The 57,671-nt window shown below is 41.4% G+C and carries 56 protein-coding genes, 1 rRNA gene and 1 riboswitch (1 of these 58 running past the window's edge); of the genes, 20 read left to right on the top strand and 37 right to left on the bottom strand.

From position 1 onward, the window contains the following. Positions 1 to 79, top strand: the end of a protein-coding gene (locus EXT43_RS09970; protein ID WP_205990956.1) for an alpha-L-fucosidase. The gene continues 1,262 nt to the left of window position 1, outside the view; only the last 79 of its 1,341 coding nucleotides appear in the window; the start codon falls outside the window, past its left edge; the stop codon is at positions 77 to 79. 177 nt (positions 80 to 256) lie between these two features. Here EXT43_RS09970 and nqrM read toward each other — a convergent pair whose 3' ends face one another. The 11 genes from nqrM to EXT43_RS09915 form a co-directional block, all read right to left on the bottom strand. Then, positions 257 to 469 carry a (Na+)-NQR maturation NqrM gene (gene nqrM, locus EXT43_RS09965; protein WP_036966498.1) on the bottom strand — a complete coding sequence of 71 codons (213 nt, stop codon included), beginning with the start codon at positions 467 to 469 and terminating at the stop codon, positions 257 to 259. A gap of 78 nt (positions 470 to 547) precedes the next feature. Next, on the bottom strand, positions 548 to 1,579 hold the full coding sequence (locus tag EXT43_RS09960) for an FAD:protein FMN transferase (RefSeq protein ID WP_130166867.1): 1,032 nt from the start codon (positions 1,577 to 1,579) through the stop codon (positions 548 to 550). A gap of 112 nt (positions 1,580 to 1,691) precedes the next feature. Further along, on the bottom strand, positions 1,692 to 2,918 hold the full coding sequence (gene nqrF, locus EXT43_RS09955; RefSeq protein ID WP_054562303.1) for an NADH:ubiquinone reductase (Na(+)-transporting) subunit F: 1,227 nt from the start codon (positions 2,916 to 2,918) through the stop codon (positions 1,692 to 1,694). Positions 2,919 to 2,937: 19 nt separating this feature from the next. Continuing rightward, positions 2,938 to 3,546 carry an NADH:ubiquinone reductase (Na(+)-transporting) subunit E gene (gene nqrE, locus EXT43_RS09950; RefSeq protein WP_016708692.1) on the bottom strand — a complete coding sequence of 203 codons (609 nt, stop codon included), beginning with the start codon at positions 3,544 to 3,546 and terminating at the stop codon, positions 2,938 to 2,940. A gap of 10 nt (positions 3,547 to 3,556) precedes the next feature. Next, positions 3,557 to 4,189 carry an NADH:ubiquinone reductase (Na(+)-transporting) subunit D gene (locus EXT43_RS09945; protein WP_054554281.1) on the bottom strand — a complete coding sequence of 211 codons (633 nt, stop codon included), beginning with the start codon at positions 4,187 to 4,189 and terminating at the stop codon, positions 3,557 to 3,559. After that, the gene (locus tag EXT43_RS09940) at positions 4,189 to 4,941 is read right to left on the bottom strand and encodes a Na(+)-translocating NADH-quinone reductase subunit C (RefSeq protein WP_054562304.1); all 753 of its coding nucleotides are present in this window, start codon (positions 4,939 to 4,941) and stop codon (positions 4,189 to 4,191) included. Before EXT43_RS09940 ends, EXT43_RS09945 begins: the two co-directional genes overlap by 1 nt. Continuing rightward, entirely contained in the window at positions 4,934 to 6,136 is a 1,203-nt protein-coding gene (locus tag EXT43_RS09935; protein ID WP_054554279.1) for an NADH:ubiquinone reductase (Na(+)-transporting) subunit B, read from the bottom strand. The genes EXT43_RS09940 and EXT43_RS09935 overlap by 8 nt, the downstream gene beginning before the upstream one ends. Before the next feature lie 4 nt (positions 6,137 to 6,140). Then, complete coding sequence (locus EXT43_RS09930; RefSeq protein WP_054562348.1) at positions 6,141 to 7,484, bottom strand: Na(+)-translocating NADH-quinone reductase subunit A; 1,344 nt, start codon at positions 7,482 to 7,484, stop codon at positions 6,141 to 6,143. Between the two features lie 348 nt (positions 7,485 to 7,832). Next, the gene (gene fabV / locus EXT43_RS09925) at positions 7,833 to 9,026 is read right to left on the bottom strand and encodes an enoyl-ACP reductase FabV (RefSeq protein WP_058586502.1); all 1,194 of its coding nucleotides are present in this window, start codon (positions 9,024 to 9,026) and stop codon (positions 7,833 to 7,835) included. A 287-nt stretch (positions 9,027 to 9,313) separates the two neighbouring features. Next, on the bottom strand, positions 9,314 to 9,625 hold the full coding sequence (locus tag EXT43_RS09920; RefSeq protein ID WP_054554277.1) for a BolA/IbaG family iron-sulfur metabolism protein: 312 nt from the start codon (positions 9,623 to 9,625) through the stop codon (positions 9,314 to 9,316). 73 nt (positions 9,626 to 9,698) lie between these two features. Continuing rightward, the gene (locus tag EXT43_RS09915; RefSeq protein ID WP_062566710.1) at positions 9,699 to 10,286 is read right to left on the bottom strand and encodes an alpha-ketoglutarate-dependent dioxygenase AlkB; all 588 of its coding nucleotides are present in this window, start codon (positions 10,284 to 10,286) and stop codon (positions 9,699 to 9,701) included. 41 nt (positions 10,287 to 10,327) lie between these two features. On the opposite strand from EXT43_RS09915, the gene EXT43_RS09910 reads away from it, so the two are divergent. From EXT43_RS09910 to EXT43_RS09895, 4 genes are read left to right on the top strand one after another with little or no spacing between them, the layout of a single operon-like run. Continuing rightward, positions 10,328 to 11,461: a methyltransferase gene (locus tag EXT43_RS09910; protein WP_130166872.1), complete on the top strand. Its 1,134-nt coding sequence runs from the start codon at positions 10,328 to 10,330 to the stop codon at positions 11,459 to 11,461. Between the two features lie 13 nt (positions 11,462 to 11,474). Next, entirely contained in the window at positions 11,475 to 12,026 is a 552-nt protein-coding gene (locus EXT43_RS09905) for a YajG family lipoprotein (protein WP_054562307.1), read from the top strand. A 2-nt stretch (positions 12,027 to 12,028) separates the two neighbouring features. After that, on the top strand, positions 12,029 to 12,646 hold the full coding sequence (locus tag EXT43_RS09900) for a peptidylprolyl isomerase (protein WP_054562308.1): 618 nt from the start codon (positions 12,029 to 12,031) through the stop codon (positions 12,644 to 12,646). Between the two features lie 36 nt (positions 12,647 to 12,682). Next, entirely contained in the window at positions 12,683 to 14,062 is a 1,380-nt protein-coding gene (locus EXT43_RS09895; RefSeq protein ID WP_063528649.1) for an MFS transporter, read from the top strand. 118 nt (positions 14,063 to 14,180) lie between these two features. Here the strand turns inward: EXT43_RS09895 and EXT43_RS09890 are convergent, their stop codons facing one another. Continuing rightward, positions 14,181 to 14,420: a helix-turn-helix transcriptional regulator gene (locus EXT43_RS09890; RefSeq protein WP_054562310.1), complete on the bottom strand. Its 240-nt coding sequence runs from the start codon at positions 14,418 to 14,420 to the stop codon at positions 14,181 to 14,183. 311 nt (positions 14,421 to 14,731) lie between these two features. On the opposite strand from EXT43_RS09890, the gene EXT43_RS20675 reads away from it, so the two are divergent. Further along, positions 14,732 to 14,905 (top strand): hypothetical protein, encoded by a 174-nt coding sequence (locus EXT43_RS20675; protein WP_165385093.1) that lies wholly within the window; start codon positions 14,732 to 14,734, stop codon positions 14,903 to 14,905. A 39-nt stretch (positions 14,906 to 14,944) separates the two neighbouring features. Here the strand turns inward: EXT43_RS20675 and EXT43_RS09885 are convergent, their stop codons facing one another. The 3 genes from EXT43_RS09885 to erpA all read right to left on the bottom strand — a co-directional run bounded on the left by EXT43_RS09885 (position 14,945) and on the right by erpA (position 19,556). After that, positions 14,945 to 18,019: an efflux RND transporter permease subunit gene (locus tag EXT43_RS09885; RefSeq protein WP_063528971.1), complete on the bottom strand. Its 3,075-nt coding sequence runs from the start codon at positions 18,017 to 18,019 to the stop codon at positions 14,945 to 14,947. A 2-nt stretch (positions 18,020 to 18,021) separates the two neighbouring features. Continuing rightward, a complete protein-coding gene (locus EXT43_RS09880) occupies positions 18,022 to 19,113 on the bottom strand; it encodes an efflux RND transporter periplasmic adaptor subunit (protein WP_240701487.1) in 1,092 nt (363 codons plus the stop codon). 104 nt (positions 19,114 to 19,217) lie between these two features. After that, positions 19,218 to 19,556 carry an iron-sulfur cluster insertion protein ErpA gene (gene erpA / locus EXT43_RS09875; RefSeq protein WP_054562313.1) on the bottom strand — a complete coding sequence of 113 codons (339 nt, stop codon included), beginning with the start codon at positions 19,554 to 19,556 and terminating at the stop codon, positions 19,218 to 19,220. Positions 19,557 to 19,928: 372 nt separating this feature from the next. On the opposite strand from erpA, the gene EXT43_RS09870 reads away from it, so the two are divergent. From EXT43_RS09870 to EXT43_RS09840, 7 genes are all read left to right on the top strand, one after another. After that, positions 19,929 to 22,112 (top strand): diguanylate cyclase, encoded by a 2,184-nt coding sequence (locus EXT43_RS09870; RefSeq protein ID WP_240701486.1) that lies wholly within the window; start codon positions 19,929 to 19,931, stop codon positions 22,110 to 22,112. 71 nt (positions 22,113 to 22,183) lie between these two features. Further along, positions 22,184 to 23,515 (top strand): transporter substrate-binding domain-containing protein, encoded by a 1,332-nt coding sequence (locus tag EXT43_RS09865; RefSeq protein ID WP_063527349.1) that lies wholly within the window; start codon positions 22,184 to 22,186, stop codon positions 23,513 to 23,515. Between the two features lie 99 nt (positions 23,516 to 23,614). Further along, entirely contained in the window at positions 23,615 to 25,297 is a 1,683-nt protein-coding gene (locus tag EXT43_RS09860) for a chloride channel protein (protein WP_054562317.1), read from the top strand. A gap of 20 nt (positions 25,298 to 25,317) precedes the next feature. Continuing rightward, on the top strand, positions 25,318 to 25,752 hold the full coding sequence (locus EXT43_RS09855; RefSeq protein WP_063527350.1) for a CopD family protein: 435 nt from the start codon (positions 25,318 to 25,320) through the stop codon (positions 25,750 to 25,752). Positions 25,753 to 25,856: 104 nt separating this feature from the next. Further along, positions 25,857 to 26,873 carry an aspartate carbamoyltransferase gene (locus EXT43_RS09850; protein WP_054554265.1) on the top strand — a complete coding sequence of 339 codons (1,017 nt, stop codon included), beginning with the start codon at positions 25,857 to 25,859 and terminating at the stop codon, positions 26,871 to 26,873. A gap of 72 nt (positions 26,874 to 26,945) precedes the next feature. Further along, on the top strand, positions 26,946 to 28,226 hold the full coding sequence (gene hemL / locus EXT43_RS09845; protein WP_063527351.1) for a glutamate-1-semialdehyde 2,1-aminomutase: 1,281 nt from the start codon (positions 26,946 to 26,948) through the stop codon (positions 28,224 to 28,226). 490 nt (positions 28,227 to 28,716) lie between these two features. Then, the gene (locus tag EXT43_RS09840; RefSeq protein WP_062566704.1) at positions 28,717 to 31,644 is read left to right on the top strand and encodes a TonB-dependent receptor; all 2,928 of its coding nucleotides are present in this window, start codon (positions 28,717 to 28,719) and stop codon (positions 31,642 to 31,644) included. 404 nt (positions 31,645 to 32,048) lie between these two features. On the opposite strand, the gene mrcB is transcribed toward EXT43_RS09840, so the two are convergent. The 5 genes from mrcB to EXT43_RS09815 all read right to left on the bottom strand — a co-directional run bounded on the left by mrcB (position 32,049) and on the right by EXT43_RS09815 (position 37,776). Next, positions 32,049 to 34,373: a penicillin-binding protein 1B gene (mrcB, locus tag EXT43_RS09835; RefSeq protein ID WP_062566703.1), complete on the bottom strand. Its 2,325-nt coding sequence runs from the start codon at positions 34,371 to 34,373 to the stop codon at positions 32,049 to 32,051. Positions 34,374 to 34,464: 91 nt separating this feature from the next. Further along, on the bottom strand, positions 34,465 to 34,626 hold the full coding sequence (locus tag EXT43_RS09830) for a YqaE/Pmp3 family membrane protein (RefSeq protein ID WP_082401591.1): 162 nt from the start codon (positions 34,624 to 34,626) through the stop codon (positions 34,465 to 34,467). A gap of 161 nt (positions 34,627 to 34,787) precedes the next feature. Continuing rightward, positions 34,788 to 36,017, bottom strand: a complete 1,230-nt coding sequence (locus EXT43_RS09825) for an ammonium transporter (RefSeq protein ID WP_054562321.1) — start codon at positions 36,015 to 36,017, stop codon at positions 34,788 to 34,790. Between the two features lie 9 nt (positions 36,018 to 36,026). Further along, positions 36,027 to 36,365, bottom strand: coding sequence for a P-II family nitrogen regulator (locus EXT43_RS09820; protein ID WP_054554260.1), 339 nt, complete (start codon positions 36,363 to 36,365; stop codon positions 36,027 to 36,029). Positions 36,366 to 36,546: 181 nt separating this feature from the next. Continuing rightward, on the bottom strand, positions 36,547 to 37,776 hold the full coding sequence (locus tag EXT43_RS09815; protein WP_062566702.1) for a diguanylate cyclase: 1,230 nt from the start codon (positions 37,774 to 37,776) through the stop codon (positions 36,547 to 36,549). Between the two features lie 244 nt (positions 37,777 to 38,020). On the opposite strand from EXT43_RS09815, the gene EXT43_RS09810 reads away from it, so the two are divergent. From EXT43_RS09810 to serA, 5 genes are all read left to right on the top strand, one after another. Further along, positions 38,021 to 39,538, top strand: a complete 1,518-nt coding sequence (locus EXT43_RS09810; protein ID WP_054562323.1) for a carboxypeptidase — start codon at positions 38,021 to 38,023, stop codon at positions 39,536 to 39,538. A gap of 118 nt (positions 39,539 to 39,656) precedes the next feature. Then, complete coding sequence (locus EXT43_RS09805; RefSeq protein WP_130166865.1) at positions 39,657 to 40,223, top strand: hypothetical protein; 567 nt, start codon at positions 39,657 to 39,659, stop codon at positions 40,221 to 40,223. 13 nt (positions 40,224 to 40,236) lie between these two features. Continuing rightward, positions 40,237 to 40,833, top strand: coding sequence for a 5-formyltetrahydrofolate cyclo-ligase (locus EXT43_RS09800; RefSeq protein WP_054562325.1), 597 nt, complete (start codon positions 40,237 to 40,239; stop codon positions 40,831 to 40,833). Positions 40,834 to 40,887: 54 nt separating this feature from the next. Further along, positions 40,888 to 41,541: a ribose-5-phosphate isomerase RpiA gene (gene rpiA / locus EXT43_RS09795; RefSeq protein ID WP_054554255.1), complete on the top strand. Its 654-nt coding sequence runs from the start codon at positions 40,888 to 40,890 to the stop codon at positions 41,539 to 41,541. A 14-nt stretch (positions 41,542 to 41,555) separates the two neighbouring features. Next, positions 41,556 to 42,785 carry a phosphoglycerate dehydrogenase gene (serA, locus tag EXT43_RS09790; RefSeq protein ID WP_130166864.1) on the top strand — a complete coding sequence of 410 codons (1,230 nt, stop codon included), beginning with the start codon at positions 41,556 to 41,558 and terminating at the stop codon, positions 42,783 to 42,785. 240 nt (positions 42,786 to 43,025) lie between these two features. On the opposite strand, the gene EXT43_RS09785 is transcribed toward serA, so the two are convergent. The 5 genes from EXT43_RS09785 to yaaA all read right to left on the bottom strand — a co-directional run bounded on the left by EXT43_RS09785 (position 43,026) and on the right by yaaA (position 46,181). Then, a complete protein-coding gene (locus tag EXT43_RS09785) occupies positions 43,026 to 43,502 on the bottom strand; it encodes a hypothetical protein (RefSeq protein WP_062566700.1) in 477 nt (158 codons plus the stop codon). A 153-nt stretch (positions 43,503 to 43,655) separates the two neighbouring features. Further along, positions 43,656 to 43,943, bottom strand: a complete 288-nt coding sequence (locus tag EXT43_RS09780; RefSeq protein ID WP_130166863.1) for a type II toxin-antitoxin system RelE/ParE family toxin — start codon at positions 43,941 to 43,943, stop codon at positions 43,656 to 43,658. Continuing rightward, complete coding sequence (locus tag EXT43_RS09775; protein ID WP_062566698.1) at positions 43,930 to 44,187, bottom strand: type II toxin-antitoxin system ParD family antitoxin; 258 nt, start codon at positions 44,185 to 44,187, stop codon at positions 43,930 to 43,932. The genes EXT43_RS09780 and EXT43_RS09775 overlap by 14 nt, the downstream gene beginning before the upstream one ends. Before the next feature lie 161 nt (positions 44,188 to 44,348). Further along, positions 44,349 to 45,284 carry a mechanosensitive ion channel family protein gene (locus EXT43_RS09770; protein ID WP_130166862.1) on the bottom strand — a complete coding sequence of 312 codons (936 nt, stop codon included), beginning with the start codon at positions 45,282 to 45,284 and terminating at the stop codon, positions 44,349 to 44,351. Between the two features lie 117 nt (positions 45,285 to 45,401). Then, positions 45,402 to 46,181 carry a peroxide stress protein YaaA gene (yaaA, locus tag EXT43_RS09765; RefSeq protein WP_062566697.1) on the bottom strand — a complete coding sequence of 260 codons (780 nt, stop codon included), beginning with the start codon at positions 46,179 to 46,181 and terminating at the stop codon, positions 45,402 to 45,404. 222 nt (positions 46,182 to 46,403) lie between these two features. On the opposite strand from yaaA, the gene tal reads away from it, so the two are divergent. Both tal and EXT43_RS09755 read left to right on the top strand, forming a co-directional pair. Continuing rightward, the gene (tal, locus tag EXT43_RS09760; RefSeq protein ID WP_130166861.1) at positions 46,404 to 47,354 is read left to right on the top strand and encodes a transaldolase; all 951 of its coding nucleotides are present in this window, start codon (positions 46,404 to 46,406) and stop codon (positions 47,352 to 47,354) included. 186 nt (positions 47,355 to 47,540) lie between these two features. Continuing rightward, positions 47,541 to 47,729: a DUF3545 family protein gene (locus EXT43_RS09755; protein ID WP_054562330.1), complete on the top strand. Its 189-nt coding sequence runs from the start codon at positions 47,541 to 47,543 to the stop codon at positions 47,727 to 47,729. Between the two features lie 32 nt (positions 47,730 to 47,761). Here EXT43_RS09755 and ung read toward each other — a convergent pair whose 3' ends face one another. From ung to rrf, 12 genes are all read right to left on the bottom strand, one after another. Then, on the bottom strand, positions 47,762 to 48,436 hold the full coding sequence (gene ung, locus EXT43_RS09750; RefSeq protein ID WP_130166860.1) for a uracil-DNA glycosylase: 675 nt from the start codon (positions 48,434 to 48,436) through the stop codon (positions 47,762 to 47,764). After that, positions 48,433 to 49,290, bottom strand: coding sequence for a cobalamin-binding protein (locus EXT43_RS09745; protein ID WP_058586520.1), 858 nt, complete (start codon positions 49,288 to 49,290; stop codon positions 48,433 to 48,435). Before EXT43_RS09745 ends, ung begins: the two co-directional genes overlap by 4 nt. A gap of 1 nt (position 49,291) precedes the next feature. Continuing rightward, positions 49,292 to 49,891 carry a cob(I)yrinic acid a,c-diamide adenosyltransferase gene (gene cobO / locus EXT43_RS09740; protein ID WP_062566694.1) on the bottom strand — a complete coding sequence of 200 codons (600 nt, stop codon included), beginning with the start codon at positions 49,889 to 49,891 and terminating at the stop codon, positions 49,292 to 49,294. Between the two features lie 9 nt (positions 49,892 to 49,900). Further along, positions 49,901 to 51,385 carry a cobyric acid synthase gene (locus tag EXT43_RS09735; protein ID WP_130166870.1) on the bottom strand — a complete coding sequence of 495 codons (1,485 nt, stop codon included), beginning with the start codon at positions 51,383 to 51,385 and terminating at the stop codon, positions 49,901 to 49,903. Continuing rightward, a complete protein-coding gene (gene cobU / locus EXT43_RS09730) occupies positions 51,385 to 51,912 on the bottom strand; it encodes a bifunctional adenosylcobinamide kinase/adenosylcobinamide-phosphate guanylyltransferase (RefSeq protein WP_130166859.1) in 528 nt (175 codons plus the stop codon). Before cobU ends, EXT43_RS09735 begins: the two co-directional genes overlap by 1 nt. Then, positions 51,909 to 52,763 carry an adenosylcobinamide-GDP ribazoletransferase gene (locus tag EXT43_RS09725; RefSeq protein WP_240701485.1) on the bottom strand — a complete coding sequence of 285 codons (855 nt, stop codon included), beginning with the start codon at positions 52,761 to 52,763 and terminating at the stop codon, positions 51,909 to 51,911. Before EXT43_RS09725 ends, cobU begins: the two co-directional genes overlap by 4 nt. Next, positions 52,717 to 53,778, bottom strand: coding sequence for a nicotinate-nucleotide--dimethylbenzimidazole phosphoribosyltransferase (gene cobT, locus EXT43_RS09720; protein ID WP_130166858.1), 1,062 nt, complete (start codon positions 53,776 to 53,778; stop codon positions 52,717 to 52,719). The genes EXT43_RS09725 and cobT overlap by 47 nt, the downstream gene beginning before the upstream one ends. 3 nt (positions 53,779 to 53,781) lie before the next feature. Continuing rightward, entirely contained in the window at positions 53,782 to 54,771 is a 990-nt protein-coding gene (locus tag EXT43_RS09715) for an iron ABC transporter permease (protein WP_130166857.1), read from the bottom strand. Then, positions 54,764 to 55,594 (bottom strand): ABC transporter ATP-binding protein, encoded by an 831-nt coding sequence (locus EXT43_RS09710; protein ID WP_130166856.1) that lies wholly within the window; start codon positions 55,592 to 55,594, stop codon positions 54,764 to 54,766. The genes EXT43_RS09715 and EXT43_RS09710 overlap by 8 nt, the downstream gene beginning before the upstream one ends. A 103-nt stretch (positions 55,595 to 55,697) precedes the next feature. Next, positions 55,698 to 55,765: riboswitch (cobalamin riboswitch) on the bottom strand. 60 nt (positions 55,766 to 55,825) lie between these two features. Then, positions 55,826 to 56,443, bottom strand: coding sequence for a histidine phosphatase family protein (locus tag EXT43_RS09705; protein WP_130166855.1), 618 nt, complete (start codon positions 56,441 to 56,443; stop codon positions 55,826 to 55,828). An 84-nt stretch (positions 56,444 to 56,527) separates the two neighbouring features. After that, positions 56,528 to 56,956: an FKBP-type peptidyl-prolyl cis-trans isomerase gene (locus tag EXT43_RS09700; RefSeq protein ID WP_062566688.1), complete on the bottom strand. Its 429-nt coding sequence runs from the start codon at positions 56,954 to 56,956 to the stop codon at positions 56,528 to 56,530. Positions 56,957 to 57,564: 608 nt separating this feature from the next. After that, a 5S ribosomal RNA gene (gene rrf, locus EXT43_RS09695) occupies positions 57,565 to 57,671 on the bottom strand; the annotation flags it as partial.

Genomic DNA, 57,671 nt, shown 5'->3' with positions numbered 1-57,671 from the left:
TGAGAGCGCAATTACACTAGAAAGTTTGAAGTTTGATAATGAAGAGTACGTTCAAGTCATCGAGTTAAAGCTAAAATGATCAACGTCTAAAAGCAGTCAAAAAACTAAATTTAAAATCAAAGATGACTGTCCACATAAAATATATTTAACAATGACTGGGCTTATAAAAGAGAGTCGCTGTCTCAGAAAATTTAACAGTGACTGTCCTTGTAAAATTTAGGTATTAAAAAAGCGCCTTTTGGCGCTTTTTCTGTGGTTAAAGAATTTGATTCTCTTTCCAGGCTTGTTCTTTTGCCATGCGCTTTTTACGCTTGTCACATGGGTCGTCGCAGTCGCAGGCTTTGTCAATTCCAACAGCGCCTAGGCCACCACAACTACTGGCCATAGATTTCTTTTGCACAATCATGCCGACAGCCATCGCTGCCACAATTAAAATAAGTAGACCAAATGTAAGAAGAAAAAGTGACATTGCTTTGCCCCTATCGTCAGCAATTAAATCGAGCCCAACTAATTAGGCTGCATGTATTATAAACTGCTTCTTGCCCTGCTACAAATATGGTTTAAATGCAGGGCTTGAATAAGTTACTAAGCCATTGCCTGACTTACCAATTAAGTACACCGGCAAATCGTGCTCTTCGGCGTATTTCTGCGCCTTTTCCATGCCCATCACTGTGATTGCCGTCGCTAAGCCATCTGCAGTCATCGCTGATGGGTGTAAAACAGTAACTGATACCAAATCATGACGGCTCGGCATACCTGTTACAGGGTCAATTAAGTGGCTATAGGTAACACCATCCATTTCGTAAAAAATTCGGTAATCACCTGATGTCGCAATACCATTAGTGCCCGGCTCAATTACTTTATGCACTTTACGCACGCCAGGCTCAGCATCAGGCTGTTCAATTGCAATTTTCCAAGAGATGTTGTTTGGCTTAATACCCGACACACGAAGCTCACCACCTATCTCAACCATATAATTAGTGAAACCATGGCTTTCTATCACTTGTGCTACTTTATCAATACCATATCCTTTTGCTGTAGCAGAAAACGACAGCTCTAAGCCATCAATTGTTTTCATCAGACCAGCATCTGTAAGTTTAAGCTTATCAACACCAATTTTGGCAACCATTGCAGCCAAGGCTTCATCGCTTGGGCGTTTAGTCGGCTTTTTATCTGGACCAAAGCCCCACAAGTCAATAAGTGGCCCCATAGTCACATCTAACGTTTTTGTTGATTCGCCAAGGCGAATTGATTCAGCTACCACGTTTCTAAAATCAGCGCTTATTGGCATTACCTGCCCTGCTGGTAACTGGTTGAACTGGTTAATTTCTGAATCAGGAATGTAGGTCGACATAGATTGGTTTACATCTTTAAGTACTTGCTTAATTTCAGGATGTAAATCAACACCTGCAACCTTTGAAGACTCTGCAAACACCTTAATATGATAAGTGGTGCCCATTGTCTTACCTTCAAAATAAAGCTCTTCAGCCTTATCAGCTTGGCTGCAGCCAGCCATGAGTAAAGTCATAGTTAATAGAAAAAAGGCCATCAAGCCTTGGCGATAAAACACTCTATTCATAGCATTCACCTTTTAGATACCACAGGGTTCGGTATAGAAATAAAAAAGCCTCGTAACACTATGTGCTACGAGGCCTGTATTCTAACCAAAACTTATTGTTTTGTGTATGGTGTTAGCCACCGAAGTCATCTAATAAGATGTTTTCGTCTTCTACACCAAGATCTTTAAGCATGTTGATAACAGCCGCGTTCATCATTGGAGGACCACACATGTAGAACTCACAATCTTCTGGCGCTTCATGATCTTTCAAGTAGTTTTCATAAAGTACGTTATGGATGAAGCCTGTGTAACCTTCCCAGTTATCTTCTGGTTGTGGATCAGACAGTGCTGTGTGCCATACAAAGTTATCGTTTTCTGCTGCTAAGCCATCGAAATCTTCTACGTAGAACATTTCACGCTTAGAACGCGCACCATACCAGAAGCTCATCTTACGCTTAGATTTTAAACGCTTAAGTTGGTCAAAGATATGTGAACGCATTGGTGCCATACCTGCACCACCACCTACGAATACCATTTCTGCATCAGTGTCTTTCGCGAAGAACTCACCGAATGGGCCAGAAATAGTTACTTTATCACCTTCTTTTAATGACCAAATGTACGAAGACATTTTACCACATGGAAGGCTTAGGTCTCTTGGCGGCGGCGTAGCGATACGCACGTTAAGCATGATGATGCCTTCTTCTTCTGGGTAGTTAGCCATTGAGTATGCACGAATTGTTTCATCGTCTACTTTAGACTCCAGATCGAAGAAACCGAAGTGGTTCCAGTCGCCACGATACTCTTCTGGAATATCGAAATCAGCGTATTTAACGTGGTGAGCTGGTGCTTCAATTTGAATATAACCACCGGCACGGAAAGGTACTGACTCGCCATCAGGAATTTGTAACTTAAGTTCCTTGATGAACGTTGCCTTGTTATCGTTAGAGATAACAGTACAGTCCCACTTCTTAACACCGAAAATTGACTCTTCAAGTTCAATTTCCATGTCGTTCTTAACATTTACCTGACACGCTAAACGGCAGCCTTCACGAGCTTCACCTTTAGAGATGTGATCAAGTTCTGTTGGTAAGATATCGCCGCCACCTTCTTTGATGTGAACACGACACTGACCACAAGAGCCACCGCCACCACATGCAGATGAAACGAAGATACCTGAATCAGCTAGCGCGCCTAATAGCTTGCTACCTGCAGATGTTTTAATAGCTTTTTCTGGGTCGCCATTAATTCCGATGATGATATCGCCGCTTGCTACTAATTTAGATTTAGCACCAATGATAACTAAAACTAAAATAACAACGATAGCGATGAAAACACCAACGCCTAAGAAAATCTCATTCATGATTTATCCTCGCTACCTATTAAAGTGAAATACCAGAGAATGACATAAAGCCAAGACCCATAAGACCAACAGTGATGAAAGTAATACCTAAACCACGTAAGCCATCAGGAACGTCTGAGTACTTCATTTTTTCACGGATACCAGCAAGTAAAGTAATTGCTAGTGCCCAGCCCACACCTGAACCGATACCATAAACAACAGACTCGCCGAAGTTATAGTTACGCTCAACCATGAAAGATACAGCACCGAAGATCGCACAGTTAACTGTGATCAGTGGTAAGAAGATACCTAACGCGTTGTAAAGTGCAGGGAAGAACTTATCTAATGCCATTTCAAGAATTTGTACAAGTGCTGCAATAACACCGATGAAAGTCAAGAAACGTAAGAAGCTAAGGTCTGCTTCTGGGTAGCCAAGCCACTCTAATGCACCTGGTGCAAGAACAGCGTGATAAACCAAGTTATTTACAGGTACTGAGATACCTAGTACCACGATAACTGCCACACCTAGGCCAATTGACGTTGTTACTTTCTTTGATACAGCAAGGAAAGTACACATACCTAGGAAGAAGGCTAAAGCTAAGTTTTCAATGAAAACCGCTTTTACAAATAAACTAATATAATGTTCCACTGCTCGCCCCTTACGCTTTTGCTTCTACTTGGTCTTTCTTGAAGGTACGAAGTACCCAGATGAATAAACCAATAATGAAGAATGCACTCGGTGGTAAAATCAATAGACCCATTGGTTGATACCAGCCACCATTTTGTACTAATGGAATAATATCAACACCGAATAGTGAACCTTTACCGAATAACTCACGGATGAAACCAACAGTTAGTAGTACTACTGAGTAGCCTAAACCGTTACCGATACCATCTAAGAAAGACATTAACGGTGGTGACTTCATTGCGTATGCTTCAGCACGACCCATTACGATACAGTTTGTAATGATTAGACCAACGAATACTGAAAGCTCTTTAGCTGTTGCATAAGAGAATGCTTGCAGTACTTGGTCAACAACGATTACAAGTGATGCGATGATCGTCATTTGCACGATGATACGTACAGATGATGGGATGTGGTTACGAATTGACGAAATAAACAAGCTAGAAAACGCAGTTACTAGTGTCAATGCGATTGACATGATTAGTGCATTTTTTAAGCTTGATGTTACCGCTAGCGCAGAACAAATACCTAGTACTTGTAATGCGATCGGGTTATTTGCGAATACCGGGCCAAATAGGACCGACTTCATTTCTTTAGTATCAGCCATTATTTCAACGCTCCTTCACGTACTTTCGCAAGGAATGGACCAAAGCCATGCTCGCCAGTCCAGAAGTCAACTGTGTGATCAACACCGTTTGAAGTTAATGTTGCACCAGAAAGACCATCGATTTGATGTTCGTTCTTCGCACCGCTCTTCATGATATTGATTGGTAACTCTTTACCTTGCCATTTAGCAGTCCATTGTGGATTTTGAATTTCACCACCTAGACCTGGCGTTTCGTTGTGCTTGAAGAAGTTGATGTTTTTAACTGTTTCACCATCGCTTTCAAGCGCTAAGAAGCCGTACATTACACCCCAAAGGCCGTAACCTTGGATTGGTAGAATGATTGCGTCTGTAGAACCATCAGGTTTCTTCGAAATATATACAGGTGAATTTTTTGTCATACGCTGGATACCAGCGATGTCTTTAATTCCTTCTGCTTTCAACGCAAAGCTACGAGCCTGGTCGAATTTTGTTTTCTCGAAGTCAAATGAGTTAGGATCAGCACCTTCAACAAACTCACCTGTGTTCATGTCTACAACACGTGCTTCAATTTTTGAGTTAAAGGTATCTGACACAGTACCTGATACTTCAATGCCTGCAGCCGCTAAGATATTACGTTGAATATCTTGTGTTTTGTTAGCTTGCTGTAAAGGACGAAGCTGAACTGAAGCAAACGATACGATGATTGCACACACTAAACATAGTGCAACAACAACGGTTAGCGTTTTGCCGATTGATTCGTTATTACTAGACATTACGTGCCAACCTCCGCTTGATATTAGCTTGCACTACAAAGTGATCGAATAATGGTGCAAATAAGTTAGCAAATAAGATTGCTAGCATCATACCTTCTGGGAATGCCGGGTTAACAACACGGATCATTACAACCATAAAGCCGATTAACGCACCGTAAGCGAACTTACCTTTGTCTGTGAATGATGCGGATACAGGGTCTGTTGCCATGAAGAACATACCAAATGCAAAACCACCAAGAACTAAGTGCCAGTGCCAAGGCATTGCAAATACAGCGTTAGTTTCTGAACCAATTGTATTTAGTAAGAATGCCGTTGCAACCATACCTAGGAATACACCTAGTACGATACGCCATGAAGCGATACGCACGTAAATTAGGAATAAACCACCGATTAATAGTGCTAGTGTTGACGTCTCACCCATAGAACCTTGAATGAAACCGTAGAACGCATTCCACCATAGCTCCATGTTGCTGTAATCAAGTGAACCAACAACAGCTTGGCCAAGCATAGTTGCACCAGAGAATGAATCTACTGCTGTCCATACTGTGTCACCTGAAATTTGCGCTGGGTATGCGAAGAATAAGAACGCACGACCGGCAAGAGCAGGGTTAAGGAAGTTACGACCTGTACCACCAAAGATTTCTTTAGCGATTACAACACCAAACGTAATACCTAATGCAACTTGCCATAAAGGAATCGTCGCAGGCAGGATTAGTGCGAATAATACAGATGTTACGAAGAAACCTTCATTTACTTCGTGCTTACGCACTGAAGCAAATAGTACTTCCCAGAAACCACCCACAGCAAACGTTACTGCGTATATTGGTAGGAAGAAGCAGGCACCGTAAAACATTTTCGCGCCCCAACCAGAATCAGCAGTTAATTCACCACCGAATAATTGGAACAGACCAACTTGCCATGTGTTTGCTAGTTCAAAACCTTGCGCTAAAGCACCAGCGGCCTGATGACCGATGTTGAACATACCAAAGAACATTGCAGGGAACGTCGCCATCCACACTAAAATCATCATACGTTTTAGGTCGATGTTATCGCGAACGTGTGTTTTGCCTTTATTTACATAACCAGGCGTGTAGAAAATAGTCGCTGCAGCTTCGTAAAGCGCATACCATTTTTCGTGTTTACCACCCGGTTCAAAATGCGGCTCAATATCTTCTAGAAATTTCTTTAAACCCATCTCTCTAGCCTTCCTTCTCGATCGTAGTCAAGCAATCGCGTAGGATTGAACCGTACTCGTATTTACCTGGACAAACGAAGGTACATAATGCTAAATCTTCTTCATCAAGCTCTAGCGCACCTAACGAAATAGCACCATCAAGATCACGTGCGATTAAATCACGTAATAATAGTGTAGGTAGGATGTCTAAAGGCATAACACGCTCATAGCTACCAATTGGAACCATGGCACGCTTCGAACCACCTGTTGAAGTCGTCATGTTAAATAGACGGCTAGGAGCAAGGTGAGATAAGAAGGTACGTGTTACTGAGAACTTGTTAGCACCTGGTGCGATCCAACCGAATAGCTCTTTTTCGCGACCTTCAAGTAATACAGATACTTGAACATGGTAACGACCTAAGAACGCGTGTGGACCTTGAGAAATAGCGCCTGATAATACAGAACCAGAAATTACACGGTTATCACCGTCTTCTAATTCACCAGCAACTAAATCATCTAAAGATGCACCTAGCTGAGTTTTCACTAAGCGTGGGTTTTTAACACGAGGACCTGCAAGAGAAACAACACGGTCTGTGAAGATTTCACCTGTTAGGAATAAATTACCAAACGCGATTACGTCTTGGTAACCTAAGTGCCAAACCTGCTTGCTTGCAGAAACTGGGTCTAAGTTATGAATGTGTGTACCAACAAGACCTGCCGGATGCTTGCCACCAAACTCATGTACTTCTACTTGAGGGATTGATGAACTAGGCACTTGGCTACCAGCTTGTTTACAAACAAATACTTTGCCGTCAGTCAAACGAGATACCACAGCTAAACCAGCTTCAAATGCTTGAGTGTTCTCAGCAATGATTACTGCAGGATCTGCAGCTAGCGGGTTAGTGTCGATAGCCGTTACAAAGATAGAGCTAGGATTTGCATCCAAAGCAGCTACTCTGCTGAATGGGCGAGCACGTAGTGCTGTCCATTGACCTGACTGAACTAGTACTTCTTTAACTTTTTCACGGTCTAAGCCCGAAAGCTCGTCGGCCTTGAAAGAGTCAAAGGTGATTTGCTCACTGCCATTAACTTCAATAACAACAGATTGCAGCACACGTTTAGCACCACGATTGATTTCTTTAACTACCCCAGAAGCTGGTGCAGTAAATAAGACGCCTGGGTTCTTTTTGTCTTCAAAAAGTACCTGGCCTTTTTTGACTTGGTCATCCACGCGAACATGCATGGTTGGACGCATACCAATATATTCTTCACCTAGCACAGCTACACGTTTGACGGCAGAACCATCGTGAATAACTTGCTGAGGTGCGCCCTCTATCGGTAAATCCAGACCTTTTTTTATGTTGATCATACGCACTTGCATTACATTAACGGAAAGAAACTGAAAAATCGTACCAACCACGTCGCCATTTGATATGCTCAAGTTAAACTCTAAGTATCAAAGAATAGCCTGTTTAACACCCCAAACAAGCAACGCAGTAAACTCCTCACATATATTGCCCGAATTTTAACATCAATCAGGGTGACTATGCGAGAGCAAATATGAAATTTATACGACAGATACGGTTATTTAGACTACAAAAGCCTTTTGAATAAAATTCAATATAGACCAAAGTGCTATTGATGATGTTTTATTTTCACCCATAAACAAAAAAGTCGCTTAAAAAAGCGACTTTACAAAATCAAGTTTGTTTAGCGATTAATCGATCAGCTGTGAAATCGCAACATCAGGATTCACATCTTGCTCGTAATCTACACTGTCGATACCAAAACCGAATAAACGTAAAAATTCATTGTGGTAACCCACGTAATCCGTTAATTCGTCAATCGTATCTGTATCTACTGTATCCCAAACATGTTGTACACGAGCTTGAACATCATCTTCTAACTCTTTGTAGTTTTGGAATAAATGACCACCTTCGTCAAAACGTGGGGTTTCACCGTAAAGGTTTTCAGTAAATAGTGAGTGAATTTGCTCAATGGTACCTTCGTAAGTCCCGTCTGCTTTCATTACTTTGAATAAAGCAGAGATATATAAAGGCATAATTGGAATTGCCGAGCTTGCTTGTGTCACAACCGCATTTAATGAAGAAACATACGCTTCACCATTTAAGCCTTTTGTAGACTCTTTGATTGCTTGAGTTGCACGGTCAAGATCTTCTTTCGCTTTACCAATTGTCGCATGACCGTAAATTGGCCACGTTAACTCTTTACCGATATAAGTGTAAGCAGTCGTTTTGAAGTTATCAGCTAGCACATCCGCTTCTTTTAATGCGTCAATCCACATTTCCCAATCTTCACCGCCCATTACTTTAATTGTATTGTCGATGTCTTCTTGACTTGCTGCTTCAACCGTTACTTCATCAATCACACGCTTTGAAGTGTTTAGGTTCTTCGTTGTGATATCTGAGCCAATAGGCTTAAGTGTTGATGAGTAAGTTTCGCCTGTATTTGGATCAGTACGACGAGGTGACGCTAGGCTGTAGATAACTAAATCAATTTTACCTAGATCAGCTTTGATAGTATCAATTGCTTTTTGCTTGATTTCGTTAGAAAACGCATCGCCATTGATATTTTTAGACCATAAACCAGCTTCTTCAGCGGCTGCTTGGAATGCTGCAGTGTTGTACCAACCTGCAGAACCCGTTTTGCGTTCGCTACCTTCTTTTTCAAAGAAAATACCTAACGTTTTAGCACCGCCACCAAATGCAGCTGTGATACGTGATGCTAGGCCGTAACCTGTAGACGCACCAATCACTAATACATTCTTAGGTGCATTGCTCAGTGGTCCTTGCGCTTTCACATAATTAATTTGTTCTTGTACGTGCTCAGCACACCCTACTGGATGCGCGTTAGTGCAGATAAATCCACGAATTTTCGGCTTAATGACCATTGATCATCCTATATCTATCACAATAAAAATTAGCGCTAGTTTAAAGGCTAATAGTTAAAATACAGGTCTGATCAGTAAAACTTTTCAGACCCACTTAAATCTTTCGGGCTTAAAACCCCAAGTAACAAGCAGTCTGGAGTGACTGTCTTTCTAACTTTAGGTGACTGTCCTGCTAACTTTGAGTGACTGTCCTGCTAACTTTGAGTGACTGTCCTGCTAACTTTGAGTGACTGTCCTTCTAACTTTGAGTGACTGTCCTTCTAACTTTAGGTGACTGTCCTGCTAAGTTAGTCGAACTTTGAGCCACCTAAGCATTTAGGTGATTCAGGTGCCTGTCCATGTTGTTCACTAAACTCTTCGGGAGTAAATGTGTGAATCGCTAATGCATGAATATGGTTTGCTAATTCATCTTTTAATAGCTCATTAATTTGACGATGACGTGCAAGTAAACGTTTACCTGCAAATTCTTCACTCACAACCACCACTTTAAAATGCGATTCAGTTCCACGGCTATGCATATGGCTTTCATTGACAACATTCAGGTGTTTACATTCGATACCCGCAGCAAGCTTTTGCTCAATTTGTTGTTGCATTGACATGTGTCATAGACCTTTAATAAGAAAATAATTAGCAGCTACTATATCAAGGGCATGACTCATTTTGCCAATGATTTTATATGATTGAACGAAAGGTGAGGTTAATTCGAGGGTGTTTGAGTCTTTGCTGCTTTGGCAAACTATGCTGGTAATCGCGCTGGCTAAAACCATTCATGATTAAACAGCTGCCACTTTGCAGCACAATGCTATGTTGTTCATTATTATGTTTGTGCTTTATTTTAAATATCCGTTCGGCCCCTAGTGATACAGAAGCGATTGTCGGTTGCTCCCCAAGTTCTTTCTCATCGTCACTATGCCAGCCCATACAATCATGACCATCTCGATACAAATTAACTAAAAGCGCATTGAATGGTATCTGCAAAGTTCTTGATAAGCGTACACGCATAGCATCAAGCACCTCCGGCCATGGCTCAACGATTAACTGTGAACCCGAGTAACCATAACTTACGTTCTGATCAGCAATAAAGCATTGCAAACGTGGGATCACATGGCTTTTACCGTACACTTTTATAGTGGGTTGTTGCCAATTGAGCTGCTGCTGAAGAAAGTAAAATAATTCGAGGCTTTTTTGTGCACTCAATGCATTAGCTTGGTAAGAAAACCCATCTGGTAAATGATTAGGGTTGGCGTTTGGCTGTTGCATGTTAGAATTTACCTATACATTAATACATTCGTAAAATCATGATGACCACCCAAGCACAGCTCGGTGATAACACCTATACCCTAGAACGCTTTCCGTTAGATCAAAAGAATCGCAGTCTTCAAGCGTGGGACTCAGGCGATGAGTACCTTGTCAATTATGTACAAGAGCACTATCCAGATGCAAATTCAATCCTGATACTCAATGACAGTTTTGGCGCTTTAGCCTGTGCCTTTAATACGTTAACAGTTTATTCAGTTAACGACTCGTATATTGGTCATCAAGCTACCCGCTATAATTTACAAGCTAATGAGTTATCAACAGATTCTTTAACGCAACTGGACTCATTAGCAGCATTACCTAATCAGGTTGATTTAGTGATATTAAAAGTGCCACGCAATTTAGGCTATCTTCAGCATCAACTTGCCGCAATCAGTGCAGCTTTACCTGCCGACATTGATGTTATTGCAGCTGGAAAAACGAAAGACATTCACAACTCAACTATAAAGGCTTTTAGTCAGTATATAGGTGAAACATCAACCAGCTTAGCGGTTAAAAAGTCCCGCTTAATTATCAGTAAAACCAATGGTCTTAATAAAGTTGCCCCCTTCCCTGTTAACTGGCCACTTGAAGGAAGTGAGTTTGAAATTCAAAATCATGCCAATGTATTTTCTCGAGACTCATTAGACATTGGCGCGCGCTTTTTCTTTAACTATTTGCCACAAACAAGTAAAGCTCGCAGCATCATTGATTTAGGCTGTGGTAATGGTGTTGTTGGCTTAATGACTTTAAAGCGTTGCCCTAAAGCCCATGTGACCTTCGTTGATGAGTCGTTTATGGCCGTTGAATCAGCTAAATTAAACGTCGCTCACAACCTACCAGAGCAATTAGAGCAGTGTGAGTTTGTCCAAAACGATTGCTTAACCGATTTTCAACCTAACAGTGTTGACCTCGTTTTATGTAATCCGCCATTCCACCAAGCGCAAGCGGTTACTGATCATATTGCATGGCAAATGTTCAAACAGGCAAAACACACATTAAAGCACGGTGGTGAATTAAGAATTATTGGTAATCGTCATCTAGACTATCATGAAAAGTTAAAACGCATGTTCGGCAATTGTAAGTTGTTAGGGTCTAACAAAAAGTTTGTCGTACTAAGTGCAACAAAGAATAATTAATGGAGCTAACTAAATGAAAAAAATACTTCCTTTATGTGCGGTGCTTGCGCTTGCGGCATGTAGCAACCAACCCAATCAATTAATTTTAAACCCCGTTTATCAAGGCGGCAAAATTTCAAACCTTAGTACTAGCGTTAGTACTAGCGTAATTGATTTACGCGGCGACAACGTGACCCTAAAAATTATTGAATCAGATAAAACTAAAACGCTTGCCAGCCCAGGTATAACTGATTCAGTGAAAAGCGCTCTAGACAGTGCATTAAGCCGTAATGGGGCGAGTATCTCAAACTTGGCGACAACACGCTTTGAATTAGATATTCATAAGCTACAAGCAGTTGTTACTGAAAAGATGATGACTCACACAAGTGACGCAACTATTGAATTAGGCTTAAGAGTAATCAGAAACTCAAGCACTTTCAGCAAGATATACCGTGGTAATGCAAACCTAGAAGGGCCACTCAGCCATGACCGTGCAAAAGTAGAAGGTCAGCTTAATAAGTTGACTGAGCAAATAATTACCCGCATTGTATCTGACCCAGAATTAATCGCCTATTTAGAAGGTTAACTATGAAGCGTATTTTATTACTTAGTTTTATATTGTTTTTTGCTCACAGTTCATTCGCAGCGACTGAGGGTAAATTTATTCAAAAAGATAATATGTTTCCACGCGTAGAAATTGTCACTACGCTTGGCAGTATTGTGGTCGAAATGGATCGTTCACGCGCACCAATAACAGTAAATAACTTTCTAACTTACGTTGCCGACGGTAGCTATCAAGGTAGTGTGTTTCACCGTGTAGAACGTGATGAAGACAACGAACGTGATTTTGTTATTCAAGGCGGTGGTTACGATAAAGACTATGATGGTCTGTACGAAGGTGACCCTATTTTTAATGAAAGTGGCAACGGGTTAAAAAACGATATGTATAGCATCGCAATGGCATATCAAGACCGTAAACCTCACTCAGGTACTCGTCAGTTTTTCTTTAACATGGACGATAACGATCATCTTAATCCTGGTCGCGACTGGGGCTTTGCCGTATTCGGTATGGTCATGGATGGCTATGACACACTAGACAAAATCATGCGTGTCGAAACCGCTTTTAACGAAAAAATCGGTTACAGTTTTGTACCCAAAGATCCTGTTGTTATCTTAAACGTAAAAGTGCTTGACGCTAATCAATAATAAATAGGGGCGCACGCCCCTTAAACTGGCAACACTATGACAAAACCCCTTTCTATTTCAGAGTATTTCTCGTACTTCAAAGATAAACGTTTAATCAATATATTCATCTTTGGTATCAGTAGTGGCTTTCCTTGGGTATTGATTGGCTCAGTCATGTCGGCTTGGCTGAAAGACGAAGGTCTAAGCCGCAGTATGATTGGGTTATTTGGCATCGTGTTTGGTGCGTATAGCATTAACTTTTTATGGTCACCGCTCGTTGACCGTGTAAAGTTACCTGTTTTATTTAACTGGCTAGGCCAGCGCCGTAGCTGGATTTTACTTTGCCAGTCAGTGATTTTTATTGGCACCTTTTCACTTGCTGGGCTCGATATCAAGGCCAACCTCTGGTTTGCTGCCGCGCTGTGTTTAGTTATTGCTATCGCTTCTGCGACTCAAGATATTGCTATTGATGCATTTCGTATCGACACTTTAGCCGAAAACGAAAGCCACAAAGCCACCGCAGCAGCTGCAATGGCCACTTCAGGTTGGTGGAGCGGTTACGCCCTATTAGGCGCCCTGCCATTTTATATGGCCGACATCCCTTCAATTGATTGGCCACAAGTTTACTTTTTCTTATCTGTGGTAATGCTGCTATTAATGAGCAGCGTATTGTGGGCAAAAGAACCCGAATCAAACCGTGACGCTGTGCAAGCTGAGCTTGAACAAACCTATCAACAAAAGCTGGCTGGTAGTACGCAGACTCGCTTTGCTAAAGTTATTGCATGGCTTGCTGTAACCGTTTTTGACCCTTTCAGAACCTTCTTTGCCCGTAATGGCGTAAAAACAGCATTGGCATTATTGGCCTTTATTTTCTTATTTAAAATCGGTGAAGCCTTTTTAGGGCGAATGTCTATCGTGTTTTATAAAGAAGTGGGCTTTTCAAATAGTGACATAGCGACCTTCTCAAAAGTGGGCACTGCAGTGCTCACCATCGCTTTTACTTTTTTAGGAAGCTTATTCAATCAACGCTATGGCATTGTAAGAGGCTTGTTTATTAGTGGTATTGCGATGGCAGCCTCAAACCTTGCCTTTGCTTGGATTGCGATTGCAGGTCCTAAACTAAGCCTGTACGCGTTTGCTATTATTATTGATGGTTTCACCCAAGCTTGGTCACTGGTTGCCATGGTGGCGTTTATATCCATGTTATGTGATAGAGCATTTAGTGCGACCCACTATGCACTACTTGCTTCATTGGGTAATTTAGGCAGAACCTTACTGTCGAGCTACAGCGGCGTGGTTATTGATGACTGGTTAGGTGGAAACTGGGCGATGTTCTTTGTGCTAACTGCATTGATGGTGATCCCATCACTGGTATTTTTATTCTTAATTCGTCATAAGCTTTATGCGTTAGAAAACAACTATCACCAAAACAATTAACAAATCTGATACGTATGTGATTAAAGAGAGGATGATGCAAGGGAGAGACTTTAAATAGCGCTTCCTTGCACTATTTGTATTACTTTAAAAGCGGCGTTTCGCTTTTAGTAATGAATAATTAAGCGTCTTTAAGTAAATTAAGACCTTCGTACGGGTCAACTTCTAAAGCATCACAATAACGCATGAATTCAATTACATCTAAACGACGTTCTTGGTTTTCAATTTTGCCAATGAAAGAATGCGGCGTACCTAAAACCTGTGCAAGGCTACGCATTGTGTGACCTTTCTCATGACGCTTAGTTTTAAGCCATTTCGTTAGTTTCGAGTTTTCTTCAGAAGAAACTGTTTTACCCATCATAAAATACATCTCCTACTAGATGATTCAAGTTAATAATTTAAGAGTGAAATTTGCCCGTCTCACTCTTGGACACATTATATACTAATAATTTTCAGTTTGAATGATTAATTATACAAATGTCCACCTTTTAGGTATGGACCGTTTTAGTATACAAGCTTAAGTGTAGCTAAAATTAAAGCATGTGCTCTATAGTTAACTGGTTAACTGTACCAAAAAATTGATCAATTGGAAGTGTAACAAGATGAAAGTATCACTTTAAATTCTGCATATTTATGCTTAAAGTGTATGTAAATACTGAAAAAGGCTAGGAAATGTTTCGTATATTATTTTTGTTGCCAATTGTACTGTGTGTGGCGTGGTACCTGTTTTTAAAACAAAATCGTGTGCCAATTAAGCAAGGTAAGAAAGGGTTTGTGTATATTTTAATCGCCTCTGCGTTAGTTTTAGGCTTCTTTTTACTGATGATTAAAGTGACCCAACACTAGGGTCACTCATTTTTAATTAATCAGTAACGAATTTACCGATTACCGACGACGATCTCGCAGCATTAACAAGCAAGGCGTAAGTACCAGTGTTAATACAGTAGCAAATGTTAATCCACCCGCAACAGCCGTGGCCAATTGCACCCACCACTGAGTAGATGGCGCACCAAAATCAATATGACGGTTAAATAAGTCAATATTCACTTGCAGTACCATCGGCATTAATCCCAATATGGTGGTTACGGTAGTTAATAGTACAGGACGTAAACGCTGAGCACCAGTTCGTAAAATCGCATCTTTTGCTGCCAGACCTTGGCTACGTAAAACATTATAGGTATCAATCAATACAATATTGTTATTAACCACAATACCTGCAAGCGAGATAACCCCGATGCCTGACATCACGATACCAAACGGTTGCTGTAATACGATTAAACCTAAGAACACACCCACAGTTGAAAACAGTACAGCACTTAAAATCAAAAATGCCTGATAAAAGCTATTAAATTGCGTTACCAGAATGATCCCCATCACAAACAGGGCAACCACAAAAGCCTGCTCAAGGAAGGCTTCTGATTCATCTTGATCTTCGGTTTCACCACGCACTTTAATTTTCACGCGCGGATCTAACCCTTGCTCCTCTAGTTGCGCTTGTAAGCGTGGCAACGCTTTAGCAAGTTGTTCACCCGGTTTCATGTCTGCATTAACGGTAACAACGCGCTGAGAATCAACACGGCGAATTGTATCGACCTTAGGAGCTGCTTGACGCTCAACAAAGTGACTAATTGGCACTTGCCCATGCATAGTTTTTACACGCAACGTTTCAAGACGTCCTAAATCTCGCTTGTCATGCGGGAAGCGTACGCGAATATCAATCTCGTCATCAACATCATCAGGGCGGTATTCCCCTAGTTTTAAACCATTAGTAATAAGCTGAACATTCGCCCCTAGCATACTGGCATCCGCACCAAAACGAGCCGCATCCGAACGATTCAATTTAAGTTGCCACTCAATGCCCGGTTTTGAAGCACTGTCATCAACATTTCGAAATGCGCCATCATTTTCGATAGCTTGTCTTACTCGTTTTGCTTCACTGTTAAGCACATCAACAAACCGAGAGCTCAGCTCAATACTTAGCGCTTTACCACCACCGGGGCCGTTTTCATCTTTACGAAGTTCAATTTCGACACCAGCATAACTTGCCGTGATTTCGTTAACTTGACTGATTATATCTTCGGCAGGTGGACGCTCATCCCAGTCTTTGAGATTCATTCTAAACGTGCCTACCTGATCTTTACCGCCAGTACGAGCATACAAGGTTTTAATACCTTCCACTTTTAAAATGCGTGACTCAATGTCTTTCATGATCACGTCTTTTTCAAATATAGATAAGTCACTGTAAGAACGTACTTTGATATTGACGCCATTTGGCTCAACATCAGGAAAGAACTCAACCCCTAGCTTAGAGACAGCAAATGCAAAGAACACCAAAATAGAAAACACGATTGCAGCAGCTAGGCTCCACCAAGGGCGCTCTGTTGCATAATCAAGCACTCGAATATAACGCCCAAGCATCCCTTTGATTTGTGTTAAGTCACCAGACTCAGCTAACTCTAAATCATGTTTTTGCTGTTCAGAAAGCGGCCTTGATTTTCCTATTAATCCACCAATGGTTGGCACAAACACCAATGCCATAAGTAATGACGCAGTCAAGGTGGCAATAAGCGTAATCGGCAAGTATTTCATAAACTCGCCCATCATTCCCGGCCAAAATATCAATGGTGCAAAGGCCGCTAATGTCGTTGCCGTAGAAGCGATGATTGGCCACGCCATGCGCTCAGCAGCCAATTTATAAGCAGCCTTGCGCGGTTTACCTTCACTCATTGCTCTGTCAGCAAACTCACTGACAACAATTGCGCCATCCACCAGCATACCGACAGCCATGATGAGTGCAAAAAGCACCACGATATTCACCGTTAAACCAAACACAGAGATCACTAAAATCCCGGTTAAGAATGAGCCTGGAATGGCAATTCCCACTAAGAAGGCGGTGCGCGCGCCAAGTACCGCCACAATAACGATAACCACCAACAATACAGCAGACAGCACATTATTTTGCAGATCAGAGAGCATCATTTTCACGTCTTTTGACATGTCGCCGGTGTAATCAACTCGTATATGCTCAGGCCAAATTGTCTTGGCCTCATTCACCACTTTTTTAACTTGATCGACCGTATCAATAATATTTTCGCCAGCACGTTTTTTCACTTCCAGCGAAACCGCATGACGGCCATTAATACGTGCGATTGAGGTTGGGTCTTTATATGCTCGGCGAATTTTTGCTACGTCCATAAAACGCACCACCCTATCGCCAACAACTTTCACAGGTTGCTCCATCACATCCTGAATCGTCTCAAATACCGACGGAATTTTTACAGCAAAGCGGCCTTTACCAGTATCAAGGGTACCGGCAGCAACTAAGCGGTTGTTATTTGATAGCAGTTGAATAATGTCATTCGGTTCAAGGCCATAAGAAATCATCGCCAGTGGATCGACCTCAATTTCGACCATATCCTCGCGGTCACCACCTACATCAACTTCTAATACGCTAGAAATGCTTTCTAGTTCATCTTTAAGATTACGGGCAAGGGTTAGCAAACCTCGCTCTGGCGCATCACCTGACAAGGTTAATGTAATTGTTGGCTGCTGATCTTCCATCAAGATTTCATGAACTTCTGGCTCTTCTGATTCAGAAGGCAGCTTTGCCTTGGCTAAACTAACTTTATCTCGTACATCTGCTAAGGCTTCTTTGGGATCCATACCCGCAATAAACTCAAGAGTCACAGAGGCATGCCCTTCACTTGCCACCGCTGACATTTCTTTTACGCCTTCAATTGAGCGAAGCTCAATCTCCATTGGCCTAACTAATAGCCGCTCAGCATCTTCAGGGGAAATACCATCATGAATAATCGACACATAAATAAAGGGAATGGTGACATCGGGGTTCGCTTCTTTAGGGATGGTTTGATATGTCACCCACCCCGAGATCAGCAACAAGATGAAAATAGATAAAACTGTACGCGTGTGAGTCAACGACGCTTCAATTAAGTTTTTCATACTTAGTTGCTCGTTGCTTCAGTAAACACAGGCTCAACTTTGTCACCGGCACGCACGAAACCTTGACCAAGGGTAATAACATTCGCTTGCTCGCCTAAACCCCAAAGCCAAACGCCCTGCTCGGTACTTTTAGCTAGATTTACCGATTTAAACTCTACAATATTGTCGTCATTTACGACTTTTACGCCGATATTCCCTTGTTCATCTAGGGCCATAAAAGCCGGGCTTAATAACATGGCAGGCTCAGTTGGCAACTCAATATTAAGCTGAGTCGAAAAACCTGCTTTATATTTCATACCTGGGTTTTCAAACGCCGCTTCGATGCGAAATGTATTAGTGCTGTCATCAGCAACAGAGGCAATATAACGAATTCGACCCGGATAGGTTTTGTCATTTAACACATGAGCAAAAGTAGCCTGTCCAACTTCTAAGCCTTGCACTTCTTTTTGAGTCGCATCGGCTCTGACAATTAACGGGTCTAAATCAGCGAGCTGTAAAATAGGGTCGCCTATGCCAACATAATCACCAATTTCGACTAAACGTTTGTTGATAACGCCATCAAAAGCAGCACGTACTTCAGTGCGCTCTAGCTTTAATTCAAGGCTTACCAAAGTTGCTTTTGCTTGTTGCAACATAGCTTGTGCTTGCATGGTCAATACTTTGTTTTGTAAACCTTGCTGATTAAGTTTAAGCGCGCCTTCGTATTCAGTTTGATACTGTGCAACTAAGGCTTCTGCTGATGTGATTTGGGCGGCTAAATCAGATTTATCGAGACGTAAAATAACCTGTTCTTGTTTTACAAACTGACCTTCTTCAACCAAAATTTCGAGTACTTGCCCTGCTTGCCTAGCGCTAATATTCGCGATTTTGTCTGGCTCTGATTTTCCATAAAAAGTTAGGTTTTTATTAATATTCTTAGCAACCAACGGCATCACTTGCACTTTAGGCAAGCGCTCTTGAACTTGATGATCACTTTGCTGTGCTTTTTGATCTGCTTTGCTATCCCCAGATAGCATCCACAGTACAATCACCAAAACAATGGCGATAGCTAAAATATAGGGTTTCTTTTCTATTGTTGTAGTTATATTTGGCAACGCAAAATTCCTTCTAATAATGCGTAAAATTTAGCAGAGGCAAGATATTATGAGAAATTAAAGCAATAAAAAAGCCACATAAAGTGGCTTTTTTAAATAATTCGTTAAACGCTGAAGCTGGCTCCGCAACCACAGGTTGTTGTTGCATTCGGGTTATTAACAAAAAAGCGTGCGCCTTCAAGCCCTTCGGTGTAATCCACGGTACCATCAACTAAATATTGAATACTCATAGGGTCAATTACTAGCGTTACACCATTTTTAACAATTTCTAAATCGCCAGGGTTAGCTTTTTCATCAAAAGTAAAACCATATTGGAAACCTGAGCAACCACCACCTGTTACATAAACACGTAGTTTAAGATCTGGATTCTCTTCTTCTTCGATTAACTGTTTAACACGAACAGCTGCTGCATCGCTGAACTTGATTGGCAACTCATCTGACATACCAAAACCCTCAAAACCTATATTGGCCGCAATTATCTAATACCCGAGTGTTTTAATCAAGTATCACCAGAAGAGCATCTCAATTATGGTGAGGGTAACTGGCTAACCTATTCGCCTTGGACTAAAGTTTATTTGTACTACATTTGGACTAGCATGAGTTTGCACTGAGGGAAGATAATTGTGATAGAGCATTTCAAGCTGCATTTTATAACTGATAATTTAAGCAGTGCGCAGGTCATTCCAGCTGAATACGATTTGCTCCTTGTGTTTGCTTCTATTCTCACAGCCGTATTTGCTTCGTATATCTCTTTTTTATTATCTGCTCGTATCAAACACTCTTATCTAAAAAATGAAAGTCAGATATGGACCATCATGGCTTCGTGTTTTTTAGGTATAGGAATTTGGGGTATGCACTTTGTAGGTATGCTTGCTTATACCTTACCCATCCCTATTGAATACAACATTAGCATTACTTTGATATCAATATTGCCAAGTGTGTTTGCCAGTTACATCGTGCTATCACCAGCACTGCAAACCGACAAAGGGCTACTATTTAGAAGTGTGCTAATGGGTGCTGGCATTGGCTCGATGCATTTTGTTGGCATGATGGCGATGGTGATGCCTGCAACAATGGCTTATGAGCCTTGGTTGTTCTCTTTATCTATTATCGTCGCTATTGTGCTGTCAGGTATCGCATTAAAAATTAATGATTTTCGACTTGCTAAAGGGGTTCATCAAACACGGATGAACTTAGTGGTGGCCTTAATAATGGGCAGTGCAATTTCGGGAATGCATTACATTGGCATGATTTCGATGTCGGTTTTTGAAACTGAATACACCACCTATGTTACAACCCACGACTACTCGACGTTAGCACAACTTATTATTTTTATTCTGGTGGCATTAAGTCTGTTTGTATTGGGTGCTGTTGAACTCAGAGCAAGGAGCTTATTATCAGCAAAACTGAAAGCAGTACTTAATACCGTACAAGATGTGGTAATTAGCTTTAATAATGAAGGAAAAATTGAATTTGCGAACCCGGCTGTTATCCATGTTTTTGGCTATCAGCTGCATGATTTAATAGGCAAACATATTCGCACCCTGATCCCTGAAAGATCGTTAGAACTTGATGAAATCCTCAGAGATTCACAACTCAGCAAAAGAACGGCGGGTAAAAGTAGCAGTCGGCTCTTAAAAGGACAACGAGCGAATAAAAAACGTTTTCCTATTACGTTAACCATCAGCTCTATTGGTAAAAAAGAGTCAGGTCCTTATGTGGCGACAATAAAAGATTTGTCTGATATTCGAAACCAAGAGGCCTTTACGCAAACTATTTTCGATAATTTACCTATCATGTTATTTGTAAAAGAAGCAGAGCATCTAACTTTTAGCCATGTGAATAAAGCGGGTGAGCAACTCCTCGGTAAAAATAAAGACCAACTAATCGGTTTAAATGACTTTGATATTTTCAGTAATGAACAGGCAGTCAGTTTCGTGCAAACCGATCGCGATGTATTGAAAAGTGATGACACTCTAACTATAGAGGAAAAGCCAGTTACCATTGATGGTAATACTCATTACTTAAGGACACGGAAGCTCACTATTAAAGACAGTAATGGTAAAGCGCAATATTTATTGGACGTTTCTGAAGATGTCACTGAATTAAAACAAGCAAAAACCGAGCTTGAAAGCTTACACCAACGCATGTCTATGGCTGCAGATGCGGCCCATATTGGTATTTGGGAGTGGAACTTTGAAACCAATGAACTGATTTGGGATGACTGGATGCATACCTTATTTGAAATTCCAAAATCAGAATTTAAAGGGGACTATTCAGCATGGGCAAATAGCTTGCACCCAGATGAATATGAAGACGTGACTAACAAGTTGAAACTCGCAATTTTAAATGGTGAAGAATTCCATGCAGAGTTTCAAATTGTTCTGCCTTCTGGAAAAACCCGCTATATCAATGCTGATGGGCGAATATACGGCAACCGCATGATTGGTGTTAATTTCGATATCACGAAGCGTGTTATAGCAGAGAAGAAAATTAGGCAATTGGCACAAACAGACCATTTAACAGGTTTAGCGAATCGTAGCGCGCTTGAGCGATTCATCAAGCAAGAGTTTGCGCGGGTGGAACGGACTGGCTCTAAGGTAGGTTGTCTGTATTTTGATCTTGATAAGTTTAAGCCAATCAACGATACCTATGGCCATGCAGTGGGAGATAAAGTACTGATAGAAGTTGCTAAACGCTTACAAGACACCGCTCGAAAAACCGATTGCGTTGCTCGCATTGGTGGTGATGAGTTTGTAGTTATTGTTACCGACATAGAAAACCAAGTACAAATAAACCGAGCACTATCACGATTGATCTGTGCGATTAAGGCGCCGATAAAATCAGAATATGGTGACTTGCATGTAGAAGCGAGTGTTGGCTTTGCCTTATATCCAGATGATGCGCAATCATTTGATGAATTACTTAGCATGGCCGATAAGCGTATGTATGACCAAAAACATCACTGCTTTAGTTGTAATGTTATGAACTGCAAATAAGCAAATTAATAATGCTAAAAAGTCTAATTTAGACGTATACTTATTAAACAATTAATAATGATTCTTTTTCCATGCTTACTCGCTTTTATTATTTTATGGTACTTGTTTTCAGCTCGCTTGCAGCTGCTGATAGCACGTACCAAGAAACATGGAAAATCACCTCTTTAGAAGCCCCGCCGTATGCAAGTAGTACAATGGAAAATGGCGGTGATGCTATTGCTCTATTAAGAGACACGCTTGCCAAAAAATCGATAAACCTCGAAGTTGAATATTTACCTTGGCAAGATGCAATAAAAAAAGCCCAGTTAACCGGCTACCTGGGTTATTACCCGGCTTGGCCCTCTGAAATGATACCTGGCTTTATAGCTTCACCCACTATTTTAAATTCTCAATTAGCTGTCATTACCACTCAGTCTAATTCACAAGATTTTGAAAATCTTGAACAGCTTTTTAATGAGAACAAAGTTGGCGTTGTTGAGCCTTATATTTACCCGGGTGTGGTCGAAAAAGTGATTCAATCCTATGCTGGCAGCATTGTGCAAACAGCAAACGATGAAGAACTATTCCACTTAATGCAAACTAAGCAGATTAATTTTGCGATTACTGCGCCAAAAGTACTTAACTATTTTGCTGAGCAACAAAACCTACCTGAGCCAAAAATAGTAACTCAGTTTACCGACTCCCCATTAGTGATTGGTATACGGAATGCCCCTGAAAACCGAGCTAAAATAGCCTTACTTAATGATTTATTTACTGGCGCAAAGCCATCTGCAACAAATTACTCTCGGCCAAAAAAGCTGTTGTTAACCTATATAGATATTCCGCGTGTAGCACCATTTAAAGCGTTAATGAGTGATGTTTATAATGATTTAAATATCAAAGTCCAGATGCAAGCAACACCATCTCGAAGAGGCGTATTGTTATTAAATGCAGGCATCGTTGACGGCGATATAGTGCGCTCACAAAGTAATATGCGTAAATTCGAGAATATTATTGTCGTAGAACCTAGCCTTGGCGTTATTAACTTAGTGCTCCTATGTCGAAAGTCGCTGCCATGCGATAGAGATAATTTATACAACCCTAACAACCTAATTATGAGCTCTAGTGGTGATATCGAAATTCTTAATGAGTTTGATATTAAAGCCGAGATCATTCATAACGAAGATTTAAGTCACACGCTTACCATGCTAAAAAAAGGACGTGTCGATTACGCGCTTTATCCTGCGCTCAATAACGATATAACTACCTTTAAAAAAGACTTTTCAGTGGTGGTACTAAGGCAAATGGCTATCAACACGGTTATTCATAAAAAACATGCCCCACTGGTAGATGAAATATCTAAAGCTATTTCAGCTCGCTTGCCTGAATTAACGCAGCAAATTAATAATGGCAGCAAAGATTAGCTAGATTTACCCAAAATGCAGATAAAATTATAAAATCCCAACGACTTAGTTGATTTGATTTGCTAAACTGCGGCTCAAAAGTGCTGTGAGGAAATATGCATGTGGCTTGAGAGACTAAGACGTCGCCTAGCAAAGCCTAAAACATCTGTGCAATTGTGCTTACTTGGTGTAAGTGCAGGGTTAATTGCGGCAGTGTTGATCATACTTTTTCGCCTCACAATCATGTTTTTTCAAAGCTTATTTTTAGATAAGCCTGATGACTTCACCACTTTACCAACCTATGAGCGAATGATACTGCCAGTTGGTGCAGCCTTATTAATTGCCTTATTCGCCGCCCTAACAGGCTTTAAGCATTATCGTCTTGGCATTCCATTTGTAATTCACCGTATTAAAAAACACTATGGTCATATGCCGCTTTATAACACGGTGAACCAATTTGTTGGTGGCGCATTAGCCCTTATTAGTGGTTTTTCGGTCGGTCGAGAAGGCCCCTCTGTTCATATGGGTGCAACAGGTGCCAGTTTACTGGCCGATAAATTACATCTACCACACAATGCAATGCGTACCCTCACCGGTTGTGGTGTTGCAGCCGGTATTGCTGCCTCATTTAACACCCCACTGGCAGCCGTCATCTTTGTTATGGAGGTGGTACTTAGGGAATATAAAGTGCATATTTTCGTGCCCATTATGCTCGCAGCGGTTACCGGCGCATTAGCCACTCAATTTGTATTTGGTGACGCTTCAGAGCTTGCCCTTATTACCATGAACCCGTTAAGTGGTTGGCATTACCCATTTTTAATCATTTTTGGTATGGCACTTGGCGCTGTTGCCTATGCATTTAACCAAAACTTGATGCTTATAATCCGTACTTTTAAACCACTAAGTATGTTCCCTCGTCTATTACTCGCAGGGTTAATAGCAGGCCTAATTGCATATATGGTTCCTCATGCAATGGGCTCAGGTATGAGTGCTATCACTATTGCTATTGAATCGCCAGATGATGTGCAGTTTTTAACAACCATCTTGATTGCCAAATTACTCGCCACCTTATTTGCCATTGGTTTAGGTATTCCAGGTGGGATCATCGGCCCTGTTATTGGGCTTGGGGTATTAATGGGCACCTTGATGGCCTTTTTCGCACAGTTCATTAGTCCGGGTGTTGATATCACAGGGACTTATAGCATGCTTGGCATGGCGGGGTTATTGGCTGCAACATTACACGCACCACTGGCTGCGCTTACTACAGTTATGGAATTGACCTCAAGCCCCGAGATTATTGTGCCAGCCATGCTGGTGATCTCAACGGCTTATGTTACAGCACTACAGTTTTTTGGTAACCGCTCTATTTTCATGCAACAACTCGATTTCCAAGGGCTTGAGTATCAAATATCGCCTGCTACCGAAGCATTACAAAAAGTAGGTGTGATGGATGAAATGGATGAGCAGTTCAAGCTGCTTTACAGTGACGACAAACAACAAATTAAAGAGTCGCTCGATGCCCTTGATAGCCAAACCCCGCTGATTGTTCATGATGAAGAGAATGGCTATCGTCTTGCGGAATATGATTTAAGCCTTATGTCTGATCAAGAAAGTAATATCAAATATGTCAGCCTTGCCGGCCTTAGTAGCCAAGCAACATTAGCCGATGCTTTTGACTTATTGAAAGATAAACGCAGCGGTGCGGTATATATTTACAACCTGCTTGATAACCAACAGATTATGGGCCTTTTGCGTTGGGACCAAATCAGACATATCCTTACCATACGCAACAGTTTGTTATAACAATTAAAATGGATGCTTAAATGACTGCGCTATTAGTTTATAAAACCTTCCACGTATTTTTTATGATTGCTTGGTTTGCCGGTATTTTTTACCTGCCACGTCTTTTTGTTTACCACGCAATGAGTGAAGAAAAAGCCTGTAACTCAATGCTGAAAGTAATGGAACGCCGCTTACTGTTTTTTGTGACGCCGTTTGCCATTTTAACATTGGTGTTTGGCGTACTGACCATTTTTGAATATGGTCGAGACTGGTTTAGATACAGCATGTGGCTGCACTACAAACTGGTGCTAGTGATTATTCTCTATATCTACCACGGCTATTGCTTTAAATTACTGGCTGACTTTAAGCATGACCGCAATACACGTAGCGATCGCTTTTACCGTATTTTTAATGAAGTTCCGGTACTCATCCTTTTAGCTATAGTGGCACTGGCAATTATTAAACCTAACTTATAATTTGCTGCTGTGAACGCTAAAAATTTGCTATAGTACTGCGCAAATTTATGCGGCCTCCCATACCGAGTGCCAGCGCCCTATAAATGTGATTAGGAACAAACCCCATGCTAAGTTTCCAAGGTGAAAATATCCTGTCGGTCAATCAGCTTGATCGAGATTGTATTGAACGTATTTTTGCAGTTGCTAAGAAAATGGAGCCTTATGCTAAAAAGCAAAAGCGCACCAATGTTTTAGAGGGCGCAATTTTAGCGAACTTGTTCTTTGAACCAAGCACGCGTACTCGCGTAAGTTTTGGTACTGCATTTAACTTACTAGGTGGTTTGGTTCGTGAAACAACGGGCATGCAAAGCTCAGCGCTTGCAAAAGGTGAATCTTTGTATGATACCGCACGCGTGATCTCAGCGTATGCAGATGCAGTCGCAATGCGCCACCCTGACGCAGGCTCTGTTGCTGAGTTTGCCACCGGGTGTGACGTGCCAGTGATTAATGGCGGTGACGGCCCGAATGAGCACCCAACACAAGCCTTACTAGACTTACTAACGATTGAACGTGAGCTAGGTCGTTTCAACCAAAGTATCGACGGTATGCATATTGCCCTAGTAGGTGATTTAAAATACGGCCGTACTGTGCACTCTTTATCTAAATTACTTTGCCATTATAAAGACGTTAAATTCTCTATGGTGGCACCTGATGGCTTACAAATGCCAGACTACATTTTAGATGCTGTTGATAACGCAGGTCATAAAATTCAAGTAGTAGATAAAATGGAAGGCAACTTGGCCGCCGATATTGTTTATCAAACCCGTATCCAAGAAGAGCGCTTCCCTTCTCAAGAAGAAGCTAACAAATACCGTGGTGGTTTCCGTATCAGTCAGGCTATTTACAACGCACACTGTAAGCCTAACTCAGTACTGATGCACCCACTTCCTCGTGATAGCCGTTTAGAAGCAAACGAGCTAGATAACGATTTAAATAGCAACGACAACCTAGCGATTTTCCGCCAAGTGCAAAATGGCGTGTTAATTCGCATGGCGTTGTTTGCTCTAACCTTAGATGTTGCCGACAAAGTTGAGCAATATGAAGTCGACGTGCCTTGGTTTAGCCGTAAACGTAATAGCTAACTTGCATCGTTTTGGGCTCTTTGAGCCCTTGCGAACCAACTCATTTAACGTGACAACCCAATAGGACTATTCATGACAATTAGCCAAGATCTTTTTAATCGCGCGCAAGAATCAATCCCAGGCGGTGTTAACTCACCAGTTCGTGCCTTCAATGGCGTTGGCGGTACTCCTTTATTTATCACTAAAGCAGAAGGTCCTTTTACCTTTGATGCTGATGGTAACCGTTTTATCGATTACGTTGGTTCATGGGGACCAATGATCATGGGTCACAACCACCCAGCTATTAAGCAAGCGGTATTAGAAGCCGTAGAAAATGGCTTAAGCTATGGTGCGCCAACCGAAACTGAAATCTTAATGGCCGAAAAAGTAAAAGAGCTAGTACCATCAATCGAAAAAGTACGTATGGTAAGCTCAGGTACTGAGGCAACAATGAGTGCAATTCGCTTAGCACGTGGTTTCACTGGCCGTGATAAAATCTTAAAGTTTGAAGGCTGTTACCACGGTCATGCTGACTCACTACTAGTAAAAGCAGGCTCAGGCGCACTGACGATGGGTGTACCTAACTCGCCGGGTATTCCTGAAGATTTTGCTAAGCACACATTAACTGTGTCGTTTAACAACCTTGATGAAGTAAAAGCAATTTTCGCAAAATACGCTGACGAAATCGCTTGTATCATCGTTGAGCCAGTTGCTGGCAACATGAACTGTATTCCACCTGTACCTGGCTTCTTAGAAGGTTTACGTGAGGTGTGTGATGAATACAAATCTGTACTTATTTTTGATGAAGTAATGACAGGTTTCCGTGTTGCTTTAGGCGGCGCACAAGCTTACTACAACATCAAGCCAGACCTAACGTGTTTAGGTAAAGTGATCGGTGGCGGTATGCCAGTAGGTGCTTTTGGTGGTAAGAAAGAAATCATGGATTACATCGCACCTGTTGGCCCAGTTTATCAAGCAGGTACATTATCAGGTAACCCAATTGCCATGGCAGCTGGCTTAAAATCTTTAGAGCTATTAAGTGCTGAAGGCCTGCACGATGAGCTTGAAGCAAAGAGCAAAGCAATTTGTGAAGGCTTTGAAGCCGCAGCTAAAAAAGCAGGCATTGCACTTACAACAAACTACGCAGGTGGTATGTACGGTTTCTTCTTTACTGATAAAGAAAAAGTAACTAGCTACCAACAAGCGACTGAGTGTGATTTAGAGCGCTTCAAAAAGTTCTTCCATTTAATGCTAGAAGAAGGTGTTTACCTAGCTCCTTCGGCGTTTGAAGCAGGCTTTGTGTGCGCTGAGCACTCTGAAAAAGAGATCAACGACACCATTGCAGCAGCAGAGCGCGCATTCGCGAAGCTTTAAATTGAAATTTGAATAGGTCACTTTAATCGGTGACCTATACTTCGACGCCCCCAAAATATAATATAAATACATCCCCACTAGAAAATAAAAACCAATAAAATATTATAATTAAAACATCATTTATACAAAGCAAGTATTCCATTAGTGCATTTTTATTTTCATTGTAACTAAAACACACATAAAACCATCCCAACCCACTGTTTTAAAATAAATAAACCTAAAATTAAGAAACGCTTAAGCAAATTACACTTAATTACATTTGTTTTATTTTTGTATATAAAATAAACTTAAATACAAAATTAGATCGTTCCAAGGCGTTTTTATGTTGCTTTGTCGTATTTATAATATAAATAATTGATTAGTATGTTCCTAATGTGTTACCAATTTGTTTCACCCTTTATTTGAAGGTAAAAACCTTAGAAAAATAAATGCAAGGTGTGAAGGTTATTAACAAATAACAACAAATCTAAAATTTCACAGGGAAAGCTCAATGAAAAACAACTTTTCAAAAACATTTAAGCGTTCGTTTACAGCCGCAGCTGTTGCTATGACCTTAAGTGCAGCTATGCCAGCCATGGCTGACAATGTTAATGGGGCAATCAAAGGTAATCTCATAACTCAGTCTGGCGCTTCTTTAGCAGGCGCAACAATCACCATTACCGATGAAACTAAAGGTTATGAAAAAACTCTCATTGCAGATGCAAATGGTCAGTTCAACCTTAACCAAGTGCCTGTAGGTAAGTACAACGTAACAGTGTCACAGGCTGGTTTTGAAAAAGCGCAGATCAACGATGTAATTATCGGTGTCGGTAAAACTGCACTTCTCGAAATACCATTAGTTGAAGGTAATATTGAACGTATTGCAGTTGTTGGTGGCGCAGTTCGAGCTGTTGATGTTTCTGTTACTGAATCATCATTGAACATTAGTTCAGAAGAGCTTGAATTATTACCAGTTGCTCGCTCATTAACATCGGTTGCTTTACTAGCACCTGGCGCAACTGAAGGTGATAGCCGATTTGGCGATCAAGCATCTTTTGGTGGCTCATCTGTTGCTGAAAATGCTTATTACGTAAATGGTCTGAATATGACTAACTTCCGTAATGGCTTGGGTGGCGCGACCATTCCATTCTCTGCATATGATAGTTTTCAAGTAAAAACAGGTGGCTACTCATCTGAGTTTGGTCGAACGACTGGTGGCCTTATTTCTGCAGTTACAAAGTCAGGTACTAATGACTTTCACTTTGGTGTTGAATCTATTTACTCGCCTGACTCATTGAGAGAACAGTCTCCAAACTCAGTTTACTTACAAAATGATCGTTGTGAGGCTGAAGATGGTCACTGTATTGGAGATTTATATGTCAATAACCAAGATGACTATGTAAACTCATTTGAGACAAATATTTATGCCTCTGGTGCGTTAATTGAAGATACGCTTTTCTTCTACGGGATTTATACTTTCCGAGATAATGAAGAAGAATACGGTAACGCTTCTCAAACCTCTCTAACAAAAGAAAAAGATGACGACCCTTATTATCTAGCGCGTATTGACTGGAACATTAATGAGGATCATCAATTAATGCTTTGGGGTTTTAGTGATGAACGCACATATTCTGAAAGCACAATCGAAGATGCAAATGGTACAGGTAACTATACATTAGATGGCGGTACAGCTTATCACAAGCGCGGTGGTGAAAGTTTTGCGGTACGTTATACAGGTAACCTGACTGATGACTTAAGCGTATCAGCTATGTATGGTGAAGTTAAATTCTCAGAAACTGATTATTCAGACTTTGATGACTGTCCTACCGGCTATGACGCAGATTTAGGTGTTGATACTACTTGTTATGTAAACTTCACTGTAGGCGCTAATGAAGATAAGCGCGAGCAATTGCGCGTTGACTTTGATTGGTACTTAAATGATGAGCATACACTAAGATTTGGTTATGACTCAGAAACCAATACATCAGATGCAACTACAATCAACTCGGGTGGTATTTACTACTACTATAGAACATACGAAGAAGGCGCTCGCCTTCCAAACGGTTATGTTCTTCCTGAAGAAATGAAAACAACTCGTGTTCGTGACTATAAGAATGGTGGTGCATTTGAAGTTGAAAACTGGGCGATTTATATCGAGGATCAGTGGGCTGTTACCGATAACTTAACACTAACTTTAGGTCTACGTAATGACAGCTTCACAAACTACAACGCGGATGGCGATGAATTTGTATCTATTGATAATCAAATTGCGCCAAGATTAGGTGCCTCTTGGGATATAAATGGTGACGGTGACAGTAAATTATTCGTTACTGCAGGTCGCTATTACTTACCTGTTGCTGCAAATACGAATATTCGTCTTGCAGGTGCCGAAACTTATATCCACACTTGGTATGAATATGAAGGCCTTAATGCTGATGGTACTCCTGTTGGCTTAAGCAACCAATTAGGTGATATCGCTATTTCAAATGGTGGTGACGGAACAGCAAAACCTTCAAACACTCTTGCAGATAAAGATCTTGAGCCTATGTACAATGATGAAATTATTGTTGGTTATCAAGCAGCGATTAATGATGACTGGTCTTGGAGCATCAAAGGTACATATCGCACACTAGGCAATCAAATTGATGATGGCTCATATATCTTTACTGATGAAGATGGAGAGTACCTTGGTGAAAACTGGTTCTTATTTAACCCTGGTAATAGCGCAACATTTAACTTCGACCTAGATGGTGACGGTGTAACTGAAGAGTATAGCTTCACAGCTGAAGAGCTAGGTTATCCTGAAGCTAAACGTCGTTACGCTGCCGTTGACCTTTCAATTGAGAAGAGCTGGGATAAAGTTTGGTCATTAAAAGCCCTATATACTTGGTCTCATAACTACGGTAACACTGAAGGATTTGTTAAATCTGATAATGGCCAAGATGATGCAGGTTTAACACAAGACTGGGATTACCCTTATCTTATGGATGGTGCTAACGGTAACTTACCAGCGGACCGTCGCCACAATATTAAAGTTTACGGTGCATATGCAGTTACTGAAGACTTCTTAATAGGTGCAAACTTAAATGTTGCTTCAGGTCGTCCTTGGACAGCGTTAGGTGCAGGGTATACACCAGACCCAGACAAATATTCTTATGGCGACACCTATTATGTAGGTGATCAACGCTACCCTCGCGGCAGCATGGGAACAACTCCCTGGACAGCGCGATTAGATCTTAACTTTACGTACAACTTGCATTTCAATGACCAAAAAGTACGCTTCGCATTAGATATTTTCAATGTATTTGATGCATCTACAGCAACTCGTTATGACGAAGTTGCTGAAGTGGCGGCTGGTGATGATAGTGCAACATTTGGCTTAGCGCAAAGTTATCAATCTCCTCGTCGAGTCCAACTATCTGCTTCTTACGACTTTTAATTTCGATTAAATTAGTAAGAAAAGCAATAACTCTAAAAGCCTCTTTATGAGGCTTTTATTTTTTACATTTAAACCTAATTAGTACTTCAATAGTTCGTCAATTTTTATCTTCAATTAATCAAGTTACAACTCAGTTAAGCTAAGAAAATGCAAGTGAAAGCACTACTTTGAGATAAAGATCTCAAAGTAAAATCATATAAATAGCAGTTAAAAAACGATGTCAGCATTAGCGCTTAATTCAGAAATATCAGGGAAATAAAGTACGGTACAAGCAGCCACAAAGCACTGTAATTCATAGCACGCTGAAGATGCCAAAGACACTGAGAAAAGTGCACTTATGGTAATGAATAGCGTACAAAATTTAGCTCAACTCTGTGTTGAGCTAAATGATTCAATGGCCAAGTTTAGCGCTGACAATTAGGTCTAGGCTCAAACTCACTGGCACGAATGGGTAGCTGCACCACTTTGCCGCAACCAGGAGGCGCTTGCAGACCAGTTTCTTCATTAATGAATGCCCAACGAATAGAAGCAGGGCGAGTATCCGCTATGGCTTCAGGGTTGAGTGGTTTAAGGTAACGAATGTAAGCTTCTAGTGCGCCAACACTGCCCGTTAAACCTGTGCTCTTGTTATCGTCGCGACCAATCCATGCAACAGTTACGGTATTTTGGTCAAAACCTGCAAACCAGCTATCGCGTAAATCATTACTAGTGCCTGTTTTACCTGCAAGTTGAATTGATGGGAAGTGGGCGTTTAAACGCTTTGCTGTACCATCTTTTGTCACGCGCTTCATTGCGTACTTAGTCATGTAAATTGATGCATCATCAAAACGTTTTTGTGAGCTGACATCATGTTTATAAAGCACCTTACCTACTGAGTCAGTCAGTGCTGAAATAGACGTTAATTCGCGGTACTGACCATCAGCAGCAAGGGTTGTATATAGCTGCGCTACTTCAAAGCTTGAAAGCTCAAGTGCACCTAAAAGTAATGACGGGTATTGATCAATACGCCCTTCTACACCTAAACGCTTTAAGGTATCAGCTACTTTATCAACTCCAACATCAAGGCCAGTGTTAACCGCAGGAATATTAATACTGTTACTAAATGCTTTGTATAGTGGCATAGGGCCGCGGAACTGCTTGTCGAAGTTCTCTGGTTGCCAAACTTTCCCCTGCTCATTAGTCACTTGCAGCGGAGAGTCATCCACCAAGGTGGCAACATTAAACTGACCACTTTCAAATGCTGTTAAATAAACGGCAGGCTTAACGAGTGAACCAATATTACGTTTGGTATCAAGTACACGGTTAAAACCAAAATAACGTACGTCACGGCCCGCAACTAATGCCGACACCCCACCCTTTTCAACGTTGACAGAGATCATCGCCGCTTCAAGCTCTTCTGTTTTAGGGCGTCTTTCTAGATAAGGTAAACTTGCCTCAACCGACTCTTCCATGGCCGTTTGCTTTTGTAAGTCAAAATAGGTGAATACACGCACCCCGGCATCTAACACTTGCTGATCAGGTAGCAGGCGCTTTAATTCTCGATTAACTAATTCTAAGTAACCCGGATACGACTTTTGCAGACTGTCTTTCATTGGTGCAATATCAATTGGACGCTTTAATGCCGCACGGTATTCACGGGTATCAATCAATTTATTTTCAACCATTAAGCGCAGTACTAGATCACGACGCTCCATTGCACGCTCACTATAACGACGTGGGTTGTAATATGAAGGACCTTTAACCATAGCCACTAATAGCGCAATTTGGTCGTATTCAAGCTCATCCACAGGCTTTGAAAAATAAAACTCAGCGGCAAGACCCATACCGTGAACGCCTTGATTGTAAGACTGACCTAAATACACTTCATTGAGGTAAGCTTCTAAAATGTCATCTTTGCTGTAGCGGTAATCTAATATCAGAGCGATAAGCGCTTCATTGAACTTACGTACCAGTGAACGCTCACGGGTAAGGTATATATTCTTTGCTAATTGCTGGGTTAAGGTACTGCCCCCTTGCACTGTACGTCCGGCTTTAATATTGCTGTATAAAGCGCGCATAATTGACCACACAGATACGCCATGGTGTTGATAGAAATTACGATCTTCAACCACCAGTAAAGTGTCTTTTAGCATCGGCGGAAATTTATCTAACGGCACAAACTCGCGGTCTTGTTTTGAATCATTACCAATGCGAGCTATTTGAACCGGCTCTAATCGAGCGCTGTTTAAACGACGACCAAATTTATCTTTGATAGTTGCTAATTTCTGCCCTGAAAAACGCAGCTCAACCACTTGTGAATCTTCAAGGCCATCATAAAATTCAAATTCACGGCGGTACACTTTAATACTGTTAGCTGATTTAACATACTGGCCTGTACGGCTTAGCTTATTTACAGATGAATAATTTAAACGGTTTAACTCCCAAATAACCTCTTGCTGAGACAAATATTGCCCAGGATAAAAGCTCATTGCACGAGCATACACTTGTGCAGGTAACTGCCATTTATTGCCTTCAAATTGGCGAGTAATTTTTGCATCTAAATAAATTAGATACAGCACCATGGCAACAATCACAGCAAGTGAAAGCTTCCAAAAAATTGACCAAAGTTTTCTTAATACACTAGCTTTAGCTGGCCCTTGAGGTGCGCGTGAGCGCTTAGCGGTAGTTTTTTTTGATGTCGCCTTCGGTTTACTAGACGATTTTTTTGCAGGAGTTTTTTTATCAGCCATTGAGTTCGCTATTGGTCAGTTAATTTTACAGGATTACGCCTTGAACAGCGCAATATTAACACCTGTAAAATTAACAGTCACTTAAACTCGTTTAGCGTGTACACAACCAGAGTGAGTGGATCACAGCAGGTATAAAGAAGATAAAGCATAGAATAATGTTAATCACTAAGTCTTTACCTGCGCCCGCTTTTAAAAATACCGCAACAGGCGGTAAAAACAGCGAAATAATTATAAGCAAGAGTTTGTTATCCATCGTTTTTCCTTGTTAGAAATGAACATTAAGCATAGTCAAAAAATAGCGATTTCGCCTATCAGAAAAGACTTATTTAAACGCAAAAAAGCCCTACCTAAGTAGAGCTTTGATTTGAACACACAATGATATTGTTATGGGCGTGCTATTTGCACGCACCAAGATTAGTTACTGCGAACTGATACAAACTCAGGGTAAGCATCAATACCACAGTCATGTTGATCCATACCGTTTAGTTCTTCTTCTTCGGTAACACGGATACCCATGGTATTTTTCAGGATTGCCCATACGATTGATGACGCGATGAACACAAATCCTAAGATACATACTAAGCCAATTAATTGATTAACAAAGGTTGCATCAGAGTTTGAAAGTGGTACTAACATGATACCTAATGCACCACACACACCATGTACAGAGATAGCACCTACAGGGTCATCGATTTTCGCTTTATCAAGAGCAACGATGCTAAATACAACCAGTGAACCACCTAATAGACCAAGTAAACAAGCAAGTAATGGCGTTGGAGATGCAGGCTCTGCAGTAATCGTTACTAGACCTGCTAGTGCACCATTAAGAACCATAGTTAAATCAGCTTTACCCCATAACACTTTACATACGAATAGTGCTGCAATTGCGCCACACGCTGCTGCTGCGTTAGTGTTTAAGAAGATTTTACCAACCGCTGTTGCGTTTTCAGCGTCAGAAACAAGTAGCTGTGAACCACCGTTAAAGCCGAACCAACCCATCCAAAGGATTAATGTACCTAGAGTTGCTAACGGTAAGTTAGAACCAGGAATTGGGTAGATTTCACCGTTTTTACCGTATTTACCCTTACGAGCACCTAGGAAAAGTACACCAGCTAGCGCTGCCGCAGCACCTGCACCGTGAACGATTGCAGAACCAGCGAAGTCAACAAAGCCCATTTCAGATAAGAAACCAGCGCCCCAAGTCCAGTAACCTTCGATTGGGTAGATGAAACCAGTTAAAACAACAGTGAAAATTAAGAATGCCCATAACTTCATACGCTCAGCAACCGCACCAGATACGATTGACATAGCTGTTGCTACGAACACAACTTGGAAGAAGAAATCAGACTCTAAAGAGTGATCCGCATCAGCAGCTTGAGTGCCGATTAATGCGCCAAATGAAGGGATGAAACCACCTTCTGCGTTATCAACATACATGATGTTGTAACCCACTAATAAGAACATAGTGCAGGCAATAGAAAATAGTGCAACGTTTTTAGTTAGGATTTCTGTTGTATTTTTTGCACGAACTAAGCCTGCTTCAAGCATAGCGAAACCAGCCGCCATCCACATTACTAAAACACCCGACATTAAAAAGTAAAAAGTGTCGAGTGAGAACTTCAACTCTACGATAGTGTTTTCCATAATTCCCCCTTAAATTGCTTCTTCATCAAGTTCGCCCGTACGGATACGAACGATTTGGTCTAAGTCGTAAACAAAAATTTTGCCGTCACCAATTTTGCCTGTTGAAGCAATTTTTGTGATGGTTTCAACAACGCGTTGACAATTTTCGCTACGAGTTGCAATTTCAAGTTTGATTTTTGGAATAAAATCGACTTGGTATTCAGCTCCACGATATAGCTCAGTATGACCACGTTGACGGCCAAAGCCTTTAACGTCGACAACTGTCATCCCCTCAATGCCTAAATCAGCCAATGCTTCACGTACATCATCAAGTTTGAATGGCTTTATTATTGCACTAATCATTTTCATAGTGGCCCCCTTCGGACGCTTATTGTTATCCTGTTGGCTTATACAATCCAACCTTTGTGCCACTATTTTTTATTACTTATTTTCAATAACTTAAAAATAAAAATCGGTTTTTTCACAAAAAAAATGCACCCTATTGGTGCATTTTTTTAACAATTAACCAGCGCTGGTGCAATTAGCACAACTATAGTTTAACTAAGCAGTTCCGATCTTGCTGTTTGGCTTGATATAAGGCCTTGTCAGCAATGCGCATCGCAGCTGTAAGCGATACTTTTTGGAATTGAGTCATACCAATACTCATAGTTAACGAGTAAGGCTCACCGTTAATTGAAAAGGCATGGCTTGCTAACTGCTCTCTGAAGGTATTGAGCCTTGATTCGGCCTTAGCTAAGTCCATATTATGCAGTACCACGGCAAATTCTTCGCCGCCGATTCTCGCGATAGTGAAGTCATCAAACTTAGTCTTTAAAAATGAAGACACTTGTTTTAGCGCCTGATCACCTGCTTCATGACCAAACTGGTCGTTCACATTTTTAAAGAAGTCGATATCAAGCAAAGCTAATACGTTTTCTTGCTCAACATTTTTAAGCAGTTTTTCTGCGTATTGATAAAAATAACGACGATTATGCAAGCCAGTTAAATGGTCGCGGTATGCGCTTTCTTTTATATCGGCTATTAAAGCAAGCTGCTCCATTGTTTGCATAACACGACAATGAAACTCTTCATTCATAAACGGCTTAGTTAAAAAGTCGTTAGCGCCGTATTTAATAAAACGCGCCGATAAACCATGCTTACCGGCACCTGATAAACCGATAATAGCTAAGTCATCTCGGCCGCGGAAATTACGTACCGCCTTAACGAGCTCAAAACCATCCATTGTTGGCATAGCATAGTCAGTGAGTAGCAGCTTGATTTCAGGATCGTCTTTCAGCATTTGTAGTGCTTGTTCACCATCTTGAGCATCGCGTACATCAAACAACTGCTTTTCGAGCATTTGCTTCATTAAAGTGCGACTTAGTACTGAGTCATCAGCCACCAGCGCTTTGCTACCATCGTTTCTAAGTAATTGTGCAACAAGTTTGATCGCATAATGGTATGAGTCGCGGTTATCTTTAACCACGTAATCAACCACACCAAGCTCTAACATCTGCTGGCGAATGTATTCATCAATCTTTGATGTTAGAACAACGGTCGGGATGTTTTTTGATAAGGTGTATTTAGCTACTTCGCCATTCATCGCATCAGGTAGCGTTAAATCGACTAAAGCTAAAGTGTAATCGTGCTCTGAAATTAAAGAGACGCCCTCTTTTAAAGACCACGCAAAGTCGACAGCTACATCTAAATAGTGAGCAGCGAGGTGACGTAACACTTGCTGTACTACTTTACTGTCTTCAACTACTAATACTCTTTGCATTGCAACTTCTCTTTCTTAAGCACGTGTACACAGATTATAAACACGCTAAATATACGCCATTTTTTAATCTAGCTAAATAATTAAGCAAAATATCTTTGCTAAAAAAATGCACTTTTTTGTAACCAGCTCAACATTTTCGGTTATTTTTCTGTTTAACAGCTAATATTGGTCACTAGTCTCATTAGTTTGTCATCGAGTTTGCTTTACTTTTTAATAGCTGCAATTCGAATAATAAGGAATCAACATGAAACTAGTTAGTTTTATTGGCTTGTCAGTGACAGCACTAACACTGACCTTCAGTACTCCAAGCTTTGCTGATAACGGACGTCGTATTGACGTTGACAGCAAAGTGGTAACAGAGCACAAAGCCCGCATTAATGGTGAGCGCTTTTCATATACCGCAACCACAGGCACGCAACCAGTTTGGAATGAGCAAGGCGATGCCGTTGCAACGCTGCAATATACTTATTATACCCGCGATAAAGTAGACGATAGAACAAAACGTCCTTTAGTCTTTTCATTTAATGGTGGCCCAGGTTCTGCGTCAGTATGGATGCACCTTGCCTATACTGGTCCACGTGTATTAAAAATTGATGACGAAGGTTACCCAGTCCAACCTTATGGCGTAAAAGATAACCCTTACTCAATTTTAGACGTGGCTGATATTGTTTATATTAACCCAGTTAACACCGGTTACTCGCGCGTTCTTGAAAATGAAAAAGGTGAGTTGCCAAGTAAGTCAGACCAACAAAAAATGTTCTTTGGTGTTAATGCTGACATCAAATACTTAGCAGAATGGTTAAACACCTTTGTTTCTCGCAACGAGCGTTGGCGTTCACCTAAGTTCTTAATTGGTGAGAGCTATGGTACGACTCGTGTTTCTGGTCTTGCTCATGAATTACAAAATCGCCAATGGATGTATATCAACGGCGTTATCTTAGTATCACCAACTGAAATTGGTATTAAACGTGAAGGCCCGGTAGAAGCTGCTAACCGCCTACCTTACTTTGCAGCAACCGCTTGGTACCACAAAGCCCTTAGCGCAGACTTACAAGCAAAAGACTTAGACGAGTTATTACCTGAAGTTGAACAGTTCACTGTGAACAAGTTCTTACCTGCAATTGCTAAAGGTGGTTTTTTACCTGCTGATGAAAAACGTGCCATCATCAAGCAAGCAGCAAAATACGCAGGTTTATCTGAAAAGTTTGTTGAGCAAAATAACCTTGATATTCCAAATAACTTCTTCTGGAAAGAGCTATTACGCGAGCGCGGCCAAACTGTGGGCCGTTTAGATTCTCGTTACCTAGGAATCGACAAGCGTGATGCAGGTGAGTCACCTGATTACTGGGCTGAGCTTACTTCATGGTTACACTCATTCACGCCAGCGATTAACTATTACCTACGTGAAGAGCTTAATTACAAAACCGATATCAAATATAACCTATTTGGTAATGTTCACCCTTGGGATCGCTCAGGCAACAACACAGGTGAAAACTTACGTTTAGCAATGGCACAAAACCCATACTTAAACGTGATGATCCAATCTGGCTACTACGATGGTGCTACAAACTACTTTGATGCTAAATACACAATGTGGCAGTTAGATCCAAGTGGCAAAATGAAAGATCGCTTAAGCTTTAAAGGCTATCGCAGTGGTCACATGATGTATTTACGCCATGCTGATCTTGAGTCATCAAATAATGACTTACGTGATTTTATCCTTAAATCACTGCCTGCCGAAGGTAAAGCTGCAAAATACTAAACAGCGTATTTGCAAAACCATAACAGAAAAAGCCCGTTTTATACGGGCTTTTGTTTTTACGCTAATCTTTTTGGGTATATACTCAAGTCATTGATTTAAGGATTTGGATAATCAGCAAATGGCAGAAAAATTTCGCGTTATGTTTGCAGGGCTTGAAGCCGGTGTCGACCAAGCACAAGCAACAGAGCAACTAGCTGCAAAACTAAAAACAACAACAGACAAAGTTGCGACCCTGTTTGAGCATAAGCCATTATTTGCACCAAGCGAGCAAGATAAAGCACTAAAACAAGCAAAGTTACTCGCCAGTGTTGGCATTAAAGCCAAGCTCCAACCGATTACCAAAGCAGCCACCAGCAGCCAATCAGACAATACAGCCGCACAGGCCAAAGAGCGTGAAGAACGTATTTTTGATGCCCTAGATTACATCACCAGTAGTCTTATTCGCCTAGAAGAAAAACTGGATGACTTAGAGCAACGTTTACCTGAGCTTGAAAATAACAGCGTTGCTGATAGCGACGATAGCTGGCAAGAAGATGACTTGCTACTTGAAGACGAATTAACAGAGCCTGTTAAAAAACGCTCAAACACCCTACTCTATTCGCTTATTGCAATGGTCATTGTGTTATTGATCATTTTGGGTGTAGTGGAGCTTTTTCCTGAACTTTTCTCCTTTTTAGAAAGTTAACACTAATATTGACATGAGCAACACACGAGCAGAAATCAGACAATCTATTCGAAAAAAGCGCAATTCACTGACTGTTGAACAACAAAAAAATGCAGCAATTGCGCTAAAAGTGAATTTTACTCAACACTTAAAATCGCTAAAAACACCTAAAAACGCCCATATTGGCATTTATTTCAGCAATGATGGCGAATTAGACACTTCTTTGTTAATTAAAGAATTATGGATGCAAGAACAGCATTTATATCTGCCTATCATCCACCCCTTCAATGGCACAACTTTATACTTTCAGAGGTATGAAGAAAATTCACCCATGACTGCAAACCGCTATGGTATCTTGGAGCCCAAGTTAAATTGCAGTCAAATATGTCCTTTAGACAAGCTTGATATTTTACTTATGCCATTAGTGGCATTTGATGATCAAGGTAACCGTTTAGGAATGGGCGGTGGGTTTTATGACAAAACGTTGGCTCGGTATTACCAAGAAAACTGGCAAAAACCGATTTTGATAGGCCTTGCCCATCAATGTCAGCATGTTTCAGCATTGCCAATTGAATCGTGGGATGTACCGTTAAAACACATTATAACCCCAGAGAAAATCTACCAATGGTAAGCAAACTGTTTGTATACTATAGGCCCTCTCTGACAGCTAACTGAGCACATAATTATGACGCAAGATGAATTAAAAAAAGCCGCTGCCTGGGCAGCCCTAGAGTTTGTAAATGAAAATACCATTGTTGGTGTAGGTACAGGCTCTACAGTGAATCACTTTATTGATGCACTTGATACAGTAAAAGACACCATTACTGGTGCAGTTTCAAGCTCTGAGGCTTCAACTGAAAAGTTAAAAGCACTGGGTATTGAAGTATTCGAACTAAACGATGTATCAAGCCTTGATGTGTATGTTGATGGCGCAGACGAAATCAACCCACACAATGAGATGATCAAAGGCGGTGGTGCAGCGCTGACACGCGAGAAAATCGTTTCAGCGGTAGCAAAACAATTTGTTTGTATTGTTGATGAATCTAAAGAAGTTACAACATTAGGCGCATTTCCACTGCCGGTTGAAGTGATCCCAATGGCACGCAGCTATGTAGCTCGTGAACTAGTAAAACTAGGCGGTGACCCTGTTTACCGTGAGGGTGTTGTAACAGATAACGGTAACGTCATTTTAGACGTGCACAATTTAGATATCAGCAACGCCAAAGAATTAGAACTAACAATCAACCAGATTGTTGGTGTAGTAACAAACGGCTTATTTGCCCATCGCGGTGCAGATAAAGTCATTATCGGCACCAAAAACGGGCCGCAAATAAAGTAAATAGGAATGAGGATATGAGTAAGGTATCGTTAGCAAAAGACAAAATTAAAATTCTCTTGCTGGAAGGCGTGCACCAAAGTGCTGTAGAAACGCTTAAGCGTAATGGCTACAGTAATATTGATTACGTAAAAACATCCTTACCTGAAGACGAGCTCATTGAGCGCATTAAAGATGTGCACTTTGTAGGCCTTCGTTCTCGCACTCATATTAATGAAGCGGTATTAGAAGCAGCTGAAAAGCTAGTCGCAATCGGCTGCTTCTGTATCGGTACTAACCAAGTCGACCTGCAAGGTGCTCGTGAACGTGGTATTGCAGTATTTAACGCACCATTCTCAAACACCCGCTCTGTAGCAGAATTAGTACTTGGTGAAATCTTATTATTACTTCGTGGTATTCCAGAGCGTAATGCCCTAGCACACCGCGGTGGTTGGTTAAAATCAGCCAACGGTTCATTTGAAGCACGTGGTAAAACGTTAGGTATTATTGGTTACGGCCACATTGGTACACAGTTAGGTATCATGGCTGAAAATATCGGTATGAACGTTGAGTTTTACGATATCGAAGACAAGCTAACACTAGGTAATGCAACGCAAGTTCATAACCTAACTCAGTTACTACAACGTGCTGACGTTATTAGCTTACACGTACCAGAAACACCGCAAACGAAAAACCTAATAGGTATGGCTGAGCTTGAAGTAATGAAGCAAGGCGCCATCTTGATTAATGCTTCTCGCGGTACTGTTGTTGATATCGATGCATTAGCAGAATCACTGCGTGATAAAAAGCTGAGCGGCGCTGCAATCGACGTGTTCCCTATAGAACCAAAATCAAATGATGAAGAGTTCGTATCACCGCTGCGCGAGTTCGATAACGTGATTTTGACTCCGCATATTGGTGGTTCAACACAAGAAGCACAAGAAAATATCGGTATTGAAGTAGCGGGCAAACTAGCTAAGTACTCAGATAATGGTTCAACCATTACGGCAGTTAACTTCCCTGAAGTATCACTGCCTGAACTTGCAAACCGCAGCCGCTTATTACACGTACACCACAACCGCCCAGGTGTTCTAACGCAAATTAACCAAGCGTTTGCACAGCACGGCATTAATATCGCAGCCCAGTACTTACAAACTGACGAATCAATTGGCTACGTAGTAATTGATGTAGATACAGACCAATCAGAAGTCGCTCTTAAAGAGCTAAGTGCTGTTGAAGGTACAATCAGAGCACGTATCCTTCACTAATCTTTGGCATATCGAATAAATAAAAAGCGCAAACAGTTAAACTGCTTGCGCTTTTTTGTAGGACAAAAACTTTAACAAAGCTGTAAGCCTTAAGCTGTCAGCGATAAGCCGATTGTGCATACCTGTTGTTAGGGTGCAATACTTTAATTTAGGCGTAAAATTTATTTCGCGCGAAAAGTTATGCCTAAGAAAGGCCACTACACTTTAACTATATTAAACATGTAACTATTAGTATTTCAATTAATTTTTACTACTTAGATGCGCAAGAAATTCTTTTAACTTTACAAAACTACCAAGTCCTCGCTCACCGGTTTGAACTTCAGGCTCCCAAAAAGCTACAGCGGTATATTGATACAATGAGCTTTCCAGCATCCAAGTGTCTCCATCCACACCTCGCGTTTTATCTTTTGGAAACTCCAATGCTTTTTCAAGCATTAACAATAAGCTTGAATACTCACCTTCAGTTAACTCTACACTCTTCTCTGACTTAATGCCTTTCCAATTATAGCCACCAGACCCTTCATAAACTGTAGTTAATAGCTGATAAGGTCTTACACTTGTAACCTCATATATTACAGGGTTTGAGAAAGTTGGAACAACTTTCAGTTTTAAAACGGGTTCCAGATAAAACCCAGGGTCAGTATATTCGATAGTGCTTTGTGTGGACTTACAGCCGACAAGCGAAATTAAAATCAAAAAAATTGAAAAATACTTCATATCCCAAAACGACTCCTTCGATCTGGATAGATTTGATAAAGCCACAACAAATAAATTAGCAGTCATAGAAAATCTATACGAGTTACTGAATTAAACAAAAAGCCTGTCGATATTTTGTAATGTCTGAAGTTAAATTGATTATACATTGCCAATTCAAAGATTAGCTTGAATGTCTTGCCTGCCTAATACTCTCATAATTTCTACATTCCCACCTTGAATGCGAAAATAAATGCTATCAACACCACAAACAGCTCGTCGATAACCTTGCCTAATTTCATCGACTGCTGGTGCTAAATAAGGTTGCTTTGCCAATTGCTCAAAACGATCAAAAAACTTATAAATATAAGCATCAGCCTGATTTTCACCATATTGCTCCAAACCACGAAACCAAATTCGCTTCAAATCAGCTTCGGCTTGAATATTAAGTTTATAACTTTCCATCCTTACTCGCTTCTTCCTTGAAACTAGCTAACATTTGATTTGGTGATTTATCTGAGAGTCCACTTTTCTCTGCTTCAATCAATTTCATACGAATAGCTTCAATTTCAGAAGCTCGCATTTGCTCTTTTCTAATCAAATCTCGAAGTAACTCACTGTCACTCGCATAATTTCCTGAAGCGAGCTGGGCTTGCATCCATTTTTCTTGTTGGGCAGTCACAGTGATACTTTTTTTTACCATCGCCATAATTTACTCATCTTAAATAGATCAAATCCAGATATAATCCTATTTTATACTACTACAATCAAGCTTAGCTTATTGGTGCTAGTAATCAACTATACCTTTTACTTGGCTTCCCCCCTCAAACACACTTCCCTGTGTAAATCACGCCAATGAGTCAGTAAATTTTACTCATCGGTTTGCGGTGCCTCAGTGTCTTTATCTTGCTGTTTTTCGCTTATCATGGCATTTAATTTCTCGCCGCCTTTGATGCCAAAATCTAACGTGCGGATTGGGAATGGGATGGTCATGTCAGCTTCGCTTAGAGCGTTTCTAACTGCCACAACAGCCTTGTGGCGAACGGTCATGAAATCTGCTTCGCCGGGGTATTTAATCCAAAACCAAACTAGTAAGTTTACGCTGCTATCACCAAAGCTTTCGGCGTAAACGGCGGTTTCTTCTTGTTTAATCACAAAATCAAACTCATTGATTTTTTTAACAATCACCTCAGCGGCTTGCTCTGGATCGTCAGCATACGAAACTCCCACTGGCACTTCGATACGACGCACACCTAAGGTACTGTAGTTACTGAGTATATTTCTAAATAGAATCTTGTTAGGCACTAATATAAGTTGCCCATAAAAGTTCTCAATGAGGGTATTTCTAAGGTTAATCGCCCGTACAGTACCAAACACGCTCTCGGTGCGAATTACATCACCTGTTTTAAATGGTTTGCGAATACCCATAGCAATACCCGCTATAAGGTTCTCTGTCATGTCCTGAAAGGCAAAACCAATTGCAAGACCGACGATACCAGCACCAGCAAGTAATGAGGTGACCGTGCCTCTGAGGCCCAAGAAATCAAGGGCTACAAATAAGCCTACACATAATACGATGACTTTTACTATCGATGACATTAAGTCTGCTATTTGCGAAGACTCTAACGAACGACGTAATAGCTTTCTAAGCATTGAACCAACGATACGTGCCAGCAGTGAAAACACGATAGTAATGATTACTGCAACTATAAAGTTAGGGATATGGCTTATGATGATATCAACCCAGCCACCGAGCTTTTCTTCTATAAGTTTTTCGGCTTCACCGACGGTTGGTATTTTTAACATGCGACTACCTGATACATTAAGAAACATAAAAGGTGTTTTGCAAAATAAGCGCCAGTTTCATACAAGCACAAAAAAGCCGTGCTTAGCACGGCTGTTCTAAATCATTTTACTAAAAATTTAGTTCTGCTCTTCTCGTAAGAAAACAGGCTCTAATTCTTTTGCTGTTGCATCGCTGCTAAAGTAATAACCAGCAACAGTAAAATCTTTTAAATCACTTAATTGGGTGATTTTATTTTCAATGATGTAACGCGCCATCATGCCGCGAGCTTTTTTCGCATAAAAGCTGATCACTTTATATTGGCCGTTTTTACAGTCTTTAAAATGTGGGGTGATGATTTGTGCATTTAATGCTTTTTTATCAACCGCTTTAAAATACTCATTCGAAGCAAGGTTTACCAAGTATTTGCTATCTTGCTCAGCAAGCACTGTATTAAGCTTTTCGGCGATAACACTGCCCCAAAACTCATATAAGTTTTTACCACGTGGGTTTTCTAACTTAGTGCCCATTTCAAGGCGGTAAGCTTGCATTAAATCTAATGGTTTAAGCACACCATAAAGACCAGACAAAATACGTAAGTGCGACTGTGCGTAATCAAGATCAGCATCGCTTAGAGTTTGCGCATCTAAGCCACCGTATACATCACCATTAAAGGCTAGCACGGCTTGTTTTGCGTTATCTTGAGTAAATGGCTGTGACCACTCGGCGAAGCGTGCCGCATTCAAACCAGCTAGTTTATCGCTGATTTTCATTAGGCTACCAATTTGCGCTGGTGTTAAATCACGGCAAACTGACATTAACTCTTCGCTGTGCTCGAGTAATTCAGGTTGAGTGAATTTATCGGTCGTGGCTGGTGTTTCGTAATCTAAATTTTTTGCAGGTGAAATAACAGTGATCATACTTAGCTATTGACTTGTAATTTGTTTGATGTCAATTTCAACATTAATTGAATCAAAATGCACGTTTTGTTTCGTCCTGCCTTTATCCGCTGTTCTTTTCATACATAATGTTCTAGTTTTCTGTATTAAGGACATTTGACCTATTAAACACTGTCATAGTGTTGCAGCATAAAGGCCGCTATAATGGATTTTCTTTTAACTTGCTTGGAATGAGGAAAGCAAATGACTTCAGCACTACAAAGGCTTAAACAGCATTCATCTATTGTTGCAGATACAGGTGATATCGAAGCTATCAAAAAGCACCAACCAGAAGATGCAACAACAAACCCATCTCTACTTTTAAAAGCCAGTGAAATTGAAGCGTATGAGCCTTATTTAGATAAAGCGTGGCAATATGCCAAAGAAACCGAGCAAGATGCAGCTAAACAACTTGAATTAGCATGTGATTACTTTGCTGTATTAATTGGTAAAGAAATTAGCGAAATCGTACCGGGCTATATCTCTACAGAGGTAGACGCACGTTTATCATTTGATACTCAAGCGACTATCGACAAAGCCCACACTTTACTGAGCCTTTACGAAAAAGAAGGTGTTAGCAAAGATAAAATTCTAATCAAAGTTGCATCAACTTGGGAAGGTATCAAAGCCGCTGAGCAGCTTGAAAAAGAAGGCACTAAGTGTAACTTAACGCTGTTATTCTCTGAAGCACAAGCACGCGCATGTGCCGATGCAAATGTATTTTTAATTTCACCATTCGTTGGCCGTATCTTAGACTGGCACGTTGCTAACGGTATGGAAAAACCAACTGATCCGCTAAACGATCCTGGTGTGCAATCTGTACGTAGCATTTACGAATTCTACAAACGCCACGATTACAAAACAGTTGTTATGGGCGCAAGCTTCCGTAACACAGGCGAGATCATCGCACTGACTGGCTGTGATAAGTTAACGATTAGCCCGGGTCTTTTAGAAGAGTTAGGCCAATTAACGGATGCACAAGAGTACCTACTAGAGAGCGACTTTACTGTTGAAGAAAAACCAGCACCACTAACTGAAAGTCAGTTCCGTTGGTTACATAACCAAGATGCTATGGCGACAGAAAAACTTGCTGAGGGTATTCGCTCTTTTGCACAAGCACAGCTTGAATTAGAAGCACGCTTTAAAGCAATGTAATTCAAATTACAGCATTTTTTAAAACGCCACCGCTAGGTGGCGTTTTTGTTTCTAAAATAACTAAACCTTTGATCTATTCATCTATCAATCACACTTCCGTAACAGTATTGTCACTTTTTTATTCTATTTTTGAGCAGCCTGTGGTATAGGTATTTCCGAGGTTCAAAAAATCAATAGGAGAAGTTCATGGATAGCCTAGACGATATTTTAGAAATATTAGAAGGTCCTAGTAAAACAAAAAAGACCTCTACAAAAAATAAAAAGAGAAAATGGCGCGAAATCGAAGCTTTGAAAGACAAGCATAGACTTCGCAAAGAACTACAGGAGTTAGACTATTTCACAGACAGCATTGAGCTTGATGAATTAGACTTTTAATTAAAGGCCCGCAAGGGCCTTTTGCATTTGTGCTATAGAATTTGTGGCAACGACCAATTTACTGGCGCTTTATTTTGATCAGTAAGTAGCTGGTTTGTCTTTGAAAAATGCTGACAACCAAAAAAGCCACGATGTGCAGAAAGCGGTGATGGATGCGGGCCTTGGATCACATGATGACGCGAGGTATCAATGTGTTTGCCTTTTTTCTGAGCATGTGCGCCCCATAACACAAACACCACACCGTCACAGTGCTGATTAATAAGCGCAATTACTGCATCGGTAAATTGCTCCCAACCAAGGTGCTTATGAGAATGAGCTTGCCCTTGCTCAACCGTTAATACCGTGTTGAGTAAGAACACGCCTTGCTCAGCCCAGCTTTGCAAATAGCCATGGAGAGGGATCTCAAAACCTTCGATATCGGTTGCCAACTCTTTGTACATATTCTTCAAAGACGGTGGTAATTTTTTAACCTCAGGTAATACTGAAAAGCATAAACCATGGGCTTGGCCTTCTCCGTGGTAAGGATCTTGCCCTAAAATAACCACCTTAACTTCATTTAAAGGTGTAGCATCAAAAGCTGAGAATACCTGTTCGTCTTTCGGATAAACGGTAACGCCTGCTGCGCGTCTATCGGCCACATATTGTAAGGTTTCTTGCATGTAGGGCTTAGCAAGTTCGGTATCTAGAAATGTTTGCCAATCGATCATTTTGAAGCCTGTATTTGCTGACGAGAAACGTCTATTTTACCACACATGTCGGTCAAACCATCAAGCATACGGGTTGTAAAACGGTGCAATAAGTCTGCGTTTACACTAATAAACTGGTTATGTTGCACCGCCGGCAATTCAGGCCATTGTCGCCAATCAATTTTAGGCTGAGGCTTTTTCGATTTTTCATCTGGAATAATCACTACCTCTGGATTGGCAACCAATACATTTTCAATACTAATGCGCGGGTAGTCTGTATCACTATTAGCAAACACATTATCCGCATGACAAATAGTTAATAGCTGATTGATCCAAGTATTTCCGCCAACTGTCATCATTGGCTCAGGCCATAATTGATAAAACACCGACACTTTCGGTTTGCCTTCTTGCGCTGTACGAATAGCATTGAGTTTAGTTTCAAACTCTTTAGCTACCTTATTTGCCTTGGTTTGCAAGTGCGTAAGCGTGCCTAGTTTACGCAGCTCATCAGCCACATTATCAACCTGATTTGGATTGCTGTACGCTACCGGAATACCTAATTTTTCAATGTAAGCGAGATCTTCGGCTTTGTTACCCGTTTTCCAAGCCAGAACTAGGTCTGGTTTTAACGACAACAGCTTTTCCATGTTAATGCCGTAATAGCCGCCTACTCGTTCGATATCATTCGCTTGCTGAGGAAAGTCTGCATAGTCAACGGTACCGACAATGCGCTCTCCTGCTCCAATCGCAAATAGGTTTTCTACGATGTGCGGTGCTAAGGCAACGATACGCTGCGGCTCTTTAATTTCATGAGCCTGAGCCAATGCAGGTAAATAAAATAAAAAACCTAAAAGTGCTAACTTGATGGCCTTCATGTTAAAAATCGAACCCTTTTTGCGCTTTTATCCCTGCATCAAAAGCGTGTTTTACGTTTCTGACTTCACTGACTGTATCAGCTAAGTCGGTTAGTTTACGGTGCGCACCACGACCTGTAATTATCACTGATTGCATAGCAGGGCGAGAGCTAATGGCTTCTAGCACTTCGTCTAAATCAATATAGCCGTAGGTGATCATATAGGTTATTTCATCTAGCATAACGAGGTTAATCGACTCATCCTTCAGCATTCTTTTCGCTTCTTGCCATGTCACTTGCGCAGCAGCTGTATCTGACTCTTTATTTTGTGTTTCCCAAGTAAAACCGGTGTTCATAATAACAAATTCAACCCCTGCTTTTTCCAGTAGGTTGCGTTCACCGCACTCCCATGTGCCTTTAATAAACTGACACACAGCTGCTTTCATTCCGTGACCTACCGCACGTGCAACAGTACCAAAACCAGAAGTCGATTTACCCTTACCGTTGCCAGTTATAACCTGAAAAATACCCTGCTCTTTTTGTGCAGCAGCAATCCGTTCGTCGACTTTTTGTTTTACTTTTTGTTGGCGTTGTTGGTGCTTATCTTGATTCTGTTCGCTCATTGTTGTTCCTTATGTCTCTAAATTGAAGTTCTCATAAATATTGATGATTTGTTCAATATCGAGATTCTCTGCTACTACACTAGCTAAACGGCTTAACTGCTGTTCACGGTTTAAGTTAATATCAATTGGCTTTATTTGGCTATTTGTTGCAAGCCAAGTTATTAGCTCAGATACGCCCTCAGGGGTATCGAACAAGCCATGTAAGTAAGTACCTGCTATTTGGTTATCATCACTAATAAAACCATCTACTTTGAATCCACTTGGGTGATCATTAAAGCTCAAAAATGGCTTTTCAAGTGCTGGCCCTTGACTGATTCCGGCGTGAATTTCATAACCTGAAATTACTTTATCGCTATTGTTTAAATGAAGAATGCCGGAGACTTGGCTTAGTACTTTTTGTTGCCCTAATTGCGTTTCAAAGTCAGCAAGCCCTAGCCCTGCTGCGCTGCCTAAATTAGACTCCACAGCATGTGGATCTGCAAGGTAGTTGCCTAACATCTGCAGCCCACCACACACTCCAAGCACTTTACCGCCATAGCGTAAATGACGTGTTATTTGTTTATGCCAACCTTCATTTTTTAAAAATGCTAAATCGCCAAGTACATTTTTACTACCCGGAATAATAATCAGATCAACACTTGGAATAGCCTGAGTATGACGTACATACTGTAAATCAATTTCTGGTTGTAATCGCAGTGCATCAAAGTCTGTGTGATTACTGATATGAGGAAGTAGCAGCACTGCTATGCGCAATTGCGCTTTATCTACCTGATTGCTTATAGCAACGGCATCTTCAGCATCTAATGCTAAGTCATGTAAATAAGGTAACACCCCAAGCACTGGCTTATTGGTGTATTGCTCTAACCAATCAAGGCCACCTTGCAATAACGCAATATCGCCCCGAAAACGATTAATCACAAAGCCTTTAACGCGAGCCTGCTCTGACTCAGACAACAAGGCTAACGTTCCAACTAAATGGGCAAACACACCGCCTTTGTCGATATCTGCAATAATGATCACCGGGCAATCTACCGCCTCAGCGTAACCCATATTGGCAATGTCGTTTTCGCGCAGGTTAATTTCTGCAGGGCTCCCAGCACCTTCAACAACCAGTAATTCAAAACGCTCACTTAAGCGCTGCTGCGAAGTAAGAACTGCATCCATCGCCACTTTTTTGTAGTCGTGATAACTGCCCGCTTCCATATTCGAAAGCGCTTTGCCATGAACGATTACCTGCGCTCCAGTATCGCTGTTAGGTTTTAATAAGATAGGATTAAAATCGACTTCTGCGGGCACTTTTGCCGCTACAGCTTGCAAAGCTTGTGCTCGGCCTATTTCGCCACCATCTGCGGTTACAGCGCTATTTAACGCCATATTTTGTGGCTTAAAGGGCGCAACCTTTATGCCTCGCTCAGCAAAGATCCGGCAAAGTGCTGCTACAAGAGTACTTTTACCTGCATCTGAGGTCGTGCCTTGCACCATTAATGTTTTCATCATTGTTCTCTTTTTAAGGTTTGTGCAAGACCTGCAATCACAAACTCAACACGTGCAACTTGCTGTGCTAAGGCTTGATGCAACCAACCTGAATGATCAACAAACTGACGGCTTAATTCACCGAGCGGCACAATGCCATGACCCACTTCATTGCTGACAAAAATAACCTCACCCGGCAATTGCGATAGCACCTCGAGTAAGGCCGATTTTTGCTCAAGCCAAAATGCTTCACCATGCTGGCATAGGCAATTACTCAACCACAGCGTTAAACAATCCACTAAAATACAGTTTTCAGCTTGGCTGTGTTGTTGTAGTGCTTTAGCCAAATTCAAAGGCTCTTCAACTAGTTGCCAATGCTTAGCACGCTCAGCTTGATGCCTATTAATTCTGGCTGTCATTTCTTCATCACCCGCATTTGCTGTGGCAATATAGATAAGCGGCTTGTTTGAATCTGTTGCCAGCTGCTCAGCAAAACGGCTTTTACCGCTGCGAGCACCGCCTAAAATTAAAGTATGTTGCTGGCTCATAATAAGCTCACCAAGCAAAGGTAGGTAACAAGCTCTGACACTTGCTGGGCTGCTCCTAAGCAATCACCGGTGTAGCCAGATAACTGTTTTTCAAACCAGCGCTTTAATAGTAAACGAGTAACAATAAGCACACTGACGAGGATTAATAATTGCCCTAAAGTGAAGCCAAAAAACAACCATGCAATTGCTAATACCGCACCGCCAGTTGCTAACAGTATTTGATAACTTTGCGTGCTTAAATGCATCGCAATAGGTTTTACTTTTGATGTGGCGTCGTGACTTACATAGTCCATGTCTGCAATTAAACTTGTTGCGACAACCCGACTTAAGCTTTGCCCTAAAACAAGTGCAATAATCACAGTACTGGTTGCCTCGCTAAGTGCGACAAGTGTTTGGTACTTAATTAATAAGGCCATCACAAGCGCCGCAGAACCATAGGTCCCTAAGCGACTGTCTTTCATAATGCTCAGCTTATCTGCAACGTGCCAACCACCACCAAAGCCATCCCAGACATCAGCAAGGCCATCTTCATGAAATGCCCCTGTAATTATCAAGCTAAACGCCATAACTAACGCGACTGCAATGGCTGCGGAGAATAACCAACTTAGCAGCAAAAAGCTCAGCGCTAAAAGTACACCTAATAACACACCGACCAATGCAAAATAACGGCTGGCCTGATTGAGTGCCTGACTCGATACTGCAAAGTTTAACTTAACGGGTATACGCGTTAAAAAACTAAGCGCTAGCAAAAATAGCTGAAGCTGACTTGGGGTAGAGTCAGAAGTGTGTTGTTCAGCGCTCATATCAGACAACTTGCTCAACATTGGCATCGGCAAAACTTGCCATGTCATTGTAAAACGCCAAAGATGCTTGCAGTAAAGGTAAGGTAAGCGCAGCCCCGGTGCCCTCTCCTAATCTTAAATCAAGCTGCAATAAAGGCGATGCGTGCAAGGCATTGAGCATTGCTTTATGCCCTTGCTCATCTGAGGCATGAGCAAATAACATGTAATCGCGAGCGTTTGCATTAATGCGAGTTGCAACAAGCGCTGCTGCAGTACAAATAAAGCCATCCACGATCACCGCTATACCAAGCTCGGCAGCAGCTAAAATGGCACCGGTGATCTGAACAATTTCAAAACCGCCTACTGCAGCGAGTGTCATTAGTGGGTCATCAAAGTGAGCTTGATGCAATTGGAGGGCTTGCTCAACAACCTTGATTTTTTTAGCAACAACCTCGTCGCTCACACCAGTGCCTTTACCAACACACTGGCTGGCTGGTAACGACAACAAGGCAGCCATTAATGCCGCTGCACTTGTGGTATTGCCAATGCCCATCTCACCAAAGGCGATGGTATTACAACCTTGCTCATAGAGTGAATAAACTCGCTGCTTGGCTAATGCAAACCCTTTTTCAACCTGGCTAAGTGACATGGCCATTTCAGTATTCAGTGGTGCAGTGATTTCACCTAAACGCTGGTTATGCACACTTTTATTGTGTGAAGTACTGAGTGTTCCAGCGTCAACAACTTCTAGCTGCCAGCCAAGCTGGCGACAAAATACATTAATCGCTGCGCCTCCTGCTGCAAAGTTTGCCACCATTTGTGATGTAACGCTGCTAGGAGCAATCGACACACCTTGGCTTGCCACACCATGATCACCCGCAAATACAACTAGAGAAGGGTTTGAAATAACCGGTTTAAAGGCAACTAGCGCATGCTCACTATCAAGCTGCTTTGAAAAAATAAGCGTTAATTGTTTAGCACAACTTTCAAGCTGACCCAAAGCGCCTAACGGCTTTGTTTTAAGGTCTATTTTTTGTTGAATTACAGCTGAAAACTGCTGATTAATAGGCATGATATTAAACATTCGCTACCTGCTCTGTTTACGAAAATAAAGTAAGAATAAAAAGAACACGCTACCGATAGCGGCTGTGATCACACCTACGGGTAGTTCTTGGTTATTCAATAGGGTTCGGCATAACACATCTACCCACACCATAAAAATACCTCCGACCAAGGATGTCATAACTAAGTTATGGCAGCTGCCTTGCGGTGAAAAGTAGCGCACAATATGTGGGATCATCAGGCCGACAAAACCAACGCCTCCACACATAGCAACAAGCACCGCTGTGATCAATGAACTTAGCAGCAGCATCATGATCCGAAAGCGCTGCACATGAATACCCAAGGTTGCAGCACTTTCATCACCAAGCAGCATTGCATTAAGTTGACGACGAAATGCAATCATCAGTGTCATGCAGGCGATAATAACGGTAAATGGCAGCCAAAGAGTGTCCCACTGGGCACGAGAAAAACTGCCCATCGTCCAAAACAAAATGGCGGTGATGGCTTGTGGATCACTAAAATAAAGCAGCAGACTAGTCAGAGCACTAAATAAGAAAGATAGAGCAACACCAGCAAGTAACATGGCCTCAACTTGGCCAACATGGCGACGCCCTGCAATAGCAATAAGCAACAGCATAGAAAGTAAGCTTCCGGCAAATGCTGCAACTGACATACTAAAGCCAAAACTCACACCGGTTAGGGCTATAAAGCACACCACACCAAATGAAGCCCCAGAAGAAATACCAAACAAGTAAGGGTCAGCAAGCGGGTTTCGGGTTACGGTCTGCAAAATTAATCCTGCAAGGGCAAGCCCAGAACCAGCTAAAAATGCCAGCACCGTTCTTGGCATACGCAACTGCCAGATAATACGCTGCACAAATTCATCGCTACCTTGGCTAAACAAACCATTAAAAACATCACTCAGTGGCGTATTTGCAGCACCAAAGCTCAATGCTAAAAAACAACTAATAAGCCCTACGACAACACAGATACTTAAACGCATTGCATCAGTCATTTTGATGCTCCTGTGTCTGATAGCCATAAAAATAAGTGATGTGCGGAATAAACTTATCAGTACTTGATTGCGGGTGAGCAGATACCGCTGCGCAGACACCAAATACATCACTCAACAGCTGCTCAGTAAGTACCGCTTTTGGTTGCCCCTGACAAACCAAACGCCCTTCATCAATCACCAATAATTCATCACATAAACTCGCTGCAAGATTTAAATCATGGAAAGAGGCAAGCACTGTCACATCGAGGGACTTTGCTAATTCCATTATTTGAATTTGGTATTTAACATCAAGGTGGCTGGTAGGCTCATCCATGATGAGCAACTTAGGTTGTTGTACGATAGAGCGTGCAATAAGCGCTCTTTGCTTTTCGCCACCTGAGAGCGAGTCAAATGCTTGTTCACTGTGATGAGATAAACCAACCTGCTCAATCGCTTGAAAAATACGCTGCTTATCCTTGGCAGACGTGCCGCTGAAAAGTCGCTTATGAGGTGTTAAGCCTAAACTCACTACATCGAACAAAGACAAATTAAACTGCGATGGAGACTCTTGTAAAACCACTGCAACCTGCTTTGCATATTCATCAGCACTGATTTGCCAAATATCTTGACCGCTTAGCAGCACAACCCCTTGCTGAGGTTTCAAGTAACGATAAAGACAACGCAGCAAGCTTGATTTACCCGCACCATTAGGGCCGAGTAGACCGATAAATTGCCCTGCTTTTAACTCAAGGTTAATTGATTTAAGTATCGTTTTATTCGCAGTACCCCAACTTAAATCAGACACTGATATTAATGGCGCAGCGCTAAGGCTATTTTGTTGCAAGCTTATTCTCTCTTGGCGAGTAATCACAACGCACAAGAAAACACTGGTAAGTACCAGAAAATGATGTGAGTTGACCCGCTCGATGATTAGTTGTTAGTGCTAAGTATCTGGCTGACCATTATTTAGATGGATTACAGTTGCGGGAACAGCTGGAGAATTTCACTCCATTCCATAGCATATGAGTATTATGGCGGGCTAAGTAAATAATTCAATGAATATCACTCTAGATGGCTAAAAAACAATTTTAGGCCAAGCTTGTCCTTGTTCATCTATATATACATCGAGTGTAATAAGCCCTGCATAAGGAAGATGAAAAACATTTAAATGCGTGGCTGATTGTTTTGGCATCTGACAAACAATAGCGAGGATTTGTTTGATCACACCTGCATGACTTATTACCAATGACTGTTCATGCTTAGATTCATACAGTGATTGTAAAAATGTTTGCCACCATGCCTCTACCCGAGCGTAAAAGTCTGCCATAGATTCACCATTGGGGACTTTTACTTGCCAAGGATGCTGCCAAAAATCACCGATATGAGGTTTACTCGTTTGCTGCCAAAGCTGTTGGTAGTCTTGGCCATCCCAATCACCAAAATTAAACTCTTTTAGCGCGTTATAATACTGTACATTCAGTGAGTATTGATTTGCTAAATAATCAGCGTGGACTGAGCAACGCTTTAGCGGTGAACTATATATGGCATTTAAATTTATGAACTCAGCAGAGGCTTGGCGCATTTGTTCAAGGCCTTGCTCAGATAAACCGACATCGATTTGCCCAGAAAGAATTCCGGGCCTAGCGATTTCGCCATGGCGAAGAAAGTAAACTCGTGAAGTAATTGCGCCCATAATGTTCCTCAGTAAACCAATAGTGAACGTTAACGCGTTTTAAGTACTCTGTCGACTTATGCTAAGGGAACTATACTCAGAGAGTTAAGCTAAACGCATTAAACGAACGTCAAAATGTAGCACTGCATTTGCGCCAATCTTGCCACCGTTGCCTTTTTTACCCCAAGCAAGCTCTGGAGGGATCACAAATTCATAGCGAGAACCGATATTCATTAATAACAAACCTTCTCTTAACCCTTCTATAGCTTCGGATAAAGCGAACACCTCAGGCATACCCGCTTTATAACTGTCGGCAATCACATTGCCATCCGCAAGCATAATACGTTGATTAATAACCACTGTATCAAACTCTGTTACTCGCTCCCCTTCAACTTCATCAATCACTTTATACATCAAGCCCGACGGGCATAGATGCGTATCTGGGTGAGATGAGAACTTAGCAATAAATGCTTCACTATTTTTACGATTTAAACCTGAAGAGCCTTTTGACTTGGTCGTTTTCTTACGAGACACAGTACACCTTAATTGTATTACAAATATAAAACGCTTTATCGCATAACAAGGTTAGGGAAGCAAGTTTGCGAGAGTAAAGTTGCAAGTTAGAAAGGGGAAAAATACGAGTTAGAAAGAGTAAAGCTTTAGGGTCTGGCGTTGGTTGGGTAGAGCGCAGCGAAACCCAACACAGAGCTTTCAGCCGTCAGCGATCAGTCGCGCGGTGGGGTTGTTTGGTGCTGCGTCTTCCTATGCAATTAGGCTCTAGGCTCTAGGCTCTAGGCTCTAGGCTCTAGGCAAAGTTTACTTGTAGGAATGGCTTTAGCCATGAATATATTTTTTGGTCTAGATTCGGCACTGAAGTGCCTCCTACGGGGATGTTGCTGAGGGAGTCTCTGTACTAAACAACCTAACAGTTCAACTTTACCCTTGCTAACTGGCAACTCGCTAACTCATGTTGGGTTTCGCTACACTCTACCCAACCTACCTGGAGAATGAATAGGGTGAATGCTAAGGGAGTCTCTGCACTAAACAACCCCACAGTTCAGCTGACGTCTGACGGCTGAAAGCTGAAAGCTCCCAGACGCAAAAAAGCCCGACTCTTTCGAATCGGGCTTTCTTTAATAGGATCCTGGCGATGACCTACTTTCACATAGCAACTGCTACACTATCATCGGCGCTGTTTCGTTTCACTACTGAGTTCGGCATGGGGTCAGGTGGGTCCAAAACGCTATTG

Origin of the sequence: Pseudoalteromonas sp. CO109Y (assembly GCF_004208935.1) — a bacterium.
Lineage (GTDB): Bacteria > Pseudomonadota > Gammaproteobacteria > Enterobacterales > Alteromonadaceae > Pseudoalteromonas > Pseudoalteromonas shioyasakiensis.
Note: the sequence above shows the minus strand (reverse complement) of the source record. Positions and strands in the feature narration are given on the sequence as shown.

What these genes read in the sequence shown, in the direction of transcription:
- EXT43_RS09810 (WP_054562323.1), top strand. Translation starts at nt 38,021, where the DNA reads ATGAAACTAGTTAGTTTTATTGGCTTGTCAGTGACAGCACTAACACTG.
- EXT43_RS09745 (WP_058586520.1), bottom strand. Translation starts at nt 49,290, where the DNA reads ATGAAGGCCATCAAGTTAGCACTTTTAGGTTTTTTATTTTATTTACCT.
- cobU (WP_130166859.1), bottom strand. Translation starts at nt 51,912, where the DNA reads ATGAGCCAGCAACATACTTTAATTTTAGGCGGTGCTCGCAGCGGTAAA.
- EXT43_RS09915 (WP_062566710.1), bottom strand. Translation starts at nt 10,286, where the DNA reads ATGCAACAGCCAAACGCCAACCCTAATCATTTACCAGATGGGTTTTCT.
- EXT43_RS09725 (WP_240701485.1), bottom strand. Translation starts at nt 52,763, where the DNA reads ATGACATGGCAAGTTTTGCCGATGCCAATGTTGAGCAAGTTGTCTGAT.
- EXT43_RS09815 (WP_062566702.1), bottom strand. Translation starts at nt 37,776, where the DNA reads ATGCAAAGAGTATTAGTAGTTGAAGACAGTAAAGTAGTACAGCAAGTG.
- EXT43_RS09755 (WP_054562330.1), top strand. Translation starts at nt 47,541, where the DNA reads ATGGATAGCCTAGACGATATTTTAGAAATATTAGAAGGTCCTAGTAAA.
- EXT43_RS09890 (WP_054562310.1), bottom strand. Translation starts at nt 14,420, where the DNA reads ATGATGGGTAAAACAGTTTCTTCTGAAGAAAACTCGAAACTAACGAAA.
- EXT43_RS09825 (WP_054562321.1), bottom strand. Translation starts at nt 36,017, where the DNA reads ATGGAAAACACTATCGTAGAGTTGAAGTTCTCACTCGACACTTTTTAC.
- EXT43_RS09960 (WP_130166867.1), bottom strand. Translation starts at nt 1,579, where the DNA reads ATGAATAGAGTGTTTTATCGCCAAGGCTTGATGGCCTTTTTTCTATTA.
- EXT43_RS09895 (WP_063528649.1), top strand. Translation starts at nt 12,683, where the DNA reads ATGACAAAACCCCTTTCTATTTCAGAGTATTTCTCGTACTTCAAAGAT.
- erpA (WP_054562313.1), bottom strand. Translation starts at nt 19,556, where the DNA reads ATGTCAGATGAGTTGCCAATCAAGTTCAGCGATGCAGCAGCTGTTCGT.
- EXT43_RS09920 (WP_054554277.1), bottom strand. Translation starts at nt 9,625, where the DNA reads ATGTCAATGCAACAACAAATTGAGCAAAAGCTTGCTGCGGGTATCGAA.
- nqrM (WP_036966498.1), bottom strand. Translation starts at nt 469, where the DNA reads ATGTCACTTTTTCTTCTTACATTTGGTCTACTTATTTTAATTGTGGCA.
- EXT43_RS09850 (WP_054554265.1), top strand. Translation starts at nt 25,857, where the DNA reads ATGCTAAGTTTCCAAGGTGAAAATATCCTGTCGGTCAATCAGCTTGAT.
- EXT43_RS09935 (WP_054554279.1), bottom strand. Translation starts at nt 6,136, where the DNA reads ATGGGTTTAAAGAAATTTCTAGAAGATATTGAGCCGCATTTTGAACCG.
- EXT43_RS09840 (WP_062566704.1), top strand. Translation starts at nt 28,717, where the DNA reads ATGAAAAACAACTTTTCAAAAACATTTAAGCGTTCGTTTACAGCCGCA.
- cobT (WP_130166858.1), bottom strand. Translation starts at nt 53,778, where the DNA reads ATGTTTAATATCATGCCTATTAATCAGCAGTTTTCAGCTGTAATTCAA.
- EXT43_RS09885 (WP_063528971.1), bottom strand. Translation starts at nt 18,019, where the DNA reads ATGAAAAACTTAATTGAAGCGTCGTTGACTCACACGCGTACAGTTTTA.
- nqrF (WP_054562303.1), bottom strand. Translation starts at nt 2,918, where the DNA reads ATGAATGAGATTTTCTTAGGCGTTGGTGTTTTCATCGCTATCGTTGTT.
- EXT43_RS09775 (WP_062566698.1), bottom strand. Translation starts at nt 44,187, where the DNA reads ATGGCGATGGTAAAAAAAAGTATCACTGTGACTGCCCAACAAGAAAAA.
- EXT43_RS09715 (WP_130166857.1), bottom strand. Translation starts at nt 54,771, where the DNA reads ATGACTGATGCAATGCGTTTAAGTATCTGTGTTGTCGTAGGGCTTATT.
- ung (WP_130166860.1), bottom strand. Translation starts at nt 48,436, where the DNA reads ATGATCGATTGGCAAACATTTCTAGATACCGAACTTGCTAAGCCCTAC.
- EXT43_RS09900 (WP_054562308.1), top strand. Translation starts at nt 12,029, where the DNA reads ATGAAGCGTATTTTATTACTTAGTTTTATATTGTTTTTTGCTCACAGT.
- EXT43_RS09940 (WP_054562304.1), bottom strand. Translation starts at nt 4,941, where the DNA reads ATGTCTAGTAATAACGAATCAATCGGCAAAACGCTAACCGTTGTTGTT.
- rpiA (WP_054554255.1), top strand. Translation starts at nt 40,888, where the DNA reads ATGACGCAAGATGAATTAAAAAAAGCCGCTGCCTGGGCAGCCCTAGAG.
- EXT43_RS09905 (WP_054562307.1), top strand. Translation starts at nt 11,475, where the DNA reads ATGAAAAAAATACTTCCTTTATGTGCGGTGCTTGCGCTTGCGGCATGT.
- EXT43_RS09785 (WP_062566700.1), bottom strand. Translation starts at nt 43,502, where the DNA reads ATGAAGTATTTTTCAATTTTTTTGATTTTAATTTCGCTTGTCGGCTGT.
- EXT43_RS09860 (WP_054562317.1), top strand. Translation starts at nt 23,615, where the DNA reads ATGTGGCTTGAGAGACTAAGACGTCGCCTAGCAAAGCCTAAAACATCT.
- EXT43_RS09870 (WP_240701486.1), top strand. Translation starts at nt 19,929, where the DNA reads ATGGCTTCGTGTTTTTTAGGTATAGGAATTTGGGGTATGCACTTTGTA.
- yaaA (WP_062566697.1), bottom strand. Translation starts at nt 46,181, where the DNA reads ATGATCACTGTTATTTCACCTGCAAAAAATTTAGATTACGAAACACCA.
- EXT43_RS09945 (WP_054554281.1), bottom strand. Translation starts at nt 4,189, where the DNA reads ATGGCTGATACTAAAGAAATGAAGTCGGTCCTATTTGGCCCGGTATTC.
- EXT43_RS09820 (WP_054554260.1), bottom strand. Translation starts at nt 36,365, where the DNA reads ATGAAAATGATTAGTGCAATAATAAAGCCATTCAAACTTGATGATGTA.
- EXT43_RS09855 (WP_063527350.1), top strand. Translation starts at nt 25,318, where the DNA reads ATGACTGCGCTATTAGTTTATAAAACCTTCCACGTATTTTTTATGATT.
- EXT43_RS20675 (WP_165385093.1), top strand. Translation starts at nt 14,732, where the DNA reads ATGTTTCGTATATTATTTTTGTTGCCAATTGTACTGTGTGTGGCGTGG.
- fabV (WP_058586502.1), bottom strand. Translation starts at nt 9,026, where the DNA reads ATGGTCATTAAGCCGAAAATTCGTGGATTTATCTGCACTAACGCGCAT.
- EXT43_RS09800 (WP_054562325.1), top strand. Translation starts at nt 40,237, where the DNA reads ATGAGCAACACACGAGCAGAAATCAGACAATCTATTCGAAAAAAGCGC.
- EXT43_RS09705 (WP_130166855.1), bottom strand. Translation starts at nt 56,443, where the DNA reads ATGGGCGCAATTACTTCACGAGTTTACTTTCTTCGCCATGGCGAAATC.
- EXT43_RS09735 (WP_130166870.1), bottom strand. Translation starts at nt 51,385, where the DNA reads ATGAAAACATTAATGGTGCAAGGCACGACCTCAGATGCAGGTAAAAGT.
- EXT43_RS09830 (WP_082401591.1), bottom strand. Translation starts at nt 34,626, where the DNA reads ATGGATAACAAACTCTTGCTTATAATTATTTCGCTGTTTTTACCGCCT.
- EXT43_RS09770 (WP_130166862.1), bottom strand. Translation starts at nt 45,284, where the DNA reads ATGTTAAAAATACCAACCGTCGGTGAAGCCGAAAAACTTATAGAAGAA.
- EXT43_RS09930 (WP_054562348.1), bottom strand. Translation starts at nt 7,484, where the DNA reads ATGATCAACATAAAAAAAGGTCTGGATTTACCGATAGAGGGCGCACCT.
- EXT43_RS09780 (WP_130166863.1), bottom strand. Translation starts at nt 43,943, where the DNA reads ATGGAAAGTTATAAACTTAATATTCAAGCCGAAGCTGATTTGAAGCGA.
- serA (WP_130166864.1), top strand. Translation starts at nt 41,556, where the DNA reads ATGAGTAAGGTATCGTTAGCAAAAGACAAAATTAAAATTCTCTTGCTG.
- hemL (WP_063527351.1), top strand. Translation starts at nt 26,946, where the DNA reads ATGACAATTAGCCAAGATCTTTTTAATCGCGCGCAAGAATCAATCCCA.
- tal (WP_130166861.1), top strand. Translation starts at nt 46,404, where the DNA reads ATGACTTCAGCACTACAAAGGCTTAAACAGCATTCATCTATTGTTGCA.
- EXT43_RS09910 (WP_130166872.1), top strand. Translation starts at nt 10,328, where the DNA reads ATGACCACCCAAGCACAGCTCGGTGATAACACCTATACCCTAGAACGC.
- mrcB (WP_062566703.1), bottom strand. Translation starts at nt 34,373, where the DNA reads ATGGCTGATAAAAAAACTCCTGCAAAAAAATCGTCTAGTAAACCGAAG.
- EXT43_RS09805 (WP_130166865.1), top strand. Translation starts at nt 39,657, where the DNA reads ATGGCAGAAAAATTTCGCGTTATGTTTGCAGGGCTTGAAGCCGGTGTC.
- EXT43_RS09865 (WP_063527349.1), top strand. Translation starts at nt 22,184, where the DNA reads ATGCTTACTCGCTTTTATTATTTTATGGTACTTGTTTTCAGCTCGCTT.
- cobO (WP_062566694.1), bottom strand. Translation starts at nt 49,891, where the DNA reads ATGAGCGAACAGAATCAAGATAAGCACCAACAACGCCAACAAAAAGTA.